We start from the raw sequence: 57,671 nt of genomic DNA on the forward strand, positions 1-57,671 counted from the left end.
GCGCCTCTCCGTGAACCGGCGAAGCCGGCGCCGTGCCGGGTGCTCTTCTCTTGGTTACTTCTCTTGAGCAAGCAAGAGAAGTGACTCGCGCTGCAGCGCGAAACCAAAGGTCGGCAAAAACGCGCAGGGAGGCCTTCCTAGTGCTTGTTCGGCATTGCCGACCCATTAAACTGCTTATTGGTATCTACCGTGCTTGAACCCACGGAAATCGCAGAGTGCCATGGACCGGTAATCCGAGAAGAACCATAAAAAAGCCCGGGCCACCACGACCCGGGCTCTCGTACCGCTCAGGACGAAATCGCGGTCAGGCAGCGCTTTCCATATCGGCGTTGTATTCGCCGCGCGCAGCCGCGCCGTTGTTGCGGGCGCGTTTGAGAAAAGCCTGCTGGGCCGCGGGCACGTTATCGGCCTGGCCGCGCCACGCCTGCAGCGCCGGCGCCTGCAACGCACGCCCGTAAGAAAACGACAGGGCCCAGGGTTGCGGCCCCATGCGGTTCATCGCATCCAGATGCGCCGTGGCGAGCTCATCGCTCTGCCCGCCCGACAGGAACACGATGCCCGGCACCGCCGCCGGCACGCGGCGATTCAGACAACGCAGCGTAGCCCGCGCAACCTCTTCGACGCCGGCCTGCTGCGGGCACTGCTTGCCCGAAATCACCATATTCGGCTTGAGCAGCATGCCCTCGAGCAGCACGTTCTGGCGTTTCAACTCGGTGAACACGGCATCCAGCACGGCATCGGTGACCTGCTCGCAGCGTTCGATCGAGTTGGCGCCATCCATGAGCACTTCCGGCTCGACGATCGGCACGATGCCCGCTTCCTGGCAAAGCGCGGCATAACGCGCCAACGCATGCGCGTTGACGTGGATACAATAATCCGTCGGCCGATCCTCGGCGATGTCGATCACACCGCGCCACTTGGCAAAGCGCGCACCGGCCGCCGCATAATCGGACAAGCGCTCGCGCAGCCCGTCCAGGCCTTCGGTGACTTTCTCCTCGGGGCTGCCAGCCAGCGGCTTGGCGCCCATATCAACCTTGATGCCCGGAATGATGCCCTTGTCGGTCAGCAGGTCGGGAAACGGCGTACCGTCATCGGCCTTCTGAAACAGCGTTTCCTGGAACAGAATCACGCCGCTGATGAACTCTTCCGCGCCCGCAGTCGTGAACAGCAGATTGCGATAGGCCTGACGGTTTTGTTCCGTCGATTCGACACCGATACTGTCGAGCCGCTTCTTGATGGTGCCAGTCGACTCGTCGGCGGCGAGAATCCCCTTGCCCGGCGCCATCAGAGATCGGGCCGTGTTGATCAAGACCTGGTGCTGCATTGCGCTCTATCCTCCATAGTGATGATGACGGTAGCCGCGCGGCCTGCAGCGGCCGCGCGACGAATTCGCGCAATTTGTTGTATGGCGGAGAGGGTGGGATTCGAACCCACGAGGGGCTCTCGCCCCTGCCGGTTTTCAAGACCGGTGCAATCAACCGCTCTGCCACCTCTCCTGGAAATCTATGGCCCGTTGGCTGAATCGCCGGTGACCCGTCATCCCAAGGTCACCCGGCGCATCGTCGCGGTATTTTCGAGGCGCAGTATGCCGGCATGCAACCCGTGCGGCCAGCGCTTTTCCCGTGGTCACGGTTCCATCGCCGCCCGTCCGAAACCAGGCGTTGTCCGATTCGCGCGCTTTCTTTATACTCCGCGCCTCGCAAGTTTCGCCGGGATAGCTCAGTCGGTAGAGCAACTGATTCGTAATTAGTAGGTCGGAGGTTCGATTCCTCTTCCCGGCACCAGTAAAAAGCCCCCGAGTCTCTCGACTCGAGGGCTTTTTTATGCACGCTGCGGCCGGCGGCAAAGTTCCGACTACCAGCGTTCCGGCTCGACACTCTGCCCCGTCGCGGCCGACTGGTAGGCGGCTTCGACAAGCGCGAGGGTATTGAAGTTGTCCGGCCCCGCGGTGGGCGCAGGCTCTCTCGCGCGACGGCGCTCGATCCAGTCGCCTTGCAGGGCGACCACGCTTTCCTGAATCACGTTCCAGGGCGCTTCGCTCCAGGCCGGCCAGGTCGGCGTCACGTCTTCGACCGTTGCGCTGCCGCCGGGCCCGTGGATCGTGAGCTGGAAGTCGGCGGCCAGCCGGATGGAACCGCGATCGCCGTCGACCTCGATCAGGCTTTGCGGAAAAGGATCGTCGGCGAGCGTCGTGGCATAGCTGCAATCGACCACCGAAACGCAGCCCGCCTCGTGACGCAGCATCAGGGTGGCGTGGTCTTCGCCGGCAATGTCGGGATTGACGCGCCCGGTCTCGCAGGACAGCCGCACGACATCGCCGAACAATGCGCGCGCCATGTCCAGCGTATGGATGCCCAGGTCCTGGATGATGAAGCGCTCAAGCGTTGCGAGGTACGGCTGGTTGGCGAACACGTCGAATCCGCTGCGATAGCTGATGCGGCCGAAGAACGGCCGGCCAATGCGGCCCTCGCCGATCAACTCGGCGACGCGGCGCACGGCGTGCTGCCAACGAAAATTCTCGTGCACCGTCAGCGAGACGCCGTGCTTGCGACAGATGTTGATCAGCCGGCGGGCGGTCGCCAGCGATCCGGCGAACGGCTTCTGACAGATGATGTCGACGCCGTAGTGCGCGGCCGCCGTGACCAATGTCTCGTGGGCCGGGGTGGGCGCGGCGATATCCACGAAATCCACCGCCATCTGGGTAAGCAGTGTTTCGATATCGTCGAAACGATGCTCGATGCCGAAGGTGTCGCCGAAGGCCGCCAGCCGTCCGGCATCGCGATCGCACAGCGCGGCAATCGCCACCCCGGGCAGTTCCTGCCAGGCCCGCATCTGGTTGGCCGCGAAGAAACCGCAGCCGACGAGCGCGCCGCGCAGCACGGTGGAGGCGTTGGAATGATGAGCGTCGTCCATGGCGATGTCCGGCTGCCGATGATCGGTGGGGCGAATATACGGCATCGCGAAGAGATTATGTCATCATACCAATGATGCAATGCCTGCGCGCACCGCGGCCCGTATCGTGAGTTTCACGAGCGATCAGCCAGAGCCTTCCATGTCTGTTTCCGAAGCCGTGCGCATCCGGCGTGTCGGCACCCCAACCCCCGAAACTGTGCGTGAACGCCATGTCCTCGGCCCCGTGTGCTTCACGTGGCAGAGCGGCGCGATCCGCCATCTCTCGGTCGACGGCGTCGAAGTACTGCGCGGCATCGGCGCCGTGATCCGCGACGCCAACTGGGGCACGCATGCACTCCACACCGAAGCGGACGAGGCACATTCGAGCGACGGTGCGATCGCGTTCACCTACTGCGCTCGGGTCGCGACCGACGGCGATGGCTCGGGCGAATCGCCGCTCGCGCTCGAACTACAGGCCCACATCGATGCTACGGAATTGGACGTGCGCCTCACCCTGACCGCGCGCGAACACTTCGTGACCTGTCGTAGTGGTCTGAGCGTGCTGCTGCCACTCGCCGGCGTGGTTGAGAGTGCCGTTGCGGTCGAACATTCCGACGGGCTCGTTGAGAAAGGGCATTTTCCGCGGCATATCAGCCCAAGCCAGCCGTTTTTCGACATTCGCGGGCTTTCGTTCGCGCCGACGCCGGAGCGGACCGTCGATCTGCACTTTGAAGGCGACGTATTCGAGATGGAGGACCAGCGCAACTGGTCGGATGCGTCATTCAAGATCTACAACCGCCCGCTGGCCCTGCCCTCGCCGTACCGCATCGAAGCCGGTGAAACGGTCACCCAAAGCGTGCGGCTGCGCTGGCGTGACACCACGGGAGCCGCGCAATGAAGCCCATCGCCATCACGCCGCGGCCGCTCGAAACCCGGGTGCCGGATCTCGGCGTCGGGCTATGGGCCGCACACGCCCCCGCCAACGACATGCTCACGGCCCAGCTTGATGCGCTCCGGCCCGGTCATGTCGATCTGCTCGTTGATCTGAGAGTCGACGACGAAATCGATACGCTCGAAAGCGTGCTCTCTCTCTTTCGCGGGCGTGAATGTCAGTTATGGCTCTATCTGATCTGCGACGACGATGCGCCGCAGGCCGGGCTCGCCCGACTCGCCGAGATACTGGGGACCGAGGCCGAAGGCATCTCGGGCATGCTGCTCACACCGGCGGCCTATCTCAACAGCTATCAGCCGGACGGCGACTGGCCACGCACGACCACGCCGGCGGCACTCGTCTCGCAAGCCCGACGATACTGGCCGAATCTTGCGATCGGCGGCGGCTTCCCCACGTATTTCACCGAGCTCAATCGTTGCCGGCCGGACCCGTCGACGATTGATTTTCTCACCCATGCCACGTCGCCGATCGTGCACGCGGCCGACGATGTCTCGGTGATGGAAACCCTGGAAAGCCTGCCGTTCATCTTTGAATCGGCGCGCGCAATCGCCCCGGGGCGACGCTACCGGATCACAACCAGCGCAATCGGCGCGTGGACCAACCCCTATGGAAAGACGATCACCCCGAACGCGACCCTGGAACGCGTGACGCTCAGCGACAACGACCCGCGCCAACGCGCCCTATTCGCGGCCGCTTGGTCGGTGGGTTATCTGGCCCAGGCGATCGGGCGTGTCGATTCGCTCACACTGTCTTCAATCGGCCATCCGTTCCCGATCGCAGAACCCGCGGCGCGCTACCCGATCTTCGATGTGCTGCGGCGCCTGAACATCGGCACCGGCCGACCTGCCATGGGTGTGGCCGAACCCTTGAACTGTCTGGCGGCCCTCGGCTGGCAAACCGAAGACGAACGCGCCGAATTCTGGCTGGCTAATCTCACCGACGAAACGTGCGTGGTCACCGTGGCCGGCACTCGCTACGCTGCCGTGCTGGACGAACAGACCAACCCGAGCGCGTCGGCGCTGCGCGACTGGCCGCTAGAGAGGCTCGCGCTCTGCAACGAGTCGCCGCTGACGCTCGCCCCGTATGCCATCGCTCGCCTCGAGATCACGCTCGCACATTCGACTTAAGCCGCATTGTCCGAGCTTTATGGTGTACTCATCATACCAACGTAATTCACGGTTCATTCGAGCCAGGCAGCGCGGGTCGATAAGCCATGGCCGATGCAACCGACGCCCAGACACGGAAACAGCGCCCTGCTCGCCAGCGGATCGGGCGATCGGTGCCGTTCGACATCGCCGACCCGCTTGATCGCTTTCCGGCGTCCTTCGCCGCCCTGCGGAAATGCCGACCGGTGCCGATCGAGGATCGCCCGGGTCCCGCGACCCAGGCCGGGCTGAAACCGGCTTGGCGACTTCGCCAGGTTCGGGGCGGACCACATAACCGATGGGTTGCACGGCGTCAGCGACGGCTGCATGCGCCCGCGCGACGCCCGAACAAAGCATGCCGCGAGACCTGCCTCCTGATCATCTGCAACGAGCTGCCATGAATATCGGATTGAGCACTTATGCCTTCACCTGGCGCGGATCGGAGCGCATGGCATCACCCATGACGCTGATCGACATGATGGACGAAACCGTCGACCTTGGCGGCGGCGTGTTCCAGATCTGCGACTATCCCGCCATCGAGGCCTACTCCGACGCCGAGCTCACCGAACTGGCCGTCCAGGCGGAACGGCGCAACCTCACGCTGGAACTCGGCACGCGTGGCATCGGCCCCACCCAACTCGCGCGTTATCTGGATATTGCAGCACGCTTGGACGTCCGGGTGCTGCGCTCCATGTTCAACGATGCCGAAACCCGGCCGTCGCCGGATCAGGCTGAAGCCTGGCTGCGTGCCGTTATTCCCGGACTGGAGCGCCAGAACGTGACGCTGGCGCTGGAAACCTACGAACAGGTGCCGGTGGATACGCTGGTGGCAACCGTCGCTGGGCTCGACAGCCCATACGTCGGCATCTGTCTCGACCCGGGCAACTGCGTGGCGGCTCTGGAAATGCCGGCGTCGGTCATCGAACGCACCGCACCCTACGTGAAGAACCTGCATATCAAGGACTTCCAATTCACCCGCGCCGACGGTTGGGTGGGCTTTCGCCTGCTTGGCTGCCCGCTTGGCGAGGGGCTGCTCGATCTGGACGGCATGCTCACCCGCGTGGCGCCGCGTGAACGCGACATCAATTGCATCGTCGAGCACTGGCTTGACTGGCAGAACGACGCCGAGACCACGGCCACCGTCGAGGCGGCCTGGACCCGGCACAGCATGGATATTCTCAGGAGTCTTCAATCATGAGCGATTATCGAACCCTCGCGCTGGTCGGCGCCGGCGGCAAAATGGGTATGCGCATCGGCGCAAACCTGGCGCGCTCCGACTACACGGTGCACTACTGCGAGAACGCGCCAGCCGGGCGCGAACGTCTGGCCGCCGAGGGTCGCGAAGCCAGCGAGATCCACGACGTGATCGCCGCATGCGATCTGGTGATCCTGGCCGTGCCCGATATCGCCCTCGCGGACGTCAGCCGCGATCTGGTGCCGCGCATGCGCAGCGGTGCAACGTTGCTCACGCTCGATCCGGCCGCGGCCTATGCCAACGTTCTGCATCAGCGCGACGACATTCAGTACGCCGTGGCCCATCCCTGCCATCCGTCGGTATTTCTGGAGCGCCGCACCGATGCCGAATACGCCGACGCCTTCGGCGGCGCGGCGGCCACGCAGTCGGTGGCCGCCGCCTTCGACGATGGCAGCGAAGCCGACAAGGACGCGCTGGAGCCCGTGGTTCGCGTCATGTACGGCCCGGTCGACACCGTACACTGGGTCACCGTCACCCAGCTGGCTTATCTGGAACCAACGCTGGTCGAAACCGTGACCTGCATGCTCGGCACGTTCATGAAGGAAGCACTGGACGAGACGGTGGAACGCACCGGCATGCCCCGCCCGGCGGCCGAGGCCATGCTCTACGGCCATATCCAGATCGCCCTGGCCGTGGCTTTCAAGAGCACCAACCCGTTCTCGGATGCCTGCATGATCGCCATGGACTATGGCCGCGACGCGATCATCAAGGACGACTGGAAGAAGATCTTCGATCAGGGCGAGCTAGACAAGGTCATTGCCCGCATGCTCAAGATCGGCCGCGTGAACCGGCCCCAAGCGGAATAGTCCACAAACGACAGAAAAGCCCGGCACGGTGTCCGCCGCACGGGCTTTTTAGCTTATGGCAGGAAACCGGGTCGGGCCGCCGAATCAGGCGTCGCCTTCGTCCATGCGGGCCCGGTAGAGGTCGCTGGCTCGCGTGAGGTGATCGTGCATGGCGGCGGCCGCGCCCTCGGCATCGCCCTCGGCCAGGCGCTCGGCGATCCGGCGATGTTCGCTCACCGATACATCCTCGGCGCCCTTCGCACTCACGATGCCGGTGTAGTAATCCTTGAGCCAGTGCAGCATGGCTCGCGTCGTTGCCGCGAATATCGGATTGCCGGACATATCGGCGATCGCGTTGTGAAACGCCATATCCGCGTCGATGAATTCGGACGTGCCGGCATGCTCGACCATCTCGTCGATGATGGCCTCAAGCGAGGCGATATCCTCGGCCGTGGCTTTCTCGGCCGCGATGCGCACCAGACCCGTTTCCAGAAACAGGCGGGCTTCCTTCAGATGGTCGACATTGTCGGCCGAATCCGACAGCAGAAAACGCGCGGTGCGATCGAACTGGTTGATCATCGAGTGCACCGTGACCTCGGTCACGCGGGCGCGTTCGCCGTGCGTGATCGCGATCATGCCCATCGCCGCGAGCTGTTGCATCGCTTCGCGCACCGCCGGCCGGCCGACGTCGTACTCGCGCATCAGCTCGCGCTCGGGCGGCAACTGGTCGCCGGCCTTGAAATGGCCCGACCGGATGCGCGTCAGCAGTCGTTCCAGCACTTCGTCGGACAGTTTTCGACGACGAATCGGTGTGTTGCCGGGGTCGTTCATGGTGGTGTCGTCGATGCGATGACGCCGGCCAGTTTACATGATCGCCTCGCGGCTCATTGCAGGCAACGCGACAGACAAGCCCCGGCTCGGAGCCAACCCGGCGAAAACGGCTCGCCGCTCGTCGGGGCTGGGTCGGCGTCTGTCATCCGGCGCGCGACAGCGCTACCGATTGGCGTTAACTTGGATGCACGCAGGCTGGGACGGCCTGCGCGGGGGTTTCGTCCGGGACAAACCGCAAGCGCCGCGGTCAAGCGACGACGCGTATTTCGGCCTCATCGTTCTTCGAGTCCGAACATCGACATGCGCGCACGCGGTTACTTCGGCCGGCGTCGTCATATCGATTGGCGATTCGTGTAGCGGGCGAGACGATCGGGCAGCACTGGCGGCGCTGCACGACACCTTAAGAGGCTTTCGGGGGGACTGCATGGGAACCGCCAATGTCCGCGGCTTCACGCTGCTCGAGCTTATGGTCACCCTCGCGGTCGCGGTGGTGCTATTGACGATAGCCATTCCGTCGTATCGCAGTGTGGTCACACGCAATAGTCTGGCAACCAACGTCAACGATCTTGTCGGTTCCCTGAACTATGCGCGCAGCGAGGCCGTGGGCCGCGGCACGACGGTCTATGTCTGTGCCAGCCGCAACCAGTCCTCGTGTCGGGACGACGGCGTCTGGAGCGATGGCTGGATCGTTTACGCGCCCGCACCGGACGCAACCGATACGTCCCCCGCGACGGACAATATCTTGCGGGTTCACGGCGCAACCGGCTCCGGGTTTACGTTGACCGCGAACGGCGGCGCGCCCTTGAGTTTCAATGCCGATGGATTCGCGATCGTAGGGCGGACGTTCACCGCCACGACCGAAAACGGCGGCAACACCACGTCGGTCACCGTGGCGTCGACGGGACGCATCGATAGCAGCACTACGCCATGACCGCCTCGCTCCGCCAGAACGGCTTCACCCTGCTCGAAGCATTGGTGGCCCTCGTGGTCATCTCGATCGGACTGCTTGGTTTGCTCGGCCTGCAAACCGTAGCGATCGTGAACACCCATGTCTCGAAATCACAGACACTGGCCAGTATCGGAGCCGACGATATTGCCGACCGTATCCGGGCCAATCCGGCCGCCACTGCTTCGCTGGTCTATGCCCAAATTTCCGACAGCGGAACGGCGCAGCCTCAGGCGGACTGCACGCAAGCCACATGCAGTCCGACAGAGATGGCGAGTTACGACGCCTGGGAATGGCAGCAGACTTTGGCTTCGACGTTGCCTGACGGGCGTGGCGACGTCAGTTGTGCCGCTCCGACCAATCCGACCAGCGACAACCCATGCCGCGTCTACGACGTGACCGTGCTCTGGCGGGGCCAGGATGCCGCGGCCGGCAGCGGCTCCGGGGACGTGTCGGCTTGTCCGAGCGCAGGTTCCGGCAACGGCAACGGCAACGGCAACGGCAACGGGAACGGGAACGGGAACGGGAACGGGAACGGGAACGGAAATAGTGGTAGCAGTAACAGCGCTAATAGCAGTGGCAGCGCCTGGGTGCGTTGTTATGCCATCGAGGTTCATCCATGAGTCGCGCGCCTACGCCCTCGCCTCGCTCGCGCCAGGGTGGGTTCACGCTGGTCGAACTCATGATTGCGTTGGTAATCGGTTTGCTGCTGCTGGCGGGGGTACTCCAGATTCTTCTGAGCAACCGCACGAGCTTCGATGCCCAGCGCGCCACCGCGCATCTACAGGAAAACGCTCGTCTGGCCGAGTTCGTACTCGATCACGCGATTGCCCATGCCGGCTATCGCACCGCACTGGATGCGGCCGAAACAACCGTGTTCCCCGGGACGTCCAATGCATCCCCCAATTATCCTGATGGCGCGTACGTCACAGGTACGGCAAACGCTGACGGGCCCAACGACGCGCTGCGCCTTCGTTTTCAGGCTCGCGGCGATGTGCGGGACTGCCTCGGAGGCTCGGTCGGTACGGTGCAATCCAACGAGATCACCGACTTCCAGTTTTTCGTCAACGACAACGATACGCTGGAATGCACGAAATACAGCAGCACCGGCGCGACCACGCAACCGATCGTCGAAAACGTCGATCGGTTCAAGGTTCGCTATGGCCTGGATACCGATAACACCGCGGGCGTCGATCGCTACGTCTCGACGTTGACCGGGAATGAGGCGCGAGAAGTACGCAGCGTTCGATTCCAGCTATTGCTCCATAGTGCGGATAACGACCCGGCGGTGCCTCAAGCAGTCGATCAGAAATACAGCTTCAGCGACGGCTCGACCTTCGAGACCACTGATCGCCGGGCTCGCGTGCTCATCGATCGCACTGTGGCCATCCGGAACCCCAGCCCATGACCCCGTACAACATGCCCACGAGGCCACTCGCCCGACGTGAGGAGGGCTTTATTCTGGTCACGAGCCTGATCTTTCTCGTGATCATCACCCTGCTGGCCGTGTCGGCCATCAACTCCTCGACGCTGCAACAACGCATGGCCAACAACCAGCGCGAGAAATCGCGAGCGCTGGACGCCGCGGATTCCGCGCTTCGCCATGTGGAAACCCTGCTGGCGTCGAACGATTTCCGCCAATGCAACGCGGTCATGAGTCCAGGTTCCGGCACGAACGCCGCTGCCAACAACGGCTGCGATGCGGGCGCCTCCGGGCTGACCGTCGTTCCCGCAAGCCCCGACGCCAACCAGTCGGCCACCTATTATCTTTCCGACGCTTTCTGGTCGCGATCGGGCGTGAGCACATACCAATTGCCCGGCGACTCCGGCAGCAGCGGGCTGAATATCCAGTATCTCGTCGAATATATTCGGGAACAGGCAGACGATCTCAATCCCGGCTCGGCAGGCACCGTGGTCCTGTTTCGCATCACCGCCCGGGCTCAGGGCCGCTCACCGGCCTCCCGGGCAGTCGTGCAAAGCGTTTATCAAATCACCACTTAGGGAGCCGAGATGCGCCGTCAGCACGCTCGAATCCGTATTGCCGCCCTGGCGTTGTTGGTCGCGCTCGCATTGGCTATCGCCACACCGCCCCAGGCTCGCGCCGCCAGCGGCTCGGCTATCGACCTCACCGATCAACCCGTGGTGACCGGCTCGAGCCTGGCGCCGAATATTTTGGTCGCGGTCGACAACTCGGGGTCGATGGACTTCGAGACACTGTTTCCCACCGACAACGGGTTGCTGTTTTGGGACGGCCGCACCGACTCAGCCTGGGAGAACGGCCACTATGTTCAAGACAGCAATATCAGTTATGCATACCTCTTCCCGAATGGCTACAACAACTGCAGTGCCCGTGGCGGGTGTAACGCGACCGACCGAAGAATCTATAGCGGCTATTATGCGGTGCCTCCGATACCGGTCATGGCTTTTGCACGGTCACCACAATATAACCATTCATATTTCAATCCCGCTGTCACTTATAAGCCTTGGATTAACAAGCCTGAAATAAGTGATTTCACACACGTTCCATCCAGCCCAGTTGTGGATGATAGCTATTTTGATCTAACTCAAGATATAAAAACCTATCAAGATGGATATAACTTCGCCGTAATCGACGGAATGCCATTCGGAGACATCACTTACGCCGACAGCTATCACTGCACAAAACCCTCTCCTTACGGATGCTACTCGTACGAGCCTTACTGGCAAACCTCTTCCAAGAACTACGTGGCTCGCGGCAGCGAACTTGTTGGAATAGAATATTTTCCAGCAACTTTCTATCTTGATAAAGGCACCGATCTACCCCCGAACTACGGCTACGTCGGTCGGACATTACAAGGATATGGACCGAACAAGGAAAACCTAACGGGCTACGAGATCAAACCGAACAATTTTGCAACGCAAGCGCAGTATCAGGCTGCAATGCAGAATTTCGCCAACTGGTTCACCTATTACAGAAAACGCAGCTTGGCAATCCGCGGCGGCATCACGTCCGCTTTCGACAAGATTGGGCGAGTTCGCGTGGGTAGCTGCACCATTACCGAGGCACAGGATCGCTTACAAGGCGCGATATCCGGCGCGCATTATCTGACCATGACGAGCCTGCCGGAAGTGGGCGACAACAGCGACAATCGTCGTCGCGATTTCTACGAATCAATCTACGGAATGGATTTCAGTCGGGCGCTCGGCACCCCTAACCGCCCCGCTCTTTATTATCTTGGGCGCGAACTGGAAAACAACCCAGACATCATCCAATCCCCCTGCCAGCGAAATTACGCTCTGCTGTTTACCGATGGCTACAACAACGGAGCGCTGCCATCCAACGCAAGCCTCGATCCGAGCAATGACGGCGATGTCGATGGGGATCACTACACCAACACGATCGCCGACATTGCAATGCATTTTTACAAGGACCTGACGCCGCCCAAAGGTATCAGCGATTCGAATGCACTTCGGGCCCCCGAAGGCTGCCCCGAAGACAAGTCACTCGATTGCGTAACCAAACCGCATATGACGACGTTCGGCATAACGCTTGGGCAACAGGGGTATATCTTCGGCAATACGGACGCTTATCCCGCCGCGAATAGCGATCCGTACAACAACCCGCCACCTTGGTATGCGTATTCCTCGAATCCGAACGCGAAATTCAACTATGGCAACCTACCGACCGGCGGCCCCCAAGAAATCGACGACCTCTGGCATGCAACCATCAATTCACGGGGCGCCCTGCTGAATGCCAACTCCCCGGAAAAACTGGCGGATAAATTCACCAATGTCCTAAACCAGATTCTCGGCCGGGGCGAGACACTGACGAACGCCACCGGCAACAGCACGTCGCTCACCACGAATTCAGAGGTGTTCCAGACGCAATACGAGACCACTCATTGGACGGGCGATCTCATCGCCTTTAACGCGTTGAACGGGTCGACCGCCCAATCGGAGCGGCTCTGGAGTGCGGCGTCGCTTCTGACCGGCGTCACGGATCCGAACGCCAGCGATGGACGTACGATCGTGACCGCGCTGCGCACCGACAATGCGTCCACCAGCGGCGCGGTGTCGGGGGTGCCCTTCACGTCTACCGGGTTGTCCTCGTCGGGCATCGCCAGCCTAACCCCGGCCGCTATCGCCTATCTGCGCGGCCATCGCGACAAAGAACAGACCGGCGCCAGCAGCGACGCCAGCAATGGCCGGATCTATCGCCAGCGCGGGGATACCGTGCTCGGCGATATCATTAATTCCGTGCCGACCTATGTCGGCGCCCCGAATCCGTTGCGATACGCAGGCACATGGAAAGACCTGATCCACCCAAACAGCGACCCGACCCCCGAAAACCAGGCCAGCTATTACGATCCGGGCAATAGCACCAGTTTCGTATCGAAATACGCATCGCGGCCCCCCATGGTCTATGTCGGCGCCAACGATGGCATGCTGCACGGTTTTTATGCCGGGTCAGATAGCAGTGGCTGCAATCAACCCCTGAACAAGGATTGCCCCGGCCAAGAGTGGCTTGCTTATATTCCCAATACGCTGCTCGGCTCGCTCGCTGGTGGCAACGACCCGCTGACCAGCCCGTCATACGCGCATCGGTCGTTCGTCGACGGCCAGATCGCGACCGCACCGGCGTTCTTCGATGGCCAATGGCACACCATGCTCGTGGGCGGCCTGCGCAACGGCGGCGATACGATCTACGGACTCGACGTGACCGACCCGAGCACGTTCAGCCAATCGAATGCAGGCAACATTGTGCGCTGGGAGTTCAAAGCGCCCGGGCTTGGCAAAACCTTCGGCAAGCCATCGATCGTGCGCTTGCACAACGGCGAATGGGCGGCAATTTTTGCCAACGGCTACAACAGCGACAACTATGGCGCCTCGCTGTATGTCGTCGATATCGCCGACGGCCATGAAATTGCTCATCTGACAACCGGGGCCACGCCTACCAGCGGCCAGCCGGGCAACGGGCTGGCGACGCCCTTTCCAGTCGATATCGACGGCGATCACATCACCGACTACGTCTACGCGGGCGATCTATACGGCAACGTCTGGCGGTTCGATTTGACGTCGACTAACCCGGACGACTGGTCCGATCAAAAGATATTTCAGGCCACGGCCGCCAACGGCAGCGCCCAGCCCATTACCACGCAGGTCCAGGTCGCCGCTCATCCCAATGGTGTGGGCTATGGCGTGATGGTCTACTTCGGAACGGGGCAGGATATCCAGCCTCTCAACGACAATCAGAGCGCGATACCCAACAGTTTCTACGGTATTTGGGACCCGAACGTCATCGCCTACAACCCGGGCAACAATGCCCCGGCGCGGCCGACAAGCTGGTCGGTGAGCCGCGATCAACTGGTCGCGCAAAGCGTCGGCACGGTCAAACCCGACAATGCCGTCAATGGACTCAGCTACCGTACCGTCACCGACAATCCCATCACCTATATCGACAATAACGGCAAATTCGCTGATCGCGGCTGGGTGATCGATTTGCCGACGGATAGCGGCGAGGCCGTACTCAACCCGCCGTCGATCGTCGGCGACAATGTTGAATTCACGACCACGGTCATCAATCGCCAGACCTGTTCCCTGACCAGCAGCGGTTATTTCATGGCCGTGAGCCGCGTCAACGGCGGACCCGCCGCCAAGAATATCTTCGACGTCAACGGCGACGGTATCGTCAACGAACAGGATGCCAGCACGCCGCGCGTCGCCGGCATCGGCTTTGGGTCGGAGAGCGGCTCACCCGGTCAAGGCCCGAGCTTCAATGACCTGAATCACGGCACGCAGGTGATCAAGACTCCCTTGACCGGCGGCGGTACCGCGACCATTACCCTGGCCCGTGACTTTCTCAACGGCCGCCGCTCCTGGCACGAGATTCGACGATGAGAATACGACAAGCGTACGACGCCGCCCCGCATCAACAAGCGAACCGCAGTCGCGTTGCCAACGGCTTCACGCTCATCGAGCTGATGATCGTGGTGGCGATCATCGGCATTCTCGCCGCCATCGCTTATCCGAGCTACCTCTCGCATATTCGGACAGCGCGCCGGGTGGATGCCAAATCGCTGCTACTCAAGGCCGCGAACGAAGAAGAGAAGGCGTACTCGCAGAACAACCGCTATGTATCCGGCATGGACAAGCTCGGCTTATCCGACCTGACCGAAAACAAGTTCTATAGCGTGACGGCCACCGCGTCCGGTACCGACGACCAGAAGTACACGATTACCGCGACCGCACTCGCCGATCAGGTCAACGACACGTGCCGCACGATGACCATCGACCAGGCCGGCAACAAGACCGCATGGACCGGCGATTCGGCCGGCAGCGGCGACAACGTCTCGAGCACCTGCTGGTAATCGATCGCCCGCCGAAAGACGGTTCAGCCGCCGCGCTTGGGCAGCAGCATATCGACCGCGATCAGAAACGCGCCCGTGCAGATCGCACAATCGGCCAGGTTGAACGCCGGGTAGTGCCACGCCCCGATATGAAAATCGACGAAGTCGACCACGAAGCCCCGCGTGGCTCGGTCGATCGCGTTGCCCAGTGCCCCGCCGGCCACCAGACTCAACGCCGCGGCCAACAGCCGGCTATCGTGCGGATGCCGTCGCATCCACACCAGAATACCGATGACCACCGCCACGCTCAGGCCAACGAACAACCAGGGCGTGGACCCACGCAATATGGAAAAGGCGGCGCCCGTGTTGTGCACCAGCGTCAAATTCAGCCACGGCAGCAGCGGCATCGACTCGTACAACGCAAAGTGGTTGACCATCAGCTGCTTGGTGACCTGATCGGCGGCAATCACCAGCGCCGACAGCCAGAGCCAGTGCGCATTCTGTAGTTCGAAGCCGCGCTCGGCGCCGGCCTCGTCTCGAAATTGACTCATCGTGAACTCGTGTTGTCCAAAAGCCGGCCGACCTCGGCCACATCGGCATGCATCTGACGGGTCAGCGCATCGAGGGAATCGTAATGCTCCTCGGCGCGCACGAAGTGTTTGAAGAATACGTCAATACGCTGGCCGTATAAATCGCCGGAAAAATCGAGCACGTAGATCTCCAGCAGCTCGTCGCGCCCGTTCACGGTCGGCCGTACACCGAAACTGGCCGCTCCGATGTGCCACGAATCATCGGCAAGCCGTACCCGCACCGCATAAACCCCGTAGCGAAGCGCTGACGGACGCTCGAGGCGCAGATTAGCGGTCGGAAACCCCAGCGTACGCCCCAGGCGCTCGCCGCCGACAACCCGGCCGGACACGCGATAAGCCCGACCGAGCAAGCGTGCTGCCTGTTCAACATCGCCCGCCTGCAACCGATGACGTACGCGAGTGGAACTGACGCGTTCTCCATCCACACAGACATCCGGAACCGGCAACAATTCCACGCCGCGTGCTTCAGCGAATCGCTCCAAGGTATGGATATCGCCGGATCGACGATGGCCGAAGCGAAAATCGCGGCCCACCAGAATCGCGCGCGCGCCCAACCGCCGCGCGATCAGATCATCGAGAAAGGCTTCCGGCGAGAGCTGCGCAAACGCGCGATCGAAACGTGCACGCACGAAGACATCGATACCCAGCGCGGCGGCATCCTCCATCTTCTCGCGTAACGAAGACAGACGCGGCGGCGGATCGTCCGGCATAAAAAACGCACGTGGCGTCGGGTCGAACGTCATCAGCGCCGCCGGTCGCCCGAGCTCCGTCGCCCGCTCGCGTACGCGTTCGATCACGGCCTGATGCCCGCGGTGCAGACCATCGAAATTGCCGATCGTCAGCACACAGCCCTCGGGCAGTGCCGGCGCCGTACGTATGGAACGGATGATGCGCATCAACAACCCTACTCCCGGTTACTTCGTCGAGCCGTGGCCCAGTCGAAACTGATGCGGCCGTATGCCGAATAGCCCGAGCACGATGAAATAAATGGCGATACCGGCGCCGATCCAGATCGACAGCCAGGCGACCCGCATGAGTGCGGTGCGCGACACCCAGACCGCGTTGGTCGCCGCGCCGAAGTGTAGTACCGCCGCCATCACGATGCATGCCAGAGCCACTCGCCACAACAGACCGGCCCAGCCGGCGCCCGGCGCATAGGCCCCGCTGGCCCGCAGGTTGCGGAACAGCAATCCGGCGTTGACGAACGCGCCGAGCGAACCCGCCAGCGCCAGCCCGGCGTGGGGCGCCGGCCAGTGCATGAACAGAAAGATACCGACGAAAATCAGATTCATGGCCATCGCGCTGATCATCGAAATCACGCCACAACGCACGGGCGTACGCGAGTCCTCGCGCGAGTAGAAACCGGTCACAAGCACCTTGACCAGCGAAAACCCCATGAATCCCAGCGAATACGCCATCAGCGCATACTGGCTCATGAGCGCATCGTGGGCGCCGAACGAGCGATAATTGAACAGCGTGGACACGAGCGGCCCCGACAGTACGAACAGGCCAACCATCGCCGGCAGGCCGAGCAGGGCCAGCAGCCGGAGCGCCCAGTCGAGCGTGGCCGAGAACTCGTCCTTCGATGCGCTCGCATGGCGCGCCGATAGCGTCGGCAGGATCACCGTCGCGATCGCGACCGAAAAGATGCCCAGCGGAAATTCCATCAGCCGATCGGCGTAATACAGCCAGCTGACACTGCCCGCGGCCAGAAACGACGCGACGATCGTATCCAGCAACAGCGTAATCTGAGCGACCGAAGAGCCGAACATGATCGGCAGCATCAGCCGCAGGATCCGGCGCACCTTGGCATTGGACCACCCCCAGCGCGGCCGCGGCAGGCGATCGATACGCAACAGGAACGGCACCTGGAACGCCAACTGCACCACACCGGCGATGAATACACCGATCGCCAGAGCGATCTGCGGCTGCGCGAAGAACGGCGACAGGCCGAGCGCGGCACCGATCATGCAGAAATTGAGCAATACCGGCGTGACCGCGGGTACCGCGAACTGGCCGTAGGTGTTGAGAATGCCCCCTGCCAGCGCTGTCAGGGAGATGAACAACAGATAAGGAAACGTAATGCGCAGCATATCGACGGCCAGCGAAAACTGGCCGGGCGATTCAGCGAAGCCGGGCGCGAAGGCATAAATCAACAGCGGCGCCGCGATCACGCCAATGATGGTCAACCCGATCAGAATGACGCCTAGCGTGCCGGCGACCACCGACACCAGCTCCTTAACCTCGTCGCCACTTTCCTGATCGCGCGTGGCCGACAACACTGGGACGAACGATTGCGCAAAAGCCCCCTCGGCGAACAGCCGGCGCAGGAAATTGGGGATTTTGAAGGCGACGAGGAACGCGTCCATCGCCGGCCCGGCGCCGAACATCACGGCCAGCACCACATCGCGGACAAAGCCCAGGATGCGCGAACAGAATGTCATCGCGCCGACCACGCTGGTCGACCGGGCCAGTGATGAAGCCATTACAATTGCAGGAAGCCGAAACGCAGCGCACTATAGCCTTTAATGTCGGGCAATCGAAACACGATCGTCAGATTTGACATGAGTCGCGCTATTAACGATAATCGCGCGCCTTTCCGGCATTCCAACCAAATTTCAGGAGCTGTCCGTGGCGAATACTGCCCAAGCCCGCAAACGCGTCCGCCAGGCGACCGAACACCGTCAGCGCAACATGGCGCAGCGTTCGCTCGTGCGCACGCACATCAAGAAGGTGCAGAAAGCCATTGCGTCGAACGATCTGCCGGGCGCGCAGGAAGCTTTCAAGAACGCCGTCCCGGTCATTGACCGTATGGCCGGCAAGGGTCAGATCCATAGCAACAAGGCGGCCCGCCACAAATCGCGCCTGAACGCGCAGATCAAGGCGATGGCTCAGGCCTGAGCCCAGCGCCCGAATTGCTAGAAAAACCCGCCCGATACGGCGGGTTTTTTTATGCCTGAAGCGCGCCTTAGGGCCTGTCGTCATGAGAGACGCCGCCGCATGAGGCCCGCCCATCGTGTCAGGCGAGGCGCATGCCGCCGAGCGTGGCGGGCTCCACAGTCAAGGCATGCAACGCCGCCTGGCGCGTTGGGCGGGCATCACCCCGCAGGGCCCTTGCCCGTGAGGCGGTATATCTCATGACGACACGCCCTGGAGCCTATTCCAATAGGCTCTTAGACTGTGACCAGGTTATCCCGATGAATGAACTCCGGCTCGCGGTCGTACCCGAGGATCGCCGGAATCCGTTCGCTGGACTGCCCCATCAGCAAGCGGGCCTCGCGCGCGTCGTAATTGACGAGACCACGCGCGACCTCTTCGCCATCAGGCGAAATACAGGCCACAAGATCGCCGCGATGAAAATCACCCTCCACCGCGGTCACGCCGATCGGCAACAGGCTACGGCCGGCCTCGCGCAACACACGAGCCGCGCCCGCGTCGACCTGTAACCGCCCGCGCACCCGGCGCTGCCCGGCCAACCAGTTCTTGCGCGCGGCGCGGCGCCGTCCGGGCCGCGGCAACAATAACGTCCCCAGCGCTTCACCGGCCGCTACTCGCTCCAGAACACGCGGCGTACGGCCGTCCACGATCACCGTCAGGGCATCCGAATCGGCGGCTTGGCGCGCGGCGAGAATCTTGGTCTGCATGCCCCCGCGACCCAGCACCCCGCCACTGGCTCCGGCCATACGTAGCAGCTCCGGCGCATAAGCCTCGATCTCGGGCACGAGACTGGCTTCGGGATGCGTGCGCGGATCGGCATCGAAGACGCCGGCCTGGTCGGTCAGAATCACCAGACCATCGGCATCGATCAGGTTGACCACGAGTGCGGCGAGCGTGTCGTTGTCACCCACTCGAATCTCTTCCATCGCGATCGCGTCGTTTTCGTTCACGATGGGTACTACACCCAAGCCGAGCAACGTCATCAGCGTACGGCGGGCGTTGAGATAACGCCCGCGATGCGACACATCGTCGTGGGTCAGCAATACCTGGGCAACCCGGCGCTGAAATGCGGCAAACGCCTGCCCATAGGCTTCGACGAGGCCCGCCTGGCCCACCGAAGCCGCGGCCTGCAACTCATCGAGGCGCAACGGGCGGCTGCGCCAACCCAGACGGACCATGCCCTCGGCCACCGACCCCGAGGACACCAGCACGACCTCGTTGCCGCCGGCAGCCAGGGCGGCGATCTGACGCGCCCATTCCTCGAGCCGCGCGCGATCCAGACCCTGCCCGTCGGCCGTGAGCAGCGCGCTACCAATCTTGACCACCCAACGCCGCACGCCGGGCAGGCGCTCACGCGCGCTCATCGTCGGCCGCGTCCGTCGCATCCGAATCCGCGGCCGCCGCTTCGGCCGCAGCTGCATCCAGCGCTTCCATGGCCTCGTCGATCAACACCCGCAGCGTATCGGGGCGGATCGCCGAAATCGTATAGATTGGCGCCTGCCAATCGAGCTCGGTCACGATGCGTTCACGCAGCGCATCGACTGCCTCGGGTTCGAGCGCATCGACCTTGTTGAGCAGCAACCACCGCGGTCGCTTGGCGAGCTCCGGGTTGAAACGCTCGAGTTCGTCACTGATCGTGCGGATCTGCTCGACCGGGTCACGCCCCTCGATGTCGGCTGCGTCGACGACGTGGAACAACAGACGGGTCCGCTGTACGTGTCGCAGAAAACGATGCCCCAGCCCGACGCCTTCGGCCGCGCCTTCGATCAACCCCGGCAAATCCACCAGCGTGAAGCTTTTCAGCGGCCCGGCACTGACCACGCCGACCTGCGGCTGCAAGGTGGTGAACGGGTAATCGGCAATACGCGGACGCGCGGCCGATATGGACGACAATAACGTCGACTTGCCGGCATTCGGCAGGCCGACCAGCCCGACATCCGCCAGCAGCTTGAGCTCAAGACGCAGTTCGCGGATCTCGCCCGGGGTGCCGTCGGTCGTTTTGCGCGGCGCCTGATTGGTGCTCGATTTGAAACGCGCATTGCCCAGGCCATGGTAGCCGCCCTGCGCCACGCATAGCGTCTCGCCGTCATGGGTCAGATCGCCAATCAGCTCATCGGTTTCACGCGAGTAGCACAACGTACCTACCGGCACCGGCAGATAACGATCCTGCCCTTTCGCGCCCGTGCGGTTCTTGCCCGCGCCGTTGCCGCCGCGCTCGGCCTTGAACACGCGATTGATGCGATAGTCGTAGAGCGTATTCAGATTATGGTCGGCGATCAGATAAACGCTGCCGCCATCGCCACCGTCACCGCCATCGGGGCCGCCGTGGGGCACGTATTTTTCGCGCCGGAAGCTCAGGCAACCGTGGCCACCGTCGCCGGCCTCGACCCGAAGGTTGGCTTCATCAACGAATTTCATGCGATCCGCCCTCAGCGCGGGATGATGATCTACTGATCATGCAGTACGAGCAAACACAAAAAAGCCCCGCCGAAGCGAGGCTTTCGCGATCGAGCGATCGATCGCGTGTCAGTCGGCGGCCGGGACCACCGAGACGAACTTACGGTTGTTCGGCCCCTTGACGGCGAAGTCAACCTTACCGTCGACGCTCGCGTAGAGCGTGTAGTCTTTGCCGGTGCCCACATTCGAGCCGGCGTGGAAGCTGCTGCCACGCTGACGAACGATGATGTTGCCGGCCTTGACCTGCTGGCCGCCGAATTTCTTCACGCCGAGGCGTTTCGATTCGGAATCGCGACCGTTGCGGGTACTACCGCCTGCCTTTTTATGTGCCATGAGCTAGTGCCTCCCGTTCGAGGATTCGATGCCGCAGCGCTTAAGCGCCGGGGATCGAGGTGATCTTGAGCTGCGTATAATGCTGGCGGTGACCGTGCGTGCGACGATACTTCTTACGACGCTTGAACTTGATCACTTCCACTTTGTCGGCGCGACCGTGGCTCTGGACGTCGGCCGAAATGGCCTTGCCGTCGAGAACCGGCGTGCCGATCTGGACGTTATCGCCATCGGAGATCAACAACACGTCAGCCAGCTCGATCGTGCTGCCGGGCTCGGCATCGAGCTTCTCGACGCGCACCACGTCGCCTTCCGCGACCCTGTACTGTTTTCCGCCGGTACGGATTACCGCGTGCATGTCCACTCCAAACGCAGGTTGCGGGCGTGTTCGGCCCGTTCAAAGAGCGCGAATGATACGGCGTTGCACCGCGCGGGTCAACGCCTGCGTTTACCGACCCCGTTCTTGACAGATAGCGGCCGCAGCCCTAAGTTTGCCGCTGTTTTTGCGATCCCGGACAGATGAATATCCAGCCGCTGTTTCAGCCGGTCGAAGATGATATGCGCGCGGTCGACGCGCTGATCCGTAAGCGGCTGAGCTCCGACGTCGTCCTCATCAATACGCTGGGCGAATATATTATCGCCAGTGGCGGCAAGCGAATCCGCCCTGCCCTCGTCGTGCTCGCGGCGCGCGCGGCCGGTTATGAAGGCACCGCGCATCACTTGCTGGCGGTCATCATCGAATTCATTCATACCGCCACCCTGTTGCACGACGACGTCGTCGACGAGTCTACCCTGCGCCGCGGGCGCGAAACCGCGAACAGTGTCTGGGGTAACGACGCCAGCGTGCTGACCGGCGATTTCCTGTACTCGCGCGCGTTCCAATTGATGGTCGAACTGGATTCGTTCGAGGTCATGAAAGTTCTCGCCGACGCGACCAACCGGATCGCCGAGGGCGAAGTCATGCAGTTGATGCATGCGCACGACCCCAATCTGAGCGAGCGGGATTACCTGGAAGTCGTGGATCGCAAGACCGCCAGCCTGTTCGCCGCTGGCTGTCGCCTCGGCGCGCTACTCGCCGGGCGCTCGCCGGAACACTGTCAGGCGATGGCCGATTTCGGCCGCAACCTGGGTGTCGCGTTCCAGGTCGTCGACGATGCGCTGGATTATGGTCACGGCGACGAAACCTACGGCAAGAACCTCGGCGACGATCTGGCCGAAGGCAAGACCACCCTGCCGCTGATCTGCGCGCTGGCGCGTACGCCGGAGGCCGAAGCGGCCCCGTTGCGCCAGGCAATTCGCGACGCTGACCTCGGTGCACTCAATTCTATTAAAAAAGCGATTGAATCCACCGATGCGATGACATACACTTTCGGCCGCGCCGACGAGGCAGCCGAGAAATCGATCGATTGTCTCGCTTCGTTCGAGTCGTCGCAGTTCAAGGACGCCTTGATTTCGCTGGCCCGTTTCTCGGTTCAGCGTCGGTCCTGAAATACATCGGAGTATAGCTCAGCTTGGTAGAGCGCCACCTTCGGGAGGTGGAGGTCGTAGGTTCAAATCCTGCTACTCCGACCATTCTTATTCCCGCCTGATCGACCGACGATCATTCCCCTAAAGCGAGCCGCGTAGCCTTTTACAGGTCATCCTACGTTGCGCCCGGCGGGACACGGCGCCGTTACCGACGCCGCGCCGGCCCATGCCACTACGGCGAACCGCTGGCCTGTTCTTCCATCATCTGATCGTAGTCGTGCGCCAGTTGCGTCTTCTCGTCGTCGCCCAGTACGCGACCGGCGATCTGGAAGACCTCCTGCTCTTCTTCATCCAGATGATGAGTCACAAGGTGCTCGAGCTTCTTGGCCGAATTCAGCCAGGCCGGCGAACTGTAGTCCGTCGCCTCCAGCTCCTCGACCAGCTCGTCGATCTCGTGATGCTCCGCGACGCTATGACGCGCTTTCTCCTGCGTCATATCGTGCTCCATCAGCGGATTATAGAAATAACGCTCTTCCGCGTTCTCGTGATGCACCAGTTCGGCCTTGACCGCGGCAAACAAGCCTTCGCGCTTGTCGGTATCGCCGTGCGTATCGCTCAGCGCCGCCAGTAGCCGCCGCTGTTTGTCATGGCTTTCACGCAACGCCTCGAAAATCGTTTTCAACTCGGTCTCTCGACATGAATGACCCCTCGACGATAGTTCATGGCACCCCACAAGAAAACCGCCTACAATCGAGTGAGCGATTAATCAGGTGATGCGACGTACCGGGCGACCGTGCCATCATGCGGTCTCTTCCGGTACGCGCCGTAACTATGCCGACGACTCAACGTCCGACGCGCCAGCCGTCCCTCGGGGGCCTGGCACGACAACTCGTCGAAGACGGCCTCATCGAGTACGAGGAAGCGCTTCGTATCCAGGCCGAGGCGCAGCGCAACGACGAATCGTTCGTGGCGCGCGCGGTAGCCACCCGTGCCCTGAGCGCTGCCGTACTGGCCCGAGCGCTGGCGCGCGCCTTCTCCATGCCGTTGCTGGACCTGCGCGCGGTGAATCTCGATCATGCACCGATCGACGCAGCGCCCGAGAGCCTGATTCGCAAACACGCCGCCCTACCGATCTTCCGGCGCGGACGCACGCTCTATCTGGCGGTTGCCGACCCCACGAATCTCCAGGCACTGGATGAATTCCGGTTCAATACCGGCCAGCAGATCGAAGCGGTTCTGGTCGAGCAGGACAAGCTCGAGCGCGCGATCGAGTCGAACTTCAACGCGCTCGACAGCGCGATGGCCGGCCTCGACGATGTCGCACTGGATAATCTTGCGGTCGAGCAGGACAGCGGCGATACCGGCAGTACCGACGCGCTGAAGGCGGACGCGGACGATGCGCCGGTCGTGCGTTTCGTCAACAAAGTGTTGCTGGACGCGATCAACCGCGGCGCCTCCGATATTCATTTCGAGCCCTACGAACAGCGCTATCGCGTGCGTCTGCGCCAGGACGGTGTACTGCGCGAGGTGGCGTCGCCGCCGGCCGCCATTGGCATGCGCCTGTCTGCACGCCTGAAGGTGATGGCGCGCCTCGACCTGGCCGAGCGACGCATCCCGCAGGACGGCCGCATCAAGCTCAATCTGTCCAAAAATCGCGCGATCGACTTTCGTGTCTCGACTTGCCCGACGCTGCACGGCGAAAAGATCGTGCTGCGTATTCTCGATCCGGCCAGCGCGCAGATGGGCATCGAGGCGCTCGGCTACGAGGACGCTCAGCGCGAGATATTCGAGTCCACCATCCACAAGCCCTATGGCATGGTGCTGGTCACCGGGCCGACGGGTAGCGGCAAGACGGTCTCGCTTTATACCGCGCTCAATATCCTGAACACGGCCGATCGCAATATTTCGACCGCCGAGGATCCGGCCGAGATCAACCTGCCCGGCGTGAACCAGGTCAATGTCCAGCCGCGCGTCGGCCTGACGTTCGCGACCTGCCTGCGCGCGTTCCTGCGCCAGGATCCGGACGTCATCATGGTGGGCGAGATCCGCGACCTGGAAACGGCCGAGATCGCGATCAAGGCGGCCCAGACCGGCCACATGGTGCTGTCCACGGTGCACACCAACGATGCGCCGCAGACGCTGACCCGCCTCATCAACATGGGCGTGCCGGCCTACAACATCGCGGCGTCGGTGACGCTGATCATCGCCCAGCGGCTCGCGCGCCGACTTTGCCCGCATTGCAAGAGCGCCGCCGAGATCCCGCGCGACGCCATGATCGAGGAAGGTTTCGGCGCCGACGAAATCGACCACCTCAAGATCTACGAAGCCGACCTCAAGGGCTGCGACCATTGCACCGGCGGCTATCGCGGGCGCGTGGGCATCTACCAGGTGATGCCGGTTACGGATGCCATCGGCCAGATCATCATGTCCGGCGGCAATGCCGACGATATCGAGCGACAGGCCGCATCGGAGGGCGTGCTCAATCTGCGCCAGGCCGGGCTCAACAAGGTGCGCACCGGCGTGATCAGTCTGGCCGAACTCAATCGCGTCACGGTGGAATAAGACTCAAAAGCGCTTTCCGGCCTGGCCAACCCCGGGGTCAGCCCGGTAATCGCCTGCGCCGCAGATCCGACGGACCACGTCGCCGCGCACGCGCGACTGATAGCCGCGGTGCCGGCCTGCCAGCCGCTGTGTTGGTGAGTATGGCGTGAATCGCATCCATTGCGAGGGTTGGCGCGCCTTCATCAAGCGCGGCGTCCCAGCGCATCGAATGCGGGCTCACGAATCTCGGAATATGCCCAATCCGCGCGCGCCGTGCCTATATTCAAATCCCGCTTGTGCGGCGACGGTACTGGCGGGCGTTGGGGCGCCGCCAGAGCGGCGCGTCATCGTTATTGACCGGGCGGGCCTTCCCTTCGCGAACACGATGCTTCTGAAGCGACAGGATGCGGAAGCCGGCATGACTTACTGATCCGCGACAAACAAAAAAGCCCGAGCGCTCGAGGCTCGGGCTTATCCAGACTGGCGGCCGGCACGCAGGCTGACCCGCGTGCCGGCATACCGGTTTCAGGCGTTTTCCGGCGTCTTCTCGTTGGAGGACACGTCCAGATCGAGCTTGCCGTCTTCCACGCGGACGACCACCCGTCCGCCATTGGCGAGTTCGCCGAACAACAGCTCCTCGGCCAGCGGCTTCTTGATGTTGTCCTGAATGACGCGACCCATCGGGCGCGCGCCCATCTGCTCGTCGTAGCCCCGCTCGGCCAGCCATGCCCGAGCTTCGGGCTCGACCACCAACTCCACGTGGCGCTCTTCGAGCTGGGCCTCGAGCTGCAGCACGAACTTGTCGACGACGCGCTCGATGACATCGCCCTTGAGCGGCGCAAACTGGATGATCGAATCCAGACGGTTGCGGAATTCCGGCGAAAATCCGCGGCGGATCGCCTCCATGCCGTCCGAGCTGTTGTCGGTCGGATTGAAGCCGATGCTGCGGCTCGCCATCGCCTCCGCGCCGGCGTTGGTCGTCATCACCAGAATCACGTTGCGGAAGTCCGCCTGGCGCCCGTTGTTGTCGGTCAACGTGCCGTGGTCCATCACCTGCAACAGCAGGTTATAGATGTCCGGATGCGCTTTTTCGATCTCGTCGAGCAGGATGACCGAATGCGGCTGCTTGTTCACCGCCTCGGTCAGCAAGCCGCCCTGATCGTAGCCAACATAACCCGGAGGCGCGCCGATCAGACGCGATACCGTATGCCGCTCCATGTACTCGGACATATCGAAGCGGATCAGATCCACGCCGAGATGCAACGCCAGCTGACGCGTCACCTCGGTCTTGCCCACACCGGTCGGGCCGGCGAACAGGAAGGAACCGATCGGCTTGTCGCGATTGTCGAGCCCGGAACGCGACATCTTGATGGCGCTGGCGAGCGAGTCCACGGCCTCGTCCTGGCCGAAGATGACCAGTTTGAGATCGCGATCGAGCGTACTGAGCACGGCCCGGTCGTCGCGCGAGACGGTCTTAGACGGAATCCGCGCAATCCGGGACACCATTTCCTCAATGTCACGTACCTGCACCGTCTTGCGGCGTTTGGTCGACGGCCGCAGGCGCAGACGCGCGCCGGCTTCGTCGATCAGATCGATCGCCTTGTCGGGCAGATGCCGGTCATTGATATGACGCGCCGACAACTCCGCCGCCGCTTCCAGCGCCGGGTTGGTGAAGCGCACCTGATGGTGCTCCTCGAAGCGGGTCTTGAGCCCTTTGAGGATCTGCACCGTATCGGCCACGCTCGGCTCCGGCACGTCCACCTTCTGGAAGCGACGCGCGAGCGCCCGATCCTTCTCGAAGATATTGCGAAATTCCTGATACGTGGTCGCGCCCATGCAGCGCAGCTCGCCCGACGCCAGCTTGGGCTTGAGCAGATTCGAGGCATCCATGACGCCACCCGAAGCCGCGCCGGCGCCGATCACCGTATGGATTTCGTCGATGAACAGGACCGCGCCCTTCTGCTTGGCCAGTTCGGCCAGCACGCCTTTCAGACGCTTTTCGAAGTCGCCGCGATATTTGGTCCCGGCAATGAGCGCGCCCAGGTCAAGCGCATAGATGACGCTCTTGGAGAGGATGTCGGGCACCCGGCCTTCGATGATCATCCGGGCGAGACCTTCGGCGATCGCCGTCTTGCCGACGCCGGCCTCGCCGACCAGCAGCGGGTTGTTCTTGCGCCGCCGGCACAACGTCTGGATCACGCGTTCGAGCTCGTGCTCGCGCCCGATCAGCGGGTCGACATCCCCCTCGGCCGCCTTGCGGTTGAGGTTGGTCGCATACTGCTCGAGCGGCGACGCGTTCGACTCGCCGTTCTCGTCGGTCTGGGCCTGGCCTGCGCTGCCGGCGTCGCCGGACTCCTCGCCCGACTTGTTCACACCGTGCGATACGAAGTTGACCACGTCCAGGCGCGTGACGTCCTGCTCGCCGAGCAGATAGACGGCATGCGACTCCTGCTCGGAGAAAATCGCGATCAACACGTTGACCGCCGTCACTTCCTTCTTGCCGGACGACTGCACGTGGTACACCGCGCGCTGCAGCACGCGCTGGAAACCCAGGGTCGGCTGAACCTCATGGTCCTCACCGGCCGGCACGACCGGCACATGCGTGTCGATGTAGTTTTTGAGTTCACGCTCGAGACGTTGGATGTCGGTGTTCACGGCCTCGAGCACTTCGATCACTGCCGGATTGTCCAGCAGCGACATCAGCAAATGCTCAACGGTGAGCATTTCGTGATGCTGACGACGCGCGACCATGAAGGCGGCGTCGAGTGCAGTCTGCAGTTCTTGGCTGAGCATTTTGCGTCCCCGAACTTGGCGTTCGATTTAAACCTGCGGCGCGACGTATCGGCCGTCCTATCAGGCCTCTTCCATAGTACACAACAGTGGGTGCTGGTGTGCGCGAGCGTGGTCGTTAACCATTTGCACCTTAGTCTCGGCAATCTGGGCGGTATAAGTGCCGGCCACGGCTTTGCCCCGTGTATGAACGGTCAGCATGATCTGTACCGCTTTGTCGCGGTCGTGGGTGAAATAAGTCATCAACACTTCCACGACGAACTCCATCGGCGTGTAGTCGTCGTTGTGCATCACCACTTTATATAGCGGTGGCTTCTTGGTCTTGGGCTTGTCGGGCGCGACCGCGGTACCGCCTTCGTCGCGCCCGATTTTCGGTCTGTCGGTATCAGTCATGTCGACCCCTGGTTTCATCCGGCACGAGCGTGAGCTCACGGACACACGCGCGGCACCAGTTGAACGATAGAGAGTTGGACGGCGGTACGACCACAGACGGCCGACGGCGAGAAGCGCCGGCCGAGCGACCCATGATCGGTACGATTATGCGATCCGCAACCATCAACGGCTACAGATATAGGGGCAGGAAAGCGGCGAATCAATCGCCACACGGCGAATCGTCCATGGCACCCGATTCGAGCGCGATCGCGTCTATTCGCCGAGGTTATGCGCCAGTTGTTCGCGGATACGGCGCGGCACGCTCTGCGCCACTTCCAGGCGCGCCACACCGATGGCACTGGCAAAGGCAGTGGCGTCGGCATCGCCGTGGGACTTGACCACGGTACCCTGCAAGCCGACCAGCGTGGCACCGTTGTACTGGCGCGGGTCGACACGGTCGCGGAAGGCCCGTAGCACGGGCATGGCGAGCACTGCCGATGCCTTGGTCAGCCAGTTGCGCGCGAACTCCTCGCGCAGATATTGGGCGATGAGCTTGCCGAGCCCTTCGCTGGTCTTGAGTGCGACGTTGCCGACGAAGCCATCGCAGACAACGACATCGACATCACCGATATAGATATCGTCGCCTTCGACGAAACCGATGTAATTCAACCCGCTGGCCGCGAGCAGACGACCGGCGTCCTTGATTTGCTGGTTGCCCTTGATCTCCTCGGCGCCAATGTTAAGCAAGCCGACCCGTGGCTGCTCGATACCGTGCACCGCCTGGGCCAGCACGGCGCCCATCACCGCGAACTGGAATAACTGCTCGGGCGTGCTCTCGGCGCTCGCACCGAGATCGAGCATCAGGGTATGCCCGTCGCGCGACGGAATCGGCGAGATGATGGCCGGGCGGTCGATGCCCGACAATGTCTTGAGCACGAAGCGGGCGGTCGCCATGAGCGCGCCGGTGTTGCCGGCCGAGACACAAGCATCGGCCTCGCCGCTCTGCACCAGATTGACCGCCACGCGCATGGACGAGTCTTTTTTCTGACGCAAGGCGCGCGCCGGCGATTCGCACATATCGACGACCTCGCCGGCATGCACGACCTCCAGACGATCGAAAGCCCCGCTCGCGGTGGCACGTTTGCGGCGATCGGCAATCTGCGTTTCGAGCGAAGCCGAATCGCCCACCAATCGGAGCACGATATCTTCGTGCCGACGCAGGCTTTCGATGGCGGCATCGACGGCCACGGCACTACCGTGATCGCCGCTCATCGCATCGACGGCAATCCGGATCATGCCGGACATGCGACCGTCTCACGTGGCTGCACTCGCTTCATCCCCTCGCCCCTTGCGCAAAGCAATACAGCGCAGCGCCCGTCACCCGGACGCTGCGCTGTCGGCTCGATATGACGACGATGCGCGTGAAGCTTAGGCGTCGTCGCCGGTCTCGACCACGCGCCGGCCACGGTAGAAACCGTCGCGAGTCACGTGGTGACGACGATGCGTCTCGCCGGTGGTCTGATCGATCGACAGCGTCGGACGATTCATGCTTGCGTGCGTATTACGACGCTTGTCGCGCTTCGAGCGGGATTTACGGTTCTGTTGAACGGCCATAGCAGTGCCTTCGGGTTATCCAGATCGGTTTATCGCGACGCGTCGTCATCGCTCTTGAGCGATTTCAGTGCCGCGAACGGATTCGGTTTTTTCTCGGCCGGCGTCTCTTCCGGCGCTTGTTGCTCGGTGTCGTAGGCCGCCCGGCATTCCGGGCGATCGCATTGTACGGTCATCGGCAGCGCAAGCAGCAGCTCATCATCGATCAGCGCATGCACATCGAGCATGTCACCGTCGGTAAGAATCGGCTCCCACTCACGCGGCACGGCGGCCGCGGCTTCGTCGCTCGCTACCACGATACCCGCCACCCCGACGTCCATCGTCTCTTCGGTCGGCTGCAGACAAAGCTGGCAAGCCAGCATCAGGGTCGTCTGAACCCGACCGGTCAGGACCACGCGCCGCTGAACATCCTCATCCAGCTGCAGCGATACCTTTACCGGCACGCCCGAATCGGCGACCACGACTTCCTTGGTTCGAGGCAACGCCGACAACGTCAGATGACCGCCCAGATTCGCCTTGTCCAGCGCCCGGCGGCGGTAATCGATCTGCCGCGTCAATTGCTGCCCCGATGACATGGCGCGCGATAATAGGCGCCGGGCCGCCTCAAGTCAAAGCATTTCGCCGATCGAATGCCATGAAATTGGGCATCGCGCCGGCCTGGTTTAAGCTCGGCCGCAACCTTTATCTGCCGCCCAAGCCCATGACCACGCATCGCACGCCCGTGATTCTCGCTTCCAGCTCGGTCTGGCGCCGTCAACTACTGCGCCAGATCGGCCTGCACTTCGAAGCCACCTCGCCGGATATCGACGAAACCCCGCGGAACGGCGAAGCCAGCGATGCCCTGGCCTGCCGGCTGGCGCGCATGAAAGCCGAGAAAGTGGCCGCCGACTGGCCCGAGGCTGTGGTCATCGGCAGCGACCAGGTCGCCGATGTCGAAGGGCACATCCTGGGCAAACCCGGCACCGCCGCTCGCGCGCGCGAACAATTAAGGCTGCAGTCCGGCAAGAGCGTGGTCTTTCATACCGGCTTATGTGTCTGCGCCCCGGCTTTTGCCGAGCCGCGCATTCATCTGGAAACCGTAACCACCCGCTTTCGCGATCTGAATGACGACGAAATCGCCCGCTACGTGGCGGCCGAGGACGTCACGGGCACGGCCGGCAGCCTCAAGTCCGAAGGCTTGGGCATCACACTGGTCTCGGCGATCGAATCGAAGGATCCGAGCGCGCTGGTCGGTCTGCCGCTGATCGGGTTGCGCCGCCTGCTGGCCGACGCCGGCATCGCCCTGCCCTGATGGTCGCCGGGCCCGCGGGCCGCTGCCGAGCGGGTCAACCGGCGGCCAGCCAGGCCGGCAGGGCACGGACGTCGTCGACGACATCGATCGCGCCTGCGCGACGCAGCCGGATTTCATCGTGTACGCCACAGCGCACCGCCAGAGCATCGACCCCGGCGGCGCGCGCCATGACCATATCGTATTCGGTATCGCCGACCATGAGTGTCGCCCCCGGCTCGGTTGCCGTGCGCAACAGGATGTCGTCGATCATGTTCGGCGCCGGCTTGGGCACGGATTCGTCCGCGCAGCGCGTGATGCGGAACAATCCCTTGGAATCCGTCGCCCGCATGGCCCGATCCAGCCCGCGGCGGTTCTTGCCCGTCGCCACGGCCAGTTCGAAGCCCTGCTCACTGAGTTCCACGAGCGCATCACGCGCGCCCTCGAACAACCGCGGCGCGGCGCGCGGCCAGCCGCAGCGGCGCCGGTACCGGCTGATCCGATCGCGCACGCGCACCGGGTCCAGCTCGGGAAACAGGCGCGCGAGCACGTCCTGGATACCGAGGCCCACCAGTTCCCGCATCTGAGCCGGCGTGCGTTCGGGCAGCCCGGTATCCTGGATTGCCTGCTGGAGCGTACCGATCAGCTCGCCGGCGGAATCCATCAGCGTGCCGTCCCAATCAAAGATGATGAGCTCGTAATCGCGCGCCATTACGCCCGCTCCAGACGGTCGAACACCGCTGCGAGATCGTCCGCCAGGGGCGCGTTGAAATGATGCCGCCGCCCCCGGAATTCGAGCTGGACGGAGGCCGCGTGCAGGGCCAGCCGCGACAGGCCGCGTTCGCGCCACACGCTGGCTCGTGTGTTGGGGCCGTATTTGTCGTCCGCGGCCACGGGGTGGCCGCAGTGGGCGGCGTGCACGCGAATCTGGTGCGTACGCCCGGTGCGGATTTCCACGTCCATGCGGGTGGCATCGGCATAGAAATCCACCGGGGCGAACAGCGAAAGGCTGGCGCGCCCACCCTCCCGGTCCACGGTCACGACCCGCTCGCCCGCGCGCTCCACATCCCGTGACAAGGGCGCGTCGACCTCGATCGCCCCATGCGGCCAACGGCCTTCAACCAGAGCAACATAGCGCTTGGTCGCGGACGCGTCGTTGAGCCCGGCGCGCAGATCATCAAGCGCGGCCCGCGAGCGCGCCACCAGCAAGCAGCCGCTGGTCTGGCGATCGAGCCGATGCACGAGTTCGAAGTATTCGTCCGGACGCGATGCGCGCAGCACCTCGATCAGACCAAAGCGCAGCCCGCTCCCCGCGTGCACCGCCAGCCCCGCCGGCTTCGCGAACACCAGATAATCGGCCGTCTCGTCCACGATCGCGGCGTTGACCTTGGCCATCAGCGCGTCGGGCGGGCGCCCCGGGTCGGTTTTTGCCGGTTGCCGCACTGGGGGGATGCGCACGTCGTCGGATGCGGCGAGCCGGGTGCCGGGCTTGGCCCGCCCCTTGTTCACGCGCACTTCGCCGCTGCGAATGATTTTGTAAACGCGCGATTTCGGCACGTTCTTGAATTCACGCAGCAAAAAATTATCCAGGCGCATGCCGTCATCGTTGGCATGCACACGCACATGTCGTACTTGAGGCCGCTGCGATGTCAGATTACACTCCCAAGGTCGCGCATACCGCGGCACATCAAAGCCTGATGTTGCCAGCGAGCGCTGACCGACAGTTATTTCGAACACGCTGGTGCGTAACGTCTAAAAGCCTATCACGGCCCAGTCGCCCAGCGGTTCCCCAGTCTAGAGTTATCCATTCATTATTATGCGCTCCTGTCTGACCGCCGTAGTCCCCCTACTGCTCGCCGCGATGCTTGGCGAGTGCGCGGGGCGCACGTCGCGGTCGGCCACGTGGCAACGCGTCCATACGCGGGTTGCCCGGGTCGCCAGTCGAGCGCGCCACTGGATCCCATTCCATGAAACGTATTTTGGTCAATGCCACCCAGCCGGAAGAGCTGCGCGTGGCCATCGTCGATGGACAGAAACTGCATGACCTCGACATCGAGGTCGGCTCAAGAGAACAACGCAAGGCCAATGTCTATAAAGGGCGCGTAACCCGCGTCGAGCCGAGCCTGGAGGCCGCCTTCATCGACTATGGCGGCAACCGTCACGGTTTCCTGCCGCTCAAGGAAGTGGCCAAGTCCTACTACGAGAAGTCCGACGGTAAAGGGCAGAGCAACGGCAAGGCCACGCTGTCCGAAGGCCAGGAAGTTATCGTCCAAGTCGAAAAAGAAGAACGCGGCAACAAGGGCGCCGCACTCACGACTTACATCAGCCTCGCCGGGCGCTACCTCGTATTGATGCCCAACAACCCGCGGGCCGGCGGCGTGTCGCGTCGGATCGAGGGCGAAGAGCGCAACGAACTGCGTGAAGCGCTCAACGAAGTCCAGGTGCCCGAGGGCATGGGCGTGATCGTGCGCACCGCGGGCGTCGGCCGTTGCGCCGAGGAACTGCAGTGGGACCTGGATTATCTGGCCCAGGTCTGGAAGGCGATCAACGACGCCGCCAACGAGCGCAAGGCGCCGTTCCTGATCTATCAGGAATCCAACGTCATCATCCGCGCATTGCGCGACTACCTGCGCGACGACATCGGCGAAGTGCTGATCGACCAGCCCGAGGTCTATGACACCGGGCGCGAGTTCATGCAGCAGGTGATGCCGCACGCACTCAACAAGCTCAAGAAATATACCGACGACACCCCGCTATTCTCGCGCTTCCAGGTCGAGTCGCAGATCGAGTCGGCCTTCGAGCGCGAAGTCACCCTGCCCTCCGGCGGCTCGATCGTGATCGACCATACCGAGGCCATGACCTCGGTCGACATCAACTCCGCGCGTGCCACGAAAGGCGCGGGCATCGAGGAAACGGCGTTCAACACCAACGTCGAAGCCGCCGAGGAAATCGCCCGCCAGCTGCGTATCCGCGATCTCGGTGGCCTGGTTGTGATCGACTTCATCGACATGGAGAGCGCCAAGAACCAGCGCGAGGTGGAAAATCGCCTCAAGCAGGCGGCCAAGGCCGATCGCGCACGCGTTCAGATCGGCCGGATCTCGCGCTTTGGCCTGCTGGAAATGTCGCGCCAGCGGCTGAAGCCTTCCCTGTCCGAATATTCCAGCCAGGTCTGCCCGCGCTGCCTCGGACGCGGCTCGATCCGCAGCGTGGAATCGCTGTCGCTATCGATCCTGCGCCTGCTTGAAGAAGAAGCCATGAAGCCGGGCACGGGCCGCGTGATCGTGCAGCTGCCGATCCCGGTGGCGAGCTTCCTGCTCAACGAAAAACGCGCCGATCTCGCCGACGTGGAACAGCGCGCCAAGACGCGGATCACGCTCGTGCCCAACAACGAACTGGAAACGCCCCACTACGAGATCAAGCGCGTCCGCGGTGATCAACTCACCGAGGACGACAACAACGCCGCCAGCTACAAGATCGACACCCAGGTCGAGATCGAAAAGCCGGCAGAGCCCGATCACAAGGCCAGCACGCAGAAAGCCCGCGAGGAACCCGCCGTCAAGCGCGTGGCACGCCCCGATGCGCCAGTAATCGACCGCAGCAGTCAGCCGGAAGCCGAGGCCGCAGCAGCGGCGGCAGCGGCGCCGCCCCACCCGTCCGTCACCATGACGCCCTGGCAGCAGCTGTGGGACGCCCTGCGGCGTATCTTCGGCGGCGAGGCGGATCTTGGCCTGCCCGGGTCCGGCCCGGCCAGTCGCGAGGCCACCACCCAGAAGACCAACAACGACAAGCGTCGCCGCGCCGAAGGCAACGGTTCGAAATCGACCGATGACGAATCGGCGCGCGCCGATTCCGCGGACGGCGGCTCGAAGACCGAGGCACGCGGCGATAAATCCGACGGCAGCGACAACCGTGGCAACGGGCGCAACCGCAATCGCCGGCGCGGCGGGCGCAATCGCAATCGCGGCAGCCAGGCGAACGGCCAAACCAAGGCCCAAGCCGATAGCGACGGCCAGAAGCAGAAAAAGGACTCGGACTCCACTACGGAACAATCGTCGGCCGCGGATAAGAAGTCGGCCGATAAACCCGCCACGGATACGGCGCAGAGCAACCGCGACAAAGCCGCCGCGGCACGCAAGAGCGCTGACGAAGCACGCAGCAAGTCCAAAGACGATCGCGCCGCGCAGGCGCCTTCGAGCGGCGAGCGTACCGACGGCCCGGCGGCGCGCGCGCCGGAAGCCGCCGAGAACACGTCCGACGACGCGCAACGCAAGAACGACGAGTCATCGGCCAACGAAGACAACAGTGCCTCGGGCGAAGCCAAACGGGGGCGCCGTCGACGTCGCGGCGGCCGTGGACGGCGTGGCGGCCGCAAGCGCGGCGGCGCGGGCGAAAACGATGAGTCGCAATCGGCGTCCGGAGAGGACAACAGTACCAACGACTCGTCAGCACAGACGTCCGAAGACGATCGCGCCTCGGGCGAAAACGCAGCCCCGAGTCAGGGCGGCGCCGAATCCTCGGGTCGCGGCGATGAGAAAACCCGGTCCCAACCGGCCACGTCGAAGACCGACTCCAAGCCGGATGAGCCCGAGGCCGCCGGTACCGCCGAGAACCGCGATGACGCGCGGGCCGACGAGTCGAACGCGCAGACGGGCCAGAGCCGCAGCGAAGACTCGGACGACAATAGCAAGCACGGTGACGACAACAAGAACACCTCCAAGCGCAAGTCCAAATCGGAGTTGCCCGAGGTCGAGGACAAGCCCTGGTCAGCGGTGACCGCCAGCGAAAACGCCCGTAGCGCCAGCCAGGGCGACGATGGCGACACGGAGGGCAGTCCGAAGAAAAAGTCGTCTACGTCGAAGACGAGCAAACGCTCGAAGCAGGACAACAGCGACCGCAGCACGGCAAAAGACGATTCGAAGTCGAAAGCCGCGCCCGACCAGGCCGCCGATAACGCCGATACGACGGAAGCCGCGGCCAGCGATACGGACGCCGGCGATTCGAGCGAGGCCTCGTCCAGCGACAAGCCGCGCAAGACCAAGCCCAAGCGTCGTCGTTCCAACAGCAAAGCCAAGTCGGCCGATAAAGACGACGACAAGACCGCGGACCCGGCCATCGGCGAAGACACGTCGAAAACGGCTGAAACCGCGGAATCGTCGTCAAACCCCGCCCATGCGACGGATACCGCGGCTGACACGGTAGAACCGGCGAGCGAACCGGCTCAACCCGAGTCGGAAAAACCGACGCAGGCCGAGCGCAAGGCCGGCAACGCGTCGGAGGCACCGGCGACATCGCAGGTCGATGACAAGCGCGCGGCACCCGCCGAAAATCCGTCGAAGCCCGCCGAGGCCGAGTCGAGCGAAGCATCGGCTGACCCGATGACCGAATCGGAGTCCGCCGAAGTGACGCGTCCGGCCGCCGAAGCCGACACCGAGCTGAAGCAGGTCGAGACACAGGCCGCCGAGGCCACGTCTCAGTCCGAGACCCAGGACACGGTCGCTCCGCGCGACCCCGCGGCGGAGGAAACGGCGGCAGAAACCGAAGAACCGGTTGCCGAGGCGGTTCCGCGTGTCGAGGCGTCCGCAGTTCCCGTGGACGGCGCGGAGGCGCCCGCCGTGGAACACAAGCTCACGCAGGTCGAAACCCGGACCGACGATTCCGCCGCGGCGGAGACGAAAGGCGACGATGCGACGGCCGAGACGCAAGCCGCGGAAACCGAGACCGAAGCCGACCACCGCGACAAGTCGAGCTGATCGCGGCGTGTCCTACGCCCGGCCGGCCCTGAAACACGGGTCGGCCGGGGGCGGAATCAGGCTCGATCGAGACGCGCGCTGATGTCGGCCACGAGTCCGTCGATGCAGGTCTCGATCATATCGAGCACGCGGTCGAAGCCGTCGGCACCGCCGTAATACGGATCGCCCACAGGCTGGCCACGATGGGCCGGGCTGAAATCGCCGAGCAGGCAAATCTTGTTCAGTTGTTCGCGATCGCCCTCGGCCAGCGCCCGTAGATCGCCGAGATTGCCATCGTCCATGGCGATCACGTAATCGAAACGGGCGAGATCAGCCGCGCTCACCTGTCGCCCACGCAGGGCGCTCAAGTCGTAACCTCGTCCGGCCGCGGCCGCCAGCGCTCGCCGATCGGGCGGATCGCCGACATGCCACGGCCCGGTGCCGGCCGAATCCACAACCACCTGCCGAGCGATACCGGCTTGCTTCAGACGCTGGCGCATGATGCCTTCGGCCGTCGGCGAACGACAGATATTGCCGAGACAAACGAACAGCACCTGGATCGGAGCGTTAGCCGAGGTCGTCATAGGCGTTGCATCCTCTGTTCGACGAGTGCGAGATCGGCTTCCGTATCCACCCCCGGCCCCGGCAGGGCCACGGCATCGACAAGCGCGATCGGCAGGCCGATCTCGAACGCCCGCAGCTGTTCCAGCGATTCATGCTGTTCGAGAACGCCCGGCGCGGCTGCGGCGAACCTGCGCAGCGCTTCGACGCGATAGGCATAGATCCCGAGATGACGCCGCGCCGCACCTGCGAATGCTGCGTTGCCACTGTCGCGGTGGAAGGGAATCGGCGCCCGGCTGAAATACAGGGCCCGGCCGTTGGCCGCCACTACTTTCACGACGTTCGGGTTCAGGAACTCTTCTGCCGTTTCGATCGGCGTAGCAGCGGTGGCCATGGCCGCCCCGCGATCGTCGGCCAACGCCTGTGCGACCTGATCGATCAGCGCCGGCGGCATCATCGGCTCGTCGGCCTGTACGTTGACCACAATGGCGTCGGACGGCCATTGCGCGCCGGCCACGGCCTCCGCGATGCGATCGCTGCCACAGCTGTGATCGGCGCGCGTCATCACCGCACGAGCGCCGGCGCGCTCGACTGCCGCAGCGATCTCAGCCGAGTCCGTGGCCACGATAACCGAAGCCGCCGCACTCGCGGCGGCGGCCCGGCACACATGCTCGATCATCGGGCGGCCTGCGATCTCGCGCAGCACCTTGCCCGGCAAGCGTGTGCTGGCCAAGCGGGCGGGAATGACGACATGAAAACTCATTCGCTCTCCTGTTATTAATCCAGCATCAAAACAGCTGACTCCATCAGCTGTTTTAAACGCCATTGAAAACGCACGCCGGCGCATGTCCGTCGTTCATTTTCAATGGCTTCGCGGCCATCGGCCGCGGCGAGCATGCGTCCGCATACTCGCGTTATTAACCCGAAAATCATCTATTTGTATGCCGGGTTAATAATCAACGAGTCGCCGGAGCAGCGTGTCGAGCGCGTCTGCACAATTCGGCGACAAACAAGGGGTGACCGGAATCGCCCAGAGATTAAGTTGACGAAACGACAGACACTTCACGGCATCTTTTTCCGTCATCAGCACCGGGCGATCGTCGGCGAAGTCGAGATCGTCGGCGGCGTAACGATAATGATCCGGCGCCGCGTGCCGGATCACATCCAGGCCGACCGCCTCGAGCATGTCGAAGAAGCGCGCCGGCTCGCCGATCCCCGCCACCGCATGCACGCGCTGGCCCCGAAAGCCGTCCAGCGAGACGGTTCGGCCATCCGCCAGGCAACGCGCTTCGCCCGGTTCGAGCCAGAAATCTTGGCCGGGCCCCTGGACACATTCGAGATCGACCCGAGCCAGTCTTGCGAGCGGCTCGCGCAGCGGTCCGGCCGGCAGCAATCGCCGATTGCCGTAGCCCCGGCGCGCATCCACGACCGCGATCTCGGCGTCACGTTGCAGGCGATAGTGCTGTAACCCATCGTCGGCGATGATCAAATCCACGTCATGGTGATCGATCAGATACCGCGCCGCGGCCACACGATCCGGGGCAACAACCACGGCAACGCCGCTGCGTTGCGCGATCAGCACGGGCTCGTCGCCCGCCTGGGCGGCCGGGGTATCGGGTCGTACATCCAGCGGATAGGCCGCTGCCCGGCCGCCGTAGCCGCGCGAAACCACGCCGGGCCGCAGGCCAAGCGTACGCGCACGCTCGATCACGGCCAGCGTGAGTGGGGTCTTGCCGCTGCCGCCGACACTGATATTGCCGATCACCAGCACCGGGCGATCGACACGCTCGGACGACAGCCATCCGCGTCGATAGGCCCATCGACGCGCCGCGACGACGCCGCCATAAATTCCCGCTAGCGGCACGAGCGCCAGTATTGGACGACTGCCGTACCAGCGCCGCTGGATCGCGGCCGACAGCCCGACAGCGCTCACGCCCCGCCCGGGCTCGCGAACTGGATATCGTGCAGGCTGCGATAGTGGCCGCCGTGTGCCATCAACTCTGCATGGTTGCCCTGCTCGACGACCTGACCGTCATGCATCACCACAATGCGGTCGGCATCCTGGATGGTCGACAGACGGTGCGCGATCACCAGCGTCGTGCGATTGCGCATGAGATTGTCCAGGCCTTTCTGGATCGCTTTTTCGGATTCGGTATCGAGCGCCGACGTGGCCTCGTCCAGAATCAGGATCGGTGCGTCCTTGAGCAGCGCACGGGCAATGGCCACGCGCTGGCGCTGGCCGCCGGAGAGCATCAAACCGTTCTGCCCGACCTGCGTATCGTAGCCCTCCGGTAGCGCCTCGATGAAATCGGCCGCATAAGCGCGCCGTGCCGCGTCCTCGATCATTGGACGATCGGTATCGCCCAGTGCCCCGTAGGCAATGTTGCCGGCGATCGTGTCGTTGAACAGCACTACATTCTGGTCAACCAAACTGATCTGCCGACGCAAATCCATCAGCCGGTAATCGGCGACCGGCACATCGTCTAAGGTGATGCGCCCTTCCTGGACGTCATAGAAACGCGGCAACAGCGACAGCAGCGTCGATTTGCCGCTGCCCGAGCGGCCGACGAAGGCCACGGTCTGGCCTGGCTGCACATGAAAACTGATATGACGCAGCACGTCGTGATCGCCGCCGGGATAACGGAAGGAGACATCCTCGACGTCGATCTTGCCCCGGGCGCGCACCAGTGTCCGGGTGCCGTGATCGGGCTCGCCCGGCTCGTCGATCAGCTCGAAGATGGCCCCGGCGGCGGCCATCCCGGCCTGAATGGTGGCGTTCACACCGGTCAGCCGCTTGATCGGGCCCATCATGCCCATCATGGCACCGAAGAACGTTGCCAGATCGCCCGGCGTCATCACCCCGCCGCCGGTGTTGCGCACGGCCACCGAGACGACGAAGGCGATCGCGATCGCCGCGATGAACTGGATCACCGGCACGCTGGCCGCGCTGGTGGTGGCCTTGCGCATCGCCATGCGCCGGTTGAAGGCGTTGACGCGTTCGAAGGCATCCCGCTCATGATCCTCGCCGCCGAACACCTTCACCACGCGCTGACCGGTCAGCACCTCCTCGCTGATGTGTGTGATATCACCCATCGACTGCTGGATGGTCGCGCTATAGCGACGAAATCGCTTGGATACATGGTTCACGATCAGCGCGATGATCGGGCCGACCAGCAACGTAATCAGCGCCAGCGACCAGTTGACCCAGAACATCAGCAGCGTGAAGCCGACGATACGCAGCGTATCCTGGATCACGATCGTGATCGCGCTGGTGGCCGCGCCGGAGATCTGGCTCGTGTAGTAGGTGAGCATGGCCGTCGTGCGGCCGGTCGTATTGCGGTCGAAAAAACTGGCCGGCAGGCGCAGGAATTTTTCGAACACGTCGGAGCGCACGTTGTACACCACACGGTTGGCCACCCAGGCCATGCCGTAGTTCGACACGAACCCGGCGATGCCGCGCCCGATGAACAGGCCCAGCATGAAGATCGGAATCCAGCGGATCATCCATGGATCGCGATTCACGATGCTGCCGTCGAGCAGCGGCTTGAGAATATAGATCAGCGCCGTGTCGGCGCCGGCATAGATCGCCATCCCGAGACCCGCGAAGGTCAGCCAGTGCTTGTAGCGCCAGGTATAGCGCAGCAGCCGAGGATAGATTTCCCCGATCGGCATGTCGGTATGGATCTTCTTGCGCGGCAACTGGATTGCTCCCTGTCCCGGCGCCTCCGGCGACCGGCTGGCTCGGGCGAGCCGCACCGTAAGAGAGCTCGCCATGACCGTACACACGGCCCCTGCTGTGAAGACGCATGATAATCACGCGGTTGCCACGGGGCTACCCGCCCGGGCGCGGCTGCTGCCAGAAGCGCCGGTGACGATCACGCCAGCGCGCCACTCGCGGCTGGTGCGGCGCGGGCCAATCCACGAGCAACGCGCCCGCGGTCGCCGTATTGAACAACGGGATGTCTCGGGCGCGGTAACGTGCGACCACACTCGGACGCGGGAACCCCCAGCGGTTGTGCCAACCGGCCGAGACCAGCGCCACTTTGGGCGCCGCAGCCCCCAGCAATACGGCCGAGGACGAGGTCGCGCTACCGTGATGCGGCACCATCAGTACGTCGGACGCCAGCCGCCCGTTCGCATTGGCCACCAGCGCGCGCTCGCCGGGCGCCTCGATATCCCCCGTCAGAAGCGCGCTCGCCCCGGGCGCATGAATACGTAACACACAGGAATGCTCGTTGCTGTCGCCCGCCTGAGCGGCTTCGCCCGCGGTCGGATAAAGCACGTCGAAATCCACGCCGTCCCAGCGCCAGTGCTGACCGGCCCGACACGGCGCGCCGCTTTTCGCGCCGGTGCGCCGCGCGACCTCCGCCTGCGCCATGATTGCGGGCGCGCCGCCGATATGGTCCATATCGCCGTGGCTGATCATCAGTCGGTCGACGTGCAGCCGGCCCATGCGGCGCAGATACGGCACCACGATCATCGCGCCCGCGTCGAACCCGGTGCGATACGCCGGCCCCGCATCGAACACGAGCGTGTGATGGGCGGTACGCACCACGCTGGCCAAGCCTTGTCCGACATCGAGCATGGTCACCCGAAAATGGGGGCGCGCGATGGTCGTCTCGCCCGGCCGCCAGCCCAGTACGGCCGGCAGAACGAGTACCACGCCCAGCGCCCGAATCCGGATCGGCACGGGCACGGCGAGCAGCAGCAGGCCGACCATCGCGCAGCCGAGCGCGACCGCGCCCGGCAGCACATGATGAAACGAGGCCAGCGACCACTGCGCTGCCCATTCCAGACCGGGCCAGACGAGGGCCAGCCCGGCGGCGACCTTGGCCAGCAACCAACCGCCCGCCCCGGCCGGCCAGATCAATGCCGCCAACACCGCGGCCAGCACGCAGGGCACCACCACACCGGCAGCGGGAATCAGCACGGCGTTGATCAACGGCGCCACGAGCGAGGCCTGACCGAAGAACCAGAGCGTGAGCGGCATGAGTACGACGACCAGTCCGAGCTGGAAATACAGCGCCTTGCGCCACCACGCGCCATCCACGAGTGTAGCGATCCAGATCAGCCAGCCGACCGCGGCGAACGACAGCCAGAAGCCCGGCGCAATCACGGAGGCCGGGTGCCACAGCACCACGGCCAGCGCGGCCCAGGCCAGCGAACGCCCGGCGCCGATATCACGCTCGACGACGATGGCAGCAAAGAACGCCGCCGCCATGATCACCGCACGCTGAGTCGGCAGCGCCCACCCAGCCAGCGCTGCATAACCGAGCGCCCCCGCCATCGCCGCGATCGCGGCCACACGCCGTGCCTGGCGTGCCGCCGGTGTACGCAGGGCGAGCCATTGCACCAGGGCGAACAGCAGCCCTGCGATCAAACCGATATGCAGTCCGGAAATCGCCACCAGATGTGTGGTTCCCGTGGCCCGCAAGGTCGCCCACTGCGCATCGGTGATGTGTTGTCGTACACCGAGTGACAGCGCCTCGACCAGGCCGCGCATCGGGCGCTGCGCCAGTATCGGCGCCAGACGCTGCAACGCCTGATAGCGCAGTCGATCGATGCTCCAGCGCGGCGGTGCACGGCAGGGCTGGGAATCGCGCACGTAGCCGGTCGCGTCGATGCCCTGGCGCCATAGCCAGCCGGTGTAATCGAAGCCGCCGGGATTGGCGGAACCGTGCGGCGTCGACAGCTTGGCCTTGAGCTGCACACAATCGCCGGGCGCCAGCGTCGGCGCATCGCCGTACCACGACAGTCGCAGTCGCCGGCCGGTGGCATCCGACATCATTTCGAAGCGCGTGCGGTAAGGCCCGGTCTCGGGCAACCCGACGACAGCTCCGGAGACCGGTACGATTTTGCCGTCGGCCGCGACCGGCAGTCGATTCGCCATTTCGATACGGGCCTGGACCAGCGTCGCGGCGGCGACCATGCATACCACCGCGATCAGTGTCCGGCCGGGAAAACGAAACAGGCAGAACGCCAGTGGCAACAGCACCCATGCCGGGCTGGGCAACGCGGGCAGCTGATAGATCAGAGTGACCGCCAACACGCTCGCCACGGCGATCAATCGAATATCGCTAAGCGCGTGGCGAGCGATCATCCGCGCCGTGTCCCGTGCACTGTACGACGCTGGCCAACGATCGACGGCACCGGTCGGCTCATATCTCCCCCAAATGCGGCCCGCTATCCCGCGGCGCCTCCGTTTCGAGACTAGCGGGAGACGACCACCGGCGCCAAATCAGGGTTTTCCATGCGACTCGGCATCGTGTTCGCGCGCCTCGAACAATTCGAGTTGGCGCTCTGTGCCGAGCAGCGCCATGGCCTCGGCCCCGGACTGGACCATCGGCTCGAAATGGGCGGCTTCGCCGGCCGTCAGCGGCGAGACCCGACGGCGCCGGTACAGACTGTAGGCGCCCAGTGCAGCCAGAACGATCGCGATATACCACGGCAACCCCTGCGGCCCCAGCCACGACATCACGGCGGCGGCCATGAGTGGGCCGAGCGCTGAGCCCAGCCCCTGCACGACCAGCATATCGGCAGAACCGGCCACGATCTCCTCCGGGCGCAACTGATCGATGAGCTGCGCCACCGCCAGCGGATACAACGAAAACGCCGCCCCGCCCCACAGCCCGAACAGCACCATCACGAACATATGATTCGGCGCCCACGGCATCAGTGCCGCGAGCGCCGCAGCCGCAAAGGTCACCCACGTCATGACGCGCCGGCGATCACCGTGATCCGAGAAGCGCCCGATCGGAATCTGCAACAACGCCCCGCCCGCAATCGTCGCGCTCATCATGACGCTGACGCCGGAGGTGTCGAACCCCAGCCGGTAGGCATAAACCGGCGCCAGCCCCCAGAACGCCCCCATGGCCAGGCCGGATAGCCCCGCCGACACCACCGCCAGCGGCGCGAAACCGAGCCAGGTCCGCAGGCTGCTTTTCGGCCGGGCCACGACCGTCGGCTGTACGCGCCGCGTGCTGGTGATCGGCAACAGCGCCCAACTGATGAAAATGGCGACCACGGAAAACAGGACGAAGCCGTGGATCGGCGCGATCCGCAGCCCCTGCTGCGCCAGCGCCAGCGCGCCGAGATTGACCACCATGTACAAGGCGAAGGTCAGGCCGCGATTGCCGGCGCCGGCCTGGCTGTTGAGCCAGCTTTCGATCACGGTCATCAGCGCGATGAACACCAGACCGTAGATCACGCGCAGTACGATCCATAACCACGGGTCGATCCAGATCGCATTGATCAGCGCGATCGAGGCCGCGATCGCGGCACAGAAGCCGAAGGTGCGGATATGACCCATTCGTGCGATGAGTCGGCCGCTGGTCCATGTGCCGCCGACGAAACCGACGAAATAGCCCGACATGATCAAGCCGAGCACAAGTGTGGAGAAGCCTTCGCTCGCGCCGCGCAGCGTCAGCAGCGTGCTGTAGAGACCATTACCGAACTGCAGCAGTGCGACGCTCGCCAGCAGCGCCGCGATCGCCCGGAAGATACCGGTCATGACGACTTATCGTATTACGGCGGCATGCGTGTCCATACCGCAAGCATGCCGCCTCGCGCCTGCCCGGGCCAGTCGATCAGGCCAGCTCGGACAGCTCCGCAGGCGCGAGATGGCCATCGGTGAGCGTCCAGATCTGGTCCATGCGCTGGGCCAGCTGGCGGTCGTGGGTGACCATCACCAGGCTGGTATCCAGATCGGCATTCAACTCGAGCATGAGATCGAACACGCTCGCCGCCGTGCGGTGATCCAGATTGCCGGTCGGCTCGTCGGCCAGGATCGCCGCCGGCCGGGTCACCAGAGCGCGGGCCACGGCCGCACGCTGGCGCTCGCCGCCCGAGAGTTCGGTCGGCTTGTGCTCCAGCCGCGCGCCGAGCCCGACTTTCTCCAGCAACTCGCGCGCCTCTTGCAGCGCCGGTCCGTTCGGGCCGCGCCGGATCAAAAGCGGCATGGCCACGTTCTCGACGGTGGTCAGTTCCGGCAGCAGATGATGAAACTGGTAGATGAAACCCAGCTTCTCGTTACGCAGGCGCCCACGGGCCGCATCGGACAGCTGCGTCATGTCCTGCCCGGCGATGTGCACCGTGCCCTGGGTGGGTACATCGAGCCCACCGAGCAAGTGCAGCAGCGTCGACTTACCCGAGCCCGAGGCGCCGATCACAGCGATGCGGGCGCCGGGCGCCACCTCGAGATCGACGCCGTCGAGCACCGTGATCGGTTCGCGCACCTCGGTAAAGGTCTTGGTCAGCCCTTTGGCCGACAGCACCAGATGATCGGTGGCATCACTCATAGCGCAGCGCCTCCGCCGGCTGGACACGGGCCGCCCGCCAGGCGGGATACAGCGTCGAAAGGAACGACAGCACCAACGAAAGACCACAGATCCGGATCACATCGGATTCGTGCAGCTCGCCCTTGAGCTGGCTGATGTAGTACACGTCGGCCGACAGCAGATTGGTATGCAGTACCTTCTCCACGAACGGCACGATGGACTCCATGTTCACCGACAGCAGCACGCCGAGAATCACGCCGATCACGGTACCGATCACGCCGATCAGCATGCCCTGGATCATGAAGATCGCCATCACCGACCGCGGTTTCATACCGAGCGTGCGCAGAATCGCGATATCGCCCTGCTTGTCGGTGACCACCATCACCAGCATCGACACGATATTGAAGGCCGCCACCGCGATGATCAGCGACAGAATGATGAACATCATCGTCTTTTCGGTCGCCACGGCGTGGAAAAAATTGGCGTTCTGCTGGGTCCAGTCGGTCACGCGATAGCGATACGGCAGGATCTGTGACAGCTGATGCGACACCTGCGGCGCCTTGAACATGTCCTTGAGCCGCAACCGCAGCCCGGACACCCCGTCGCCCATGTGATAGAGCGTCTGGGCATCCTTCATCGAGATCAGGACCATGCCGCTGTCGTATTCGTACATGCCGACGGAGAAGATCCCCGTGACATGGAAACGCCGAAAGCGCGGCACGATCCCAGCCGGCGTAACGTTGGCCTCGGGGATCAGCAGGTCGACGTTGTCGCCGACGCCCACCCCGAGCTGATTGGCCAGGTCGACGCCCAGCACGATGTTGTAGGTGCCGCCCTTCAACGAATCGAACGAGCCGGCGACCATATGGCTGGCCACATCCGACACATCTTTCTCGCGCGAGGGGACGACGCCGCGGATCAGCGTGCCCGAAATCGAGCGGCCGCTGCGCACCATACCCTGGCCCGAGACATACGGCGCCGAGGCCACCAGCTGCGGCGTCTTCTTGTCGACCTCCTTGCGCAAATCCTGCCAGCCCTGGAGCGCGCCGTCGGTCGACTGGATCTCGACGTGGGCGGCCATGCCGAGGATGCGGTTGCGCAGCTCCGACTCGAAGCCGTTCATCACCGACAACACCGTGATCAGCAGCATCACGGCAAGCGCGATCCCGCCCATCGATATCGACGAGATGAACGATATAAAATGATTGCGCCGCTTGGCGCGCGTGTAGCGCAGGCCGAGCGCCAGTTCGAGCGGTCTAAACATGGCCGCGCATTAAATCACACAGACGACGATCGGCACAGCTGCGCATCGCGTGCTCCGGTAGTGGATGGGTCATGATACGAACATATCGACGGCGATTAGTTCACGTCGCCGCCCTCCTGTTGCTGAATATGGCGACGCCGCCCGCGTTGTACGCGGCGGACTATGCCAGCCATGAATACGGAGCCGCGAACACCGCCGATGCGCCAACCGCCGCGCCCGCGGCCAGGGCGCCGGTGCGCGCCGCTCGGCACCACCCCATCCGGATCGGTGACACACCGCAGCGCGGCGAAACCATGCGCCACGTCCGCGCGCGTTACGGTGCGCCACTGTCACGGCGGGGGCCGGTGGGCCGTCCGCCGATCACCCGCTGGAACTATGCCGGCTACCATGTTTATTTCGAAGGCAACCGTGTAATCCATACCGTCGTGCCCGCCGACCCGGAACCGGTCGATCACGTCCGACAGCTCGAGAACGACACCCCATGAGCGACCGCCTCCTGCCGCCTGAATGGGCGCCTCAGAGCGCCACTCTGCTTGTCTGGCCGCGCGCCGGCGGCGACTGGGGCAACGGCCTCGCCGCCGCCCGCAATGTGATCCAAGCCATGGCGGTAGTGCTCGCACCGCGTCAAGAGGTCCTGATCGTGGCCGCGGACGCCGAGGCCGCCGACGATATCGCCGCCCGGCAGCGCGCGGGCTCGCTGCCGACCGAACACACGCGGATCGCGCGCGTCCCCGCGGACGATATCTGGGCGCGCGATACCGGCCCCATCACGCTCGTCGAAGACAACCGGCGCACGTTCGTGGATTTCCGTTTCGACGGCTGGGGCGGGCGCTTCGATGCCGCAAACGACGATGCGCTGACGGCAGCCTTGTATGACGCCGGCCACTTCGGCGACGGCGAATACGCCCACAGCCAGACCGTCCTCGAGGGCGGCAGCATCGAATCCGACGGCCGGGGCACGATCCTGACCACCGAGCGTTGTCTGGTCGGCGGCCGGCGCAATGCCGGGTTCACGCGTCAAGACGCCGAGGCCGTGCTAGCCGAAACGCTGGGCGCGACCCGGGTACACTGGCTCACCCATGGCGATCTGATCGGTGACGATACCGACGGCCATATCGACACGCTCGCACGCTTCGTTGCGCCGGATACGATCATCCATCAGGGCTGTGCCGACCCGGGCGACGCCCATCACGCGGAACTCACGGCCATGGCCGGCGAACTGTCGGCACTGCGCGACGTGCATGGCGAGCCGTACACGCTGGTCGAACTGCCGCTGCCGGCGCCGCAATACGATCCGGCTGATGGCCATCGCCTGCCCGCCGGCTACGCCAATTTCCTGATCGCGAACGGCTGCGTGCTCGTGCCGGCCTTCGACGACCCGGCCGATGCCGAGGCCGCGGCGATCATCGGCCACTGTTTTCCCGATCGCGAAATCATTCCCATCGACAGCCGCGCCCTCATCCGCCAGCACGGCGGCTTGCATTGCGCGGCCATGCAGATTCCCTATGCCTGAATCCCGTAAATTGACCGTGGCGGTCGCGCAGTACGCCTGCGTGCCCGATGTCGAAACCAACGTGGCCCGCGCCGAGCAGGCCGTGGCCGAAGCCGGCGCGGCCGGTGCCGCCCTGGTGCTGCTGCCCGAACTGCACAACACACCGTATTTCTGCCAGCGCGAGGACCCGGCGATCTTCGACTACGCGGAAGCCATACCCGGCCCGACCAGCGACCGGCTCGCCGCGGCCGCCCGGGCCGCGGGCGTGGTCGTGGTGGCGTCGTTGTTCGAGCGGCGCGCGCCGGGGCTGTATCACAACACCGCCGTGGTACTGGATGCCGACGGTCGCCTCGCCGGGCGCTATCGCAAGATGCATATCCCGGACGATCCGGAATACTACGAGAAATATTATTTCACCCCCGGCGATCTCGGTTTTACGCCGATCGATACCTCGATCGGCCGGCTCGGCGTATTGGTCTGCTGGGACCAGTGGTACCCGGAGGCCGCGCGCCTGATGGCCATGGCCGGCGCCGAGATGCTGATCTACCCCTCGGCCATCGGCTGGGACGACGTCACCGACGATGCGGATGAACAGACGCGCCAGCTCGGCGCCTGGCAAGGCGTGCAGCGTGGCCATGCCATCGCCAATCACCTGCCAGTGATCACCTCGAACCGGGTCGGCGTGGAAGGGGATGCGGGGACCGAAATCCGGTTCTGGGGCCACAGCTTCGTCTTCGGCCCGCAGGGCGAAACCCTGGCCGAAGCCGGCGACACGGCCGAGCTGCTCATTGCGGACATCGAGCCGCATCGCACCGAGACGCTGCGGCGTATATGGCCGTTCTTCCGGGACCGGCGCATCGATGCGTTCGGCGATCTCACGCGACGCTATCGCGATTGATCGCCCACCGCGCCCGCACTCGCCGCGGCCCGCCCGCTATGCAATAATCCGCGCCCTCTGATGGCAGAAACCAAGCCCCAAACCGCACTCCCGAGTCCGCTCGCGCCGCCGCCGCTCAACCCCGGCGAAGCCGCGCACTGGACCGGCCTCGCCGGCGCCGCCACGGCGCTGGCGTTAGCCTCGTGCGCGGCCGAGCGCGATGGCCTGACGGTCGCCGTCGTGGCCGACGAGCATCGCGCCTATCGCCTGGAAGAAGAACTGAAGTTCTTCGCCCCGGCCGATCTCGGCGTCTATCACTTCCCGGACTGGGAAACGCTGCCCTACGACGTCTTCTCGCCGCACGCGGATATCGTGTCGCAGCGGCTGTCGTTGTTGCTGGCCCTGCCGCGCATGGAGCGCGGTATTCTGATCGTCGCCGCCGACACCCTGCTCCAGCCGTTGCCGCCGCATGCCTTTGTGGACGGTCGCGCCATGGCGTTCGCGGTGGGCGAGCGGCTCGATTTCCATGCCCTGCGCGAGCGCCTGGAGGCCGCCGGCTATGCCGCGGTCTCGGAAGTCCGTACGCACGGCGAGTTCGCGATTCGCGGCGCGGTGATGGATCTGTATCCGACCGGCTCGGATCAGCCTTATCGGCTCGATCTGTTCGACGATGAGATCGAGACCATCCGCGCCTTCGATCCCGAAACCCAGCGCTCGACCGAAAAGATCGATTCGATCCGGCTGTTGCCGGCGCGCGAGTTTCCGCTCGACGAAGACGCGATCAAGGCCTTCCGCCAGCGCTATCGACAGCGCTTCGACGGCGATCCGGGTACGAGCGTGATTTATCGCGATATCTCGCGTGGTATCCCGCCGGGCGGCATCGAATCTTATCTGGCGTTGTTCTTCGACGAGATCGCCTCGCTGACCGATTATCTGCCAGCCGGCGCTGGCGTGATCGAGCTCGGCGATGTCGCCGGCGCGCTCGACACCGCCTGGCGCGCGATCGTCGATCGCCACGAACAGCGCGGCGTGAATCCGGAGCGCCCGATCCTGCCCCCGGACGAAGCTTTCGTTACCCCGGCGCGGCTGAAATCGGCGTTCGACGAATACACCGGTGCGCGCATCATCGACGGCGAGACTGGGGATACCCCGTTCGCGGCCGAGAGCGTGCCCAAGCTGGCGGGCGCGGACGTCGCCGCCACCGGGCGCGCCCTGCGCGATTTCTTCGACACCTTCGACGGCCGGGTGCTGATCACCGGCGACTCCGCCGGCCGCCGCGAAGCACTGCGCGACTGGCTGAGCCAGCTGGGCCTGGCACCGGCGCGCGTCGAGGGCTGGGCCGAATTCACTGGCCACAACAAGCGCATCGCGGTGACCGCCGCGCCGCTGGAAGCCGGCTGTGTGCTGGCGGCCGACGGTCTCGCTGTCATCGCCGAGAATCAGCTGACCGGCGCCCGGCCGCCGGCCAAGAAACGCCGCCGTGCGCCGGTCCGCGATCCGGAAACCGCGATTCGCGAGCTCACCGACCTGGCGCCCGGCGCGCCGGTGGTGCATCAGGACAATGGCGTCGGCCGCTATCAGGGACTGATCAAGCTGTCGGCCGGCGGTATCGAGAACGAATTCGTCACCATCGAGTATGCCGGCGGCGACCTGCTCTATGTGCCGGTGGCCTCGCTGCATCTGGTACATCGCTTCACCGGCGGCGATGCCGATACCGCGCCGCTGCACCGTCTCGGCAACGATCGCTGGGCCAAAGCACGTAAAAAAGCGGCGCAACAAGCCCGCGACACCGCCGCCGATCTGCTCGAAATCCAGGCCAAGCGCGAGTCGGCGCCCGGCGTGGCGATGGCGCCCGACGAGGCCGATTACGCGAAGTTCGCCGCCCAGTTCCCATTCGAGGAAACGCCCGACCAGCAGCGCGCCATCGACGAGGTCATGGCCGATCTATCGCGCGCCACACCGATGGATCGCGTGGTCTGTGGCGATGTCGGTTTCGGCAAGACCGAAGTGGCACTGCGCTCGGCGTTCGTGGCCGTGTCGTCGGGCTACCAGGTTGCGGTCCTCGTGCCGACCACCCTGCTCGCCCAGCAGCATTACCAGAGCTTCGCCGATCGCTTTGCCGACTGGCCCGTGAAGATCGGCGCGCTCTCGCGCATGCGCACGGGCAAACAGCGCGACACGCTGCTCGAGGAAATGGCCGACGGCAAGCTGGATATCGTCATCGGCACGCATCGTCTGCTGGCCAAGGACATCCGTTTCAAGAAGCTGGGCCTGCTGATCGTCGACGAGGAGCACCGCTTCGGCGTGCGCCACAAGGAGCGCATCAAGAGCCTGCGCGCCCAGGTCGATCTGCTCACGCTCACCGCGACGCCGATTCCACGCACGCTCAACATGAGCCTGTCGGGACTGCGCGATCTGTCGATTATCGCTACGGCACCGGAATCCCGCCTGGCAATCGAGACCTTCGTATCCAAATACGACGGCGTGCTGCTGCAGGAAGCCGCGCGCCGCGAGATGCGCCGCGGCGGCCAGATCTATTACGTGCACAACAAGGTCAAGGATATCGAGCGCAAGGCGCGCGATCTGGCCGAGCTGCTGCCCGAGGCCCGCATCCGCATCGCCCACGGCCAGATGCACGAACGGGAACTCGAAGAGGTGATGCTCGATTTCTATCACCGACGCTTCGATGTTCTGCTCTGCACCACGATCGTGGAATCCGGCATCGACGTGCCGAGCGCCAATACCATCATCATCGATCGGGCCGATACCTTCGGCCTCGCCCAGCTGCATCAGCTGCGCGGCCGCGTCGGGCGTTCGCATCATCGGGCCTATGCCTATCTACTCACGCCCGATGAAGTATCGATGACCCCGGATGCCCAGAAGCGGCTCGACGCCCTGGCTTCGCTGCACGATCTGGGCGCCGGCTTCGCGCTCGCCACCCATGATCTGGAGATCCGCGGCGCGGGCGAGCTGCTGGGCGAAGGCCAGTCCGGCCAGATCCAGGAGATCGGCTTCGATCTCTATCGCCAGATGCTCGACCGGGCCGTGGCCGCGTACAAGCGCGGCGAAGTACCGGAGGCCGATGCCGACGAACTCATGAGCGCGACCGAGGTGGAACTCGGCGTACCGGCGCTACTGCCCGAGGACTATATTCCGGACGTGCATATCCGGCTCGTGCTGTACAAGCGCATCAGTGCGGCCAAGGACGGCGCTGCCCTGCGCGCGCTGAAGGTGGAACTGATCGATCGCTTCGGCCTGTTGCCGGAACCGACCGAAAATCTGTTCGCGGCCACCAGCCTCAAGCTGCAATCGGCGCCGCTCGCGCTCGCCAAGCTGGAAGCCGGCCCGGACGTCGGCCGCCTGCATTTCGGTAAGGCCAGCCGGGTGGACCCGGCCACGCTGATCACCCTCGTCCAGGCCGATCCAAGAGCCTATCGGCTGGAAGGCGATTCCAAGCTGGTGTTCTTCCGTGACATGCCCGACGTGGCCACCCGCATCGAACGCATCGCCGAGCTGCTCGACAAGCTGGGCGCACCGCGCCTCAACGAGGCCGAGGAAGCGGTCGCCGGTTAGACCGCTGTTCTCGTTCGACGAAAAAGTCCGCCAATAAACGCGAACGAGCGCCAATCGTTGATATCGAGGCTTGGCGCACAATGAACGAACGTGCGACATCTCGTGACGCTCTGGCAGGCGCCTGCTGGCTGCATCGAGCGCCGCCCCCCCCGCAAGTAAAACGAACGGCTGACTCGTTGCGCAACACAGCCGTCAAACGCATTTGCGCGCCCGTTTGCGTTTATTTGCGGACTGTCATTCCCGCGACAGCGGCGACCAAGCCGTTTAGAGCCTATTCCAATAGGCTCTTAGAGGGTCGGCAGCACCGCTTCGAGCCATGCCTCAATGTTCGCCATGGCCCGTGCCAGCGTGGCCTCGATCTCGGCATGAATCGCCAGCCCGCCGGTACGCCCGGCCGCCTTGTTCACGACCACACTCGCACAGGCATAATCCAGGCCGGCCTCGCGTGCCAGCCCGGCCTCCGGCATGCCGGTCATGCCGACGATATCGCAGCCGTCGCGCTCCATGCGATCGATCTCGGCGGCAGTTTCCAGGCGCGGGCCCTGGGTGACGCCGTAGACCGCGGCCTCCGCCGGGTCGAAGCCGAGCCCGCTTGCCGCGTTGATCAGCGCCTGGCGTAGTGCCGGTGCGTACGGGTCGGTGAAATCAATATGATCCAGCGCGCCGGCACTCGCATCGTCGTAGAACGTATGCGCTCGCCCCCAGCTGTAGTCGATGATCTGGTGCGGCACGACGATCCGGCCCGGGGCCATGGCCTCGGTGATGCCGCCAACGGCCGCGATCGCGATCACCTGCCGGCAGCCGGCATCCGCGAGTGCGCGGATATTGGCGCGATAATTGATGGCATGCGGCGCGAGCCGGTGGCCGGGGCCGTGGCGCATGACGAAGCAGACGTCGCGACCGGCAAAGGTGCCGTGTACCAGAGGCCCGGAGGCCGGCCCGTATGCGGTGTCCGGAATCGTGGCCGGGCCGTTGGTCTCGACGCCAGCCAGGCCGGCCAGCGCAGTGCCGCCGATGATACCGATGGGTTCGCTCATGCGACGTCCTGGCCGATCGCCCAGACGCCGGGCAACTGGCGGAAATAGCCCTTGTAATCCATCCCCGAACCGAACACGTAGCGATCGGCGACGGTGCAGCCGACATAATCGGCCGACAAACCCGACGCGCGGCGGTCGTGGTCCTTCAACAACAGCATGGCGGTACGCACCGAGGCCGCGCCCTGACCGCGAATCGACTCGAGAATCGCAGCCAGCGTATGGCCTTCATCGATGATGTCGTCGACGATCAGCACGTGCCGGCCGGCCAGCCGCAGCCCGGGGCTGACTTTCCAGACCAGCTCACCGCCGGCGGTCTCGCCGCGATAGCGCGTGGCATGCAGATAATCGAGTTCGAACGGAAAGTCCAGGCGCTTGCCGAGCTCCGCCGTGGCCTGCAGCCCACCCAGCATCACACACATCACCACCGGGTCGAGCTCGGCCAGATCCCGGGTGACCTCCGCGGCCATGCGATCGTAGGCGGCATTGATCTCGTCTTCCGTGATCAGACAGTCCGCGCTGTCGTACACGGCCTTGGCCTCTTCGTAACGCTGTCGGTCCAAACCGCTCATGGTTTTCCTTTACTGTTCGCCGGCATCGTCCGGTCCCACTTTGCCCTGATCGCTGGCACGTTCTCGGGCGACGTCCCGTTTTTCCTCGGATTGTACCTTTTCGCTGTCGATCTCTTCCTGATCGTCGTCGTCGCTTCCCTGCTGCTCGGCCCGCGCGACCACCAGTTCGCCGGGGATATGAATCGTGGTGGTCGGGAACGAGATGGCACCGCCGTGCTCACGAATCCGATCCTGTACCCGTTGCAACACACCCTGCTTGATCGCGAGATACTCGGCCCAGTCAGTGGTATGGGTATAACAGTAGACCAGCAGATCGAGCGACGAAGCCGACAGCGAATCGAGATAGGTCAGGATGACCTGCTCCGAATCGATGTTTTCGTCCTCGTCGAGCATCGAGCGGATGTCTTCGACTAGATCGGGGACGATCGCAGCATCCTCGTAGCGGATGCCGATGGTTTCGTTGATCAGCCGATGACTCATGCGCGACGGGTTTTCCAGCGCGACGTTCGAGAACACGGCGTTGGGCACATATAACGGCCGCATGTCGAAGCGCCTCACCGTGGTCGCCCGCCAGCCAATGGCCTCGACCGTGCCCTCGATATCGCGATCCGGCGAGCGGATCCAGTCGCCGACTGAAAACGGCCGATTCAGATAGACCGTCACCCCGCCGAAAATATTGGCGAGCACGTCGCGGGCGGCAAAACCCACGGCAATGCCGCCTACACCCGAGAACGTCAGCAGCCCGGACGGGCTGACACCGAACTGATCCAGCAGCACGAGCCCGGCAATGATCAGCGTCACGGCACGGACCAGCTTGGCGATGGCATCGGCCGTGGTGGCGTCCAGTTTATCGTGGCGGCGCGCCGCCCGTGCCAGCGCATTCTTCTCGATCGTGCCGATCAGGCGGAATGCGAACCACACCATGGTCAGTGTGATCAGAATGCCGCGAACCTTGGGCACATAATCCCGCCAGGGATGATCCGGCGAGGTCGCGAGCACGATGGCGATCGAAACCCCGGCGATCCACAACAGCACCTGTAGCGGCCCGTTGACGCTGCGATACAGCGCGTCGTCCCAGAGATTGCGGGTCTTGAGCACCCGGCGATGCAGACAGGCGAATATCCCGCGCGTGAGCAGGTCAAGCAACGCCGTGATGACCAGAATCCCGGCGACATCGATCACCGTGCCCCACTCGCTCTTCAGCGATAGATACTGCGACATGAAGTGCTGGTAGGTATCGACCAGATTCATCAGGCAGCTCCCATCAGCCGGGCGGCGGTCTCGCGCGCGGCGGCCAGTCGGGTCGGATCGGTTTCGAATACGGTGTCCGCGGCGCGCAGGCGACGTGCCAGCGCCTCACGGCGCGCACGGCCACGATCCGCTGCCCCCTCGGCCACTGCATCCCGGGCGACAAGCGCGGCGTCACGATCGTTGCAGACCGGCAGATAATCACAGCCGGCGGTCAACGCCAGGCGCGTGCGCTCGGCATAATCGCCGAGGGCCGCGGCCCCGCCCATGCTGAGATCGTCGCAGAACACGCAGCCGGCGAAGCCAAGCCGCCCGCGCAGGATATCCTCGATCCAGACGCGCGACAGGCTGGCCGGACGCTCGTCTACAGCGGTGTAGCGCACATGCGCCATCATCACCGACGCGATGTCCTGCTCGACGAGCCTCGCGAACGGCGTCCAATCTTTTTCCAACGCCGCCAGCGGACGCTCGTCGACCGGCAGCTCGTGGTGCGAATCGGCCGCGACATGGCCATGCCCGGGGAAGTGCTTGGCGGTGGCCGCACTGCCGGCGTCGGCTAAACTCTGCGCGAAAACAGCCGTCAGATCGGTCACGATATCCGCCGTATCGCCGAATGCACGGCTGCCGATAACGGCCGAGACGCCGTAATCGAGATCCGCCACCGGCGACAGCGGCATATCCACGCCCACGCCGCGCAGCTCGGTCGCTACCAGCCAGGCCAGCTCGCGCGTCGCGTCTCGCGCGGCGGCCGGATCGTCGCGATAGGCCCGGCCCAGCGCCCGCATCGGCGGGATCGGCGTCAACCCGTCGCGAAAGCGCTGGACCCGACCGCCCTCGTAATCGGCCACGATCAGCAGATTCGGGCGCGCGGCGCGCATCTCGGCGGTCAGTGCCGACAGCTGCTCCGGGCTGGAGAAATTACGGCTGAACAGAATCGCCCCGCCCACCGTCGCGTCCGCCAGCAGTTCGCGATCGGCTTCGGTGAGCGTGGTGCCTTCGACATCGACCAGCAGGGGCCCGGGCGGCAAGCCCGGACTCATGCGTCGTTGCTCCACTGGCTGTAGGGCAAAAACGCCAGCGCATGGTTGTAGTAACGCACGTCGTCGGTAATCTCGGCGCCGAGCCAGTCGGGCCGCTCGAACGCTTCATCGGCGCTGTCGAGTTCGATTTCGGCGACGATCAACGGCGCGTTGGCACCCACGAATTCGTCGATCTCCCAGACATGGCCGGCGTGCTTTACCCAGTAGCGCGTCTTTTCCACCGGCGGGGTGAGCGTCAGGTTGTCCAGGATCTCGCGGGCCTCGGCCAGCGGAATCGGATACTCGTATTCGGCCCGCGACGCGCCGACCTGCGCCGCCTTGAGGTTGAGATTGGCCTGCTCGCCCTCGATGCGCACGCGCACCGACGCCCGGCCGGAATCGTTGAGATACCCCTGGGCGAAGCGCTGGCTGGCATGGGCGGCCGCGCGCCAGGCGTCGCCGACGACGAGAAACTTGCGTTCGATTTCCAGTGCCATGAATTGCTTTTATTGGGCCAAATCAAATACCGCCA

At 64.0% G+C, this 57,671-nt stretch carries 51 protein-coding genes and 3 tRNA genes (1 of these 54 running past the window's edge); 21 read left to right on the top strand and 33 right to left on the bottom strand.

What is annotated here, in order from left to right; genetic code table 11:
- Positions 1-304: 304 nt before the first annotated feature.
- Together C41B8_RS12490 and C41B8_RS12495 are read right to left on the bottom strand one after the other, a co-directional pair.
- A complete protein-coding gene (locus tag C41B8_RS12490; protein ID WP_037338705.1) occupies positions 305-1,324 on the bottom strand; it encodes a class I fructose-bisphosphate aldolase in 1,020 nt (339 codons plus the stop codon).
- Between the two features lie 82 nt (positions 1,325-1,406).
- Positions 1,407-1,496, bottom strand: a tRNA-Ser gene (locus tag C41B8_RS12495).
- 212 nt (positions 1,497-1,708) lie between these two features.
- Between C41B8_RS12495 and C41B8_RS12500 the strand changes: the two genes are divergently transcribed.
- Positions 1,709-1,784: transfer RNA gene (locus C41B8_RS12500), tRNA-Thr, on the top strand.
- A gap of 70 nt (positions 1,785-1,854) precedes the next feature.
- Here C41B8_RS12500 and C41B8_RS12505 read toward each other — a convergent pair.
- Complete coding sequence (locus tag C41B8_RS12505) at positions 1,855-2,913, bottom strand: Gfo/Idh/MocA family protein (RefSeq protein ID WP_051883485.1); 1,059 nt, start codon at positions 2,911-2,913, stop codon at positions 1,855-1,857.
- A gap of 25 nt (positions 2,914-2,938) precedes the next feature.
- On the opposite strand from C41B8_RS12505, the gene C41B8_RS12510 reads away from it, so the two are divergent.
- From C41B8_RS12510 to C41B8_RS12530, 4 genes are all read left to right on the top strand, one after another.
- Complete coding sequence (locus C41B8_RS12510) at positions 2,939-3,790, top strand: hypothetical protein (protein ID WP_156962523.1); 852 nt, start codon at positions 2,939-2,941, stop codon at positions 3,788-3,790.
- The gene (locus tag C41B8_RS12515) at positions 3,787-4,971 is read left to right on the top strand and encodes a PDDEXK family nuclease (RefSeq protein WP_051883473.1); all 1,185 of its coding nucleotides are present in this window, start codon (positions 3,787-3,789) and stop codon (positions 4,969-4,971) included. Before C41B8_RS12510 ends, C41B8_RS12515 begins: the two co-directional genes overlap by 4 nt.
- A 415-nt stretch (positions 4,972-5,386) precedes the next feature.
- Entirely contained in the window at positions 5,387-6,187 is an 801-nt protein-coding gene (locus C41B8_RS12525) for a sugar phosphate isomerase/epimerase family protein (protein WP_037338710.1), read from the top strand.
- Entirely contained in the window at positions 6,184-7,050 is an 867-nt protein-coding gene (locus C41B8_RS12530; RefSeq protein ID WP_232226064.1) for a phosphogluconate dehydrogenase C-terminal domain-containing protein, read from the top strand. Before C41B8_RS12525 ends, C41B8_RS12530 begins: the two co-directional genes overlap by 4 nt.
- 84 nt (positions 7,051-7,134) lie before the next feature.
- On the opposite strand, the gene nanR is transcribed toward C41B8_RS12530, so the two are convergent.
- On the bottom strand, positions 7,135-7,860 hold the full coding sequence (nanR, locus tag C41B8_RS12535; RefSeq protein ID WP_037338716.1) for a transcriptional regulator NanR: 726 nt from the start codon (positions 7,858-7,860) through the stop codon (positions 7,135-7,137).
- Positions 7,861-7,897: 37 nt separating this feature from the next.
- On the opposite strand from nanR, the gene C41B8_RS20155 reads away from it, so the two are divergent.
- Genes C41B8_RS20155 through C41B8_RS21020 form a run of 6 tightly spaced genes read left to right on the top strand, consistent with a single transcriptional unit; the run spans position 7,898 to position 15,153 of the window.
- On the top strand, positions 7,898-8,791 hold the full coding sequence (locus tag C41B8_RS20155; RefSeq protein ID WP_084188932.1) for a GspH/FimT family pseudopilin: 894 nt from the start codon (positions 7,898-7,900) through the stop codon (positions 8,789-8,791).
- Positions 8,788-9,429, top strand: a complete 642-nt coding sequence (gene pilV / locus C41B8_RS19665) for a type IV pilus modification protein PilV (protein WP_051883475.1) — start codon at positions 8,788-8,790, stop codon at positions 9,427-9,429. Before C41B8_RS20155 ends, pilV begins: the two co-directional genes overlap by 4 nt.
- The gene (locus C41B8_RS12550; RefSeq protein WP_037338719.1) at positions 9,426-10,214 is read left to right on the top strand and encodes a PilW family protein; all 789 of its coding nucleotides are present in this window, start codon (positions 9,426-9,428) and stop codon (positions 10,212-10,214) included. Before pilV ends, C41B8_RS12550 begins: the two co-directional genes overlap by 4 nt.
- Positions 10,211-10,807, top strand: a complete 597-nt coding sequence (locus tag C41B8_RS19670) for a pilus assembly PilX family protein (RefSeq protein ID WP_051883476.1) — start codon at positions 10,211-10,213, stop codon at positions 10,805-10,807. The genes C41B8_RS12550 and C41B8_RS19670 overlap by 4 nt, the downstream gene beginning before the upstream one ends.
- A 9-nt stretch (positions 10,808-10,816) precedes the next feature.
- Positions 10,817-14,683, top strand: coding sequence for a pilus assembly protein (locus C41B8_RS12560; RefSeq protein WP_084188934.1), 3,867 nt, complete (start codon positions 10,817-10,819; stop codon positions 14,681-14,683).
- Positions 14,680-15,153: a type IV pilin protein gene (locus tag C41B8_RS21020; protein WP_051883477.1), complete on the top strand. Its 474-nt coding sequence runs from the start codon at positions 14,680-14,682 to the stop codon at positions 15,151-15,153. The genes C41B8_RS12560 and C41B8_RS21020 overlap by 4 nt, the downstream gene beginning before the upstream one ends.
- 23 nt (positions 15,154-15,176) lie before the next feature.
- Here the strand turns inward: C41B8_RS21020 and lspA are convergent, their stop codons facing one another.
- Genes lspA through murJ form a run of 3 tightly spaced genes read right to left on the bottom strand, consistent with a single transcriptional unit; the run spans position 15,177 to position 18,208 of the window.
- Complete coding sequence (lspA, locus tag C41B8_RS12570) at positions 15,177-15,683, bottom strand: signal peptidase II (protein WP_051883478.1); 507 nt, start codon at positions 15,681-15,683, stop codon at positions 15,177-15,179.
- Entirely contained in the window at positions 15,680-16,618 is a 939-nt protein-coding gene (locus tag C41B8_RS12575) for a bifunctional riboflavin kinase/FAD synthetase (protein WP_037338724.1), read from the bottom strand. Before C41B8_RS12575 ends, lspA begins: the two co-directional genes overlap by 4 nt.
- 18 nt (positions 16,619-16,636) lie before the next feature.
- Positions 16,637-18,208, bottom strand: a complete 1,572-nt coding sequence (gene murJ / locus C41B8_RS12580; RefSeq protein WP_084188936.1) for a murein biosynthesis integral membrane protein MurJ — start codon at positions 18,206-18,208, stop codon at positions 16,637-16,639.
- Positions 18,209-18,353: 145 nt separating this feature from the next.
- Here murJ and rpsT point away from each other — a divergent pair, with 145 nt between their 5' ends.
- Positions 18,354-18,623, top strand: a complete 270-nt coding sequence (rpsT, locus tag C41B8_RS12585; protein WP_037338727.1) for a 30S ribosomal protein S20 — start codon at positions 18,354-18,356, stop codon at positions 18,621-18,623.
- A gap of 272 nt (positions 18,624-18,895) precedes the next feature.
- Here rpsT and proB read toward each other — a convergent pair whose 3' ends face one another.
- The 4 genes from proB to rplU form a co-directional block, all read right to left on the bottom strand.
- Positions 18,896-20,023 (bottom strand): glutamate 5-kinase, encoded by a 1,128-nt coding sequence (gene proB / locus C41B8_RS12590; RefSeq protein WP_037338826.1) that lies wholly within the window; start codon positions 20,021-20,023, stop codon positions 18,896-18,898.
- Entirely contained in the window at positions 20,010-21,077 is a 1,068-nt protein-coding gene (cgtA, locus tag C41B8_RS12595) for an Obg family GTPase CgtA (RefSeq protein ID WP_037338729.1), read from the bottom strand. Before cgtA ends, proB begins: the two co-directional genes overlap by 14 nt.
- A gap of 108 nt (positions 21,078-21,185) precedes the next feature.
- Positions 21,186-21,449 carry a 50S ribosomal protein L27 gene (gene rpmA, locus C41B8_RS12600; protein ID WP_037338732.1) on the bottom strand — a complete coding sequence of 88 codons (264 nt, stop codon included), beginning with the start codon at positions 21,447-21,449 and terminating at the stop codon, positions 21,186-21,188.
- Positions 21,450-21,489: 40 nt separating this feature from the next.
- Positions 21,490-21,804 carry a 50S ribosomal protein L21 gene (gene rplU, locus C41B8_RS12605; RefSeq protein WP_037338829.1) on the bottom strand — a complete coding sequence of 105 codons (315 nt, stop codon included), beginning with the start codon at positions 21,802-21,804 and terminating at the stop codon, positions 21,490-21,492.
- A gap of 161 nt (positions 21,805-21,965) precedes the next feature.
- Here rplU and C41B8_RS12610 point away from each other — a divergent pair, with 161 nt between their 5' ends.
- Positions 21,966-22,934, top strand: coding sequence for a polyprenyl synthetase family protein (locus C41B8_RS12610; RefSeq protein WP_037338735.1), 969 nt, complete (start codon positions 21,966-21,968; stop codon positions 22,932-22,934).
- 7 nt (positions 22,935-22,941) lie between these two features.
- Positions 22,942-23,018, top strand: a tRNA-Pro gene (locus tag C41B8_RS12615).
- Positions 23,019-23,145: 127 nt separating this feature from the next.
- Here C41B8_RS12615 and C41B8_RS12620 read toward each other — a convergent pair.
- Positions 23,146-23,595 carry a hemerythrin domain-containing protein gene (locus C41B8_RS12620; RefSeq protein WP_037338737.1) on the bottom strand — a complete coding sequence of 150 codons (450 nt, stop codon included), beginning with the start codon at positions 23,593-23,595 and terminating at the stop codon, positions 23,146-23,148.
- 149 nt (positions 23,596-23,744) lie between these two features.
- Here C41B8_RS12620 and pilB point away from each other — a divergent pair, with 149 nt between their 5' ends.
- Positions 23,745-25,475, top strand: coding sequence for a type IV-A pilus assembly ATPase PilB (pilB, locus tag C41B8_RS12625; RefSeq protein ID WP_051883479.1), 1,731 nt, complete (start codon positions 23,745-23,747; stop codon positions 25,473-25,475).
- Between the two features lie 504 nt (positions 25,476-25,979).
- Here pilB and clpA read toward each other — a convergent pair.
- From clpA to C41B8_RS12650, 5 genes are all read right to left on the bottom strand, one after another.
- Positions 25,980-28,247, bottom strand: coding sequence for an ATP-dependent Clp protease ATP-binding subunit ClpA (clpA, locus tag C41B8_RS12630; RefSeq protein WP_037338739.1), 2,268 nt, complete (start codon positions 28,245-28,247; stop codon positions 25,980-25,982).
- Between the two features lie 60 nt (positions 28,248-28,307).
- Complete coding sequence (clpS, locus tag C41B8_RS12635; RefSeq protein ID WP_037338742.1) at positions 28,308-28,637, bottom strand: ATP-dependent Clp protease adapter ClpS; 330 nt, start codon at positions 28,635-28,637, stop codon at positions 28,308-28,310.
- A 252-nt stretch (positions 28,638-28,889) separates the two neighbouring features.
- Positions 28,890-29,921 carry a phosphate acyltransferase PlsX gene (gene plsX, locus C41B8_RS12640; protein WP_037338745.1) on the bottom strand — a complete coding sequence of 344 codons (1,032 nt, stop codon included), beginning with the start codon at positions 29,919-29,921 and terminating at the stop codon, positions 28,890-28,892.
- A gap of 123 nt (positions 29,922-30,044) precedes the next feature.
- Positions 30,045-30,230: a 50S ribosomal protein L32 gene (gene rpmF / locus C41B8_RS12645; protein ID WP_037338747.1), complete on the bottom strand. Its 186-nt coding sequence runs from the start codon at positions 30,228-30,230 to the stop codon at positions 30,045-30,047.
- Between the two features lie 29 nt (positions 30,231-30,259).
- Positions 30,260-30,802, bottom strand: a complete 543-nt coding sequence (locus tag C41B8_RS12650; protein WP_037338750.1) for a YceD family protein — start codon at positions 30,800-30,802, stop codon at positions 30,260-30,262.
- 125 nt (positions 30,803-30,927) lie between these two features.
- Here C41B8_RS12650 and C41B8_RS12655 point away from each other — a divergent pair, with 125 nt between their 5' ends.
- Positions 30,928-31,518: a Maf family protein gene (locus C41B8_RS12655; protein ID WP_037338835.1), complete on the top strand. Its 591-nt coding sequence runs from the start codon at positions 30,928-30,930 to the stop codon at positions 31,516-31,518.
- Between the two features lie 34 nt (positions 31,519-31,552).
- On the opposite strand, the gene C41B8_RS12660 is transcribed toward C41B8_RS12655, so the two are convergent.
- Positions 31,553-32,206, bottom strand: a complete 654-nt coding sequence (locus C41B8_RS12660; protein WP_037338753.1) for an HAD family hydrolase — start codon at positions 32,204-32,206, stop codon at positions 31,553-31,555.
- A complete protein-coding gene (locus C41B8_RS12665) occupies positions 32,206-33,090 on the bottom strand; it encodes an RluA family pseudouridine synthase (RefSeq protein ID WP_084188941.1) in 885 nt (294 codons plus the stop codon). The genes C41B8_RS12660 and C41B8_RS12665 overlap by 1 nt, the downstream gene beginning before the upstream one ends.
- 371 nt (positions 33,091-33,461) lie before the next feature.
- Between C41B8_RS12665 and C41B8_RS12670 the strand changes: the two genes are divergently transcribed.
- Positions 33,462-37,244 (top strand): Rne/Rng family ribonuclease, encoded by a 3,783-nt coding sequence (locus C41B8_RS12670; protein WP_051883481.1) that lies wholly within the window; start codon positions 33,462-33,464, stop codon positions 37,242-37,244.
- Between the two features lie 56 nt (positions 37,245-37,300).
- On the opposite strand, the gene C41B8_RS12675 is transcribed toward C41B8_RS12670, so the two are convergent.
- The 8 genes from C41B8_RS12675 to C41B8_RS12710 form a co-directional block, all read right to left on the bottom strand.
- Positions 37,301-37,807: a low molecular weight protein-tyrosine-phosphatase gene (locus C41B8_RS12675; protein ID WP_037338756.1), complete on the bottom strand. Its 507-nt coding sequence runs from the start codon at positions 37,805-37,807 to the stop codon at positions 37,301-37,303.
- The gene (kdsB, locus tag C41B8_RS12680) at positions 37,804-38,547 is read right to left on the bottom strand and encodes a 3-deoxy-manno-octulosonate cytidylyltransferase (protein ID WP_037338759.1); all 744 of its coding nucleotides are present in this window, start codon (positions 38,545-38,547) and stop codon (positions 37,804-37,806) included. The genes C41B8_RS12675 and kdsB overlap by 4 nt, the downstream gene beginning before the upstream one ends.
- A gap of 186 nt (positions 38,548-38,733) precedes the next feature.
- Positions 38,734-39,717, bottom strand: coding sequence for a tetraacyldisaccharide 4'-kinase (gene lpxK / locus C41B8_RS12685; protein ID WP_156962524.1), 984 nt, complete (start codon positions 39,715-39,717; stop codon positions 38,734-38,736).
- Positions 39,714-41,558, bottom strand: a complete 1,845-nt coding sequence (gene msbA / locus C41B8_RS12690) for a lipid A export permease/ATP-binding protein MsbA (protein WP_232226066.1) — start codon at positions 41,556-41,558, stop codon at positions 39,714-39,716. The genes lpxK and msbA overlap by 4 nt, the downstream gene beginning before the upstream one ends.
- Before the next feature lie 58 nt (positions 41,559-41,616).
- Positions 41,617-43,884, bottom strand: coding sequence for a DNA internalization-related competence protein ComEC/Rec2 (locus C41B8_RS12695; protein ID WP_084188938.1), 2,268 nt, complete (start codon positions 43,882-43,884; stop codon positions 41,617-41,619).
- 138 nt (positions 43,885-44,022) lie between these two features.
- On the bottom strand, positions 44,023-45,294 hold the full coding sequence (locus C41B8_RS12700) for an MFS transporter (protein ID WP_037338762.1): 1,272 nt from the start codon (positions 45,292-45,294) through the stop codon (positions 44,023-44,025).
- A 76-nt stretch (positions 45,295-45,370) separates the two neighbouring features.
- Complete coding sequence (gene lolD, locus C41B8_RS12705) at positions 45,371-46,081, bottom strand: lipoprotein-releasing ABC transporter ATP-binding protein LolD (protein WP_037338765.1); 711 nt, start codon at positions 46,079-46,081, stop codon at positions 45,371-45,373.
- Positions 46,074-47,324, bottom strand: a complete 1,251-nt coding sequence (locus tag C41B8_RS12710; protein WP_037338766.1) for a lipoprotein-releasing ABC transporter permease subunit — start codon at positions 47,322-47,324, stop codon at positions 46,074-46,076. The genes lolD and C41B8_RS12710 overlap by 8 nt, the downstream gene beginning before the upstream one ends.
- Positions 47,325-47,452: 128 nt before the next feature.
- On the opposite strand from C41B8_RS12710, the gene C41B8_RS12715 reads away from it, so the two are divergent.
- Genes C41B8_RS12715 through mfd form a run of 4 tightly spaced genes read left to right on the top strand, consistent with a single transcriptional unit; the run spans position 47,453 to position 53,266 of the window.
- Complete coding sequence (locus C41B8_RS12715; RefSeq protein WP_156962525.1) at positions 47,453-47,809, top strand: hypothetical protein; 357 nt, start codon at positions 47,453-47,455, stop codon at positions 47,807-47,809.
- Positions 47,806-48,837, top strand: coding sequence for an agmatine deiminase family protein (locus C41B8_RS12720; protein ID WP_037338770.1), 1,032 nt, complete (start codon positions 47,806-47,808; stop codon positions 48,835-48,837). Before C41B8_RS12715 ends, C41B8_RS12720 begins: the two co-directional genes overlap by 4 nt.
- Complete coding sequence (locus tag C41B8_RS12725; protein WP_037338772.1) at positions 48,830-49,714, top strand: carbon-nitrogen hydrolase; 885 nt, start codon at positions 48,830-48,832, stop codon at positions 49,712-49,714. Before C41B8_RS12720 ends, C41B8_RS12725 begins: the two co-directional genes overlap by 8 nt.
- Positions 49,715-49,774: 60 nt before the next feature.
- Positions 49,775-53,266 (top strand): transcription-repair coupling factor, encoded by a 3,492-nt coding sequence (mfd, locus tag C41B8_RS12730; protein WP_037338773.1) that lies wholly within the window; start codon positions 49,775-49,777, stop codon positions 53,264-53,266.
- Between the two features lie 287 nt (positions 53,267-53,553).
- Here the strand turns inward: mfd and C41B8_RS12735 are convergent, their stop codons facing one another.
- The 6 genes in view from C41B8_RS12735 to rlmD are tightly spaced (at most 9 nt apart) and all read right to left on the bottom strand, a layout consistent with a single transcriptional unit that may run on beyond the window.
- Entirely contained in the window at positions 53,554-54,303 is a 750-nt protein-coding gene (locus C41B8_RS12735) for an S-methyl-5'-thioinosine phosphorylase (protein ID WP_037338775.1), read from the bottom strand.
- Positions 54,300-54,872 carry a hypoxanthine-guanine phosphoribosyltransferase gene (locus tag C41B8_RS12740; protein WP_037338777.1) on the bottom strand — a complete coding sequence of 191 codons (573 nt, stop codon included), beginning with the start codon at positions 54,870-54,872 and terminating at the stop codon, positions 54,300-54,302. The genes C41B8_RS12735 and C41B8_RS12740 overlap by 4 nt, the downstream gene beginning before the upstream one ends.
- A gap of 9 nt (positions 54,873-54,881) precedes the next feature.
- Positions 54,882-56,123, bottom strand: a complete 1,242-nt coding sequence (locus C41B8_RS12745; RefSeq protein WP_051883483.1) for a mechanosensitive ion channel family protein — start codon at positions 56,121-56,123, stop codon at positions 54,882-54,884.
- The gene (gene nagZ / locus C41B8_RS12750) at positions 56,123-57,160 is read right to left on the bottom strand and encodes a beta-N-acetylhexosaminidase (protein WP_037338779.1); all 1,038 of its coding nucleotides are present in this window, start codon (positions 57,158-57,160) and stop codon (positions 56,123-56,125) included. Before nagZ ends, C41B8_RS12745 begins: the two co-directional genes overlap by 1 nt.
- The gene (locus C41B8_RS12755) at positions 57,157-57,636 is read right to left on the bottom strand and encodes a CYTH domain-containing protein (RefSeq protein ID WP_037338781.1); all 480 of its coding nucleotides are present in this window, start codon (positions 57,634-57,636) and stop codon (positions 57,157-57,159) included. The genes nagZ and C41B8_RS12755 overlap by 4 nt, the downstream gene beginning before the upstream one ends.
- Positions 57,637-57,645: 9 nt before the next feature.
- Positions 57,646-57,671 carry the end of a 23S rRNA (uracil(1939)-C(5))-methyltransferase RlmD gene (gene rlmD / locus C41B8_RS12760; protein WP_037338784.1) on the bottom strand. The gene runs 1,306 nt beyond the window's last position, so the window shows 26 of its 1,332 coding nt (coding positions 1,307-1,332); its start codon lies off the right edge, out of view — the gene reads right to left on this strand; the stop codon is at positions 57,646-57,648.

Source organism: Salinisphaera hydrothermalis C41B8, assembly GCF_000732535.1.
Lineage (GTDB): Bacteria > Pseudomonadota > Gammaproteobacteria > Nevskiales > Salinisphaeraceae > Salinisphaera > Salinisphaera hydrothermalis.

Bases quoted from the DNA above. Each gene is read 5' to 3' on its own strand.
- pilV (WP_051883475.1), top strand. From the start codon at position 8,788: ATGACCGCCTCGCTCCGCCAGAACGGCTTCACCCTGCTCGAAGCATTG.
- C41B8_RS12670 (WP_051883481.1), top strand. From the start codon at position 33,462: ATGAAACGTATTTTGGTCAATGCCACCCAGCCGGAAGAGCTGCGCGTG.
- C41B8_RS12725 (WP_037338772.1), top strand. From the start codon at position 48,830: ATGCCTGAATCCCGTAAATTGACCGTGGCGGTCGCGCAGTACGCCTGC.
- kdsB (WP_037338759.1), bottom strand. From the start codon at position 38,547: ATGAGTTTTCATGTCGTCATTCCCGCCCGCTTGGCCAGCACACGCTTG.
- C41B8_RS12655 (WP_037338835.1), top strand. From the start codon at position 30,928: ATGACCACGCATCGCACGCCCGTGATTCTCGCTTCCAGCTCGGTCTGG.
- C41B8_RS21020 (WP_051883477.1), top strand. From the start codon at position 14,680: ATGAGAATACGACAAGCGTACGACGCCGCCCCGCATCAACAAGCGAAC.
- C41B8_RS12755 (WP_037338781.1), bottom strand. From the start codon at position 57,636: ATGGCACTGGAAATCGAACGCAAGTTTCTCGTCGTCGGCGACGCCTGG.
- C41B8_RS12530 (WP_232226064.1), top strand. From the start codon at position 6,184: ATGAGCGATTATCGAACCCTCGCGCTGGTCGGCGCCGGCGGCAAAATG.
- C41B8_RS12660 (WP_037338753.1), bottom strand. From the start codon at position 32,206: ATGGCGCGCGATTACGAGCTCATCATCTTTGATTGGGACGGCACGCTG.
- C41B8_RS12735 (WP_037338775.1), bottom strand. From the start codon at position 54,303: ATGAGCGAACCCATCGGTATCATCGGCGGCACTGCGCTGGCCGGCCTG.
- rpmA (WP_037338732.1), bottom strand. From the start codon at position 21,449: ATGGCACATAAAAAGGCAGGCGGTAGTACCCGCAACGGTCGCGATTCC.
- C41B8_RS12550 (WP_037338719.1), top strand. From the start codon at position 9,426: ATGAGTCGCGCGCCTACGCCCTCGCCTCGCTCGCGCCAGGGTGGGTTC.
- C41B8_RS12525 (WP_037338710.1), top strand. From the start codon at position 5,387: ATGAATATCGGATTGAGCACTTATGCCTTCACCTGGCGCGGATCGGAG.
- C41B8_RS12575 (WP_037338724.1), bottom strand. From the start codon at position 16,618: ATGCGCATCATCCGTTCCATACGTACGGCGCCGGCACTGCCCGAGGGC.
- C41B8_RS12710 (WP_037338766.1), bottom strand. From the start codon at position 47,324: ATGTTTAGACCGCTCGAACTGGCGCTCGGCCTGCGCTACACGCGCGCC.
- msbA (WP_232226066.1), bottom strand. From the start codon at position 41,558: ATGGCGAGCTCTCTTACGGTGCGGCTCGCCCGAGCCAGCCGGTCGCCG.
- clpA (WP_037338739.1), bottom strand. From the start codon at position 28,247: ATGCTCAGCCAAGAACTGCAGACTGCACTCGACGCCGCCTTCATGGTC.
- plsX (WP_037338745.1), bottom strand. From the start codon at position 29,921: ATGTCCGGCATGATCCGGATTGCCGTCGATGCGATGAGCGGCGATCAC.
- cgtA (WP_037338729.1), bottom strand. From the start codon at position 21,077: ATGAAATTCGTTGATGAAGCCAACCTTCGGGTCGAGGCCGGCGACGGT.
- proB (WP_037338826.1), bottom strand. From the start codon at position 20,023: ATGAGCGCGCGTGAGCGCCTGCCCGGCGTGCGGCGTTGGGTGGTCAAG.
- C41B8_RS12695 (WP_084188938.1), bottom strand. From the start codon at position 43,884: ATGATCGCTCGCCACGCGCTTAGCGATATTCGATTGATCGCCGTGGCG.
- pilB (WP_051883479.1), top strand. From the start codon at position 23,745: ATGCCGACGACTCAACGTCCGACGCGCCAGCCGTCCCTCGGGGGCCTG.
- nanR (WP_037338716.1), bottom strand. From the start codon at position 7,860: ATGAACGACCCCGGCAACACACCGATTCGTCGTCGAAAACTGTCCGAC.
- C41B8_RS12715 (WP_156962525.1), top strand. From the start codon at position 47,453: ATGGCGACGCCGCCCGCGTTGTACGCGGCGGACTATGCCAGCCATGAA.
- C41B8_RS12490 (WP_037338705.1), bottom strand. From the start codon at position 1,324: ATGCAGCACCAGGTCTTGATCAACACGGCCCGATCTCTGATGGCGCCG.
- C41B8_RS12700 (WP_037338762.1), bottom strand. From the start codon at position 45,294: ATGACCGGTATCTTCCGGGCGATCGCGGCGCTGCTGGCGAGCGTCGCA.
- mfd (WP_037338773.1), top strand. From the start codon at position 49,775: ATGGCAGAAACCAAGCCCCAAACCGCACTCCCGAGTCCGCTCGCGCCG.
- rpmF (WP_037338747.1), bottom strand. From the start codon at position 30,230: ATGGCCGTTCAACAGAACCGTAAATCCCGCTCGAAGCGCGACAAGCGT.
- C41B8_RS12675 (WP_037338756.1), bottom strand. From the start codon at position 37,807: ATGACGACCTCGGCTAACGCTCCGATCCAGGTGCTGTTCGTTTGTCTC.
- C41B8_RS12665 (WP_084188941.1), bottom strand. From the start codon at position 33,090: ATGCGCCTGGATAATTTTTTGCTGCGTGAATTCAAGAACGTGCCGAAA.
- C41B8_RS12610 (WP_037338735.1), top strand. From the start codon at position 21,966: ATGAATATCCAGCCGCTGTTTCAGCCGGTCGAAGATGATATGCGCGCG.
- C41B8_RS12650 (WP_037338750.1), bottom strand. From the start codon at position 30,802: ATGTCATCGGGGCAGCAATTGACGCGGCAGATCGATTACCGCCGCCGG.
- lspA (WP_051883478.1), bottom strand. From the start codon at position 15,683: ATGAGTCAATTTCGAGACGAGGCCGGCGCCGAGCGCGGCTTCGAACTA.
- C41B8_RS12745 (WP_051883483.1), bottom strand. From the start codon at position 56,123: ATGAATCTGGTCGATACCTACCAGCACTTCATGTCGCAGTATCTATCG.
- clpS (WP_037338742.1), bottom strand. From the start codon at position 28,637: ATGACTGATACCGACAGACCGAAAATCGGGCGCGACGAAGGCGGTACC.
- murJ (WP_084188936.1), bottom strand. From the start codon at position 18,208: ATGGCTTCATCACTGGCCCGGTCGACCAGCGTGGTCGGCGCGATGACA.
- C41B8_RS19670 (WP_051883476.1), top strand. From the start codon at position 10,211: ATGACCCCGTACAACATGCCCACGAGGCCACTCGCCCGACGTGAGGAG.
- C41B8_RS12560 (WP_084188934.1), top strand. From the start codon at position 10,817: ATGCGCCGTCAGCACGCTCGAATCCGTATTGCCGCCCTGGCGTTGTTG.
- C41B8_RS20155 (WP_084188932.1), top strand. From the start codon at position 7,898: ATGATCGCCTCGCGGCTCATTGCAGGCAACGCGACAGACAAGCCCCGG.
- C41B8_RS12720 (WP_037338770.1), top strand. From the start codon at position 47,806: ATGAGCGACCGCCTCCTGCCGCCTGAATGGGCGCCTCAGAGCGCCACT.
- C41B8_RS12515 (WP_051883473.1), top strand. From the start codon at position 3,787: ATGAAGCCCATCGCCATCACGCCGCGGCCGCTCGAAACCCGGGTGCCG.
- rplU (WP_037338829.1), bottom strand. From the start codon at position 21,804: ATGCACGCGGTAATCCGTACCGGCGGAAAACAGTACAGGGTCGCGGAA.
- nagZ (WP_037338779.1), bottom strand. From the start codon at position 57,160: ATGAGTCCGGGCTTGCCGCCCGGGCCCCTGCTGGTCGATGTCGAAGGC.
- lolD (WP_037338765.1), bottom strand. From the start codon at position 46,081: ATGAGTGATGCCACCGATCATCTGGTGCTGTCGGCCAAAGGGCTGACC.
- C41B8_RS12505 (WP_051883485.1), bottom strand. From the start codon at position 2,913: ATGGACGACGCTCATCATTCCAACGCCTCCACCGTGCTGCGCGGCGCG.
- C41B8_RS12740 (WP_037338777.1), bottom strand. From the start codon at position 54,872: ATGAGCGGTTTGGACCGACAGCGTTACGAAGAGGCCAAGGCCGTGTAC.